Here is a 43,980-nt window from a genome sequence, read left to right on the forward strand (position 1 = left end):
AGGCTGGGTAAGGCGAAGCCGCCACCCGGCTAAAAAAACTTACGCCTGCGTCTCTATCCAGTCAGCCAGCGTATACAGCGTTGCGCCTTCTGCGGCCATATCCATAAACGCCTGGGCGCTGTCCTGCGGCTGAATATTCACCCCGCGACAGCCGTCGGTGATGACATTCACGGTATAGCCCAACTGGAGCGCATCCAGCACGGTGAACTTCACGCAGTAATCCGTCGCCAGGCCCAGCACAATCAGCTCGGTGATCTCATGGTGGCGCAACCACGCGTCCAGCGCCGTCTTCTGACGATGACCGTTATCAAAGAACGCGCTGTAGCTGTCGATGGTTGGGTTTTCACCTTTGTGGAACACCGCGTCGATGGCCTTCTGGTTCAGCAGCGGATGCAGCTCAGCGCCCTCCGTCTGCTGCACGCAGTGATCGGGCCAGAAGGTTTGCGCCAGCCCGTCCAGTTCGCCCTGGCTGTAAGGCTCAACGTTGTGCTGGCTGGCAAAGCTGCCGTGGTTTGCCGGATGCCAGTCCTGACTCGCCACCACCGCTTCACCACGAGCTTTACACCACTCAATCAGCGAATTCGCGACGTCTACGGTGCTGTCGCCTTCCGCGACGGCCAGTGCACCGCCCGCACAGAAATCATTTTGCAAATCGACCAGTAACAGGGCGCGTTGCTTCATGGGACCTCCTTATTCGTCCGGCGTCAGTTCACCGCGCAGGTTTTGCATCATGGCGCGGCGAATGGAATCAATATCCAGATCCTGACTCAGTAAATAGTGAAGTTTAGTCAGCGTTGCCTCAACGGTCATATCGAAACCACTGATCACCCCAGCGTGCGCCAGGGCATTACCGGTGGCGTAGCCGCCCATATTGACTTTGCCGGACATACACTGGGTGAGGTTGACCACCACAATCCCGCGATCGCTCGCCTCCTGGAGCTCTTTCAGGAATTCACCGTTCTGCGGGGCGTTACCCACACCATAGGAGCGCAGGATCAGCGCCTTCACCGGCTGGCGCAGGAAGTTGCGCACCACGTCAGCGGAAATACCCGGATAAATCGTCACCACGCCGATCGGCTGCGGGGTGATGGGGTGAACGATCAGTTCGCCTGCGGTATTTGGCGCGGGCGGCGTGCCCAGACGACGGATATGGATCCCCGCTTCCAGCAGCGGTTGCAGGTTAGGTGAGGCAAAAGCGTCAAAGCCATCGGCGTGCGCTTTAGTGGTACGGTTCCCGCGGTACAGCCGGTTGTTGAAGAACAGCGTTACCTCGTTGATCGGGTAATTAGCGGCCACGTACAGGGAGTTAAGCAGGTTGATCTGCCCGTCTGAACGCAGTTCCGCCAGCGGGATCTGCGAGCCGGTCACGATGACGGGCTTGCTCAGGTTCTCCAGCATGAAGGAGAGCGCCGAGGCGGTGAACGCCATGGTGTCGGTGCCGTGCAGGATCACGAAGCCGTCGTACTGGTCGTAATGGGCTTTAATATCGTCCGCAATATGCTGCCAGTCTTCCGGCGTCATGTCGGAGGAGTCCATCAGCGGCTCATATTCGTGGATGGTAAAGTCCGGCATTTCCGGACGGTGGAATTCAGGCATCAGCGCCAGCTGGCGCTGCAAGTGGCCGGAAACCGGGATATAGCCATTTTCTGAGCGCTGCATACCGATGGTACCGCCGGTATAGGCGACATAAATTGATTTCTTCTGCATGGTAATGAGTTCTTGTTCTTCAAAAGAAAAAATCCCCTCTTCACGGGAAGAGGGGACGGTTTTTAACGCACGTTCGCACAGGTCAGGCAAAACGCGTAGCGGCTTTGTGGATCATTAAAGGCTGCGAGCTTGTCGCTCTCCGCTTTCATGGCTTTCGCCGCGGTCGCCACCGGCGCCGGCAGATAAGCCTGAAGCGCGTCCGGCAGCATGGCACGAACGGAGCCGGACATGCTGTCCATGACCATATCGAAGAACGTTGGTTCGTCCTGATAATAGTCCACGTGCCACTGCTTGAGCTTCGCCAGCTCCGCCGCTTTCTTCACGGCGTCGTCGAAGTCACCCAGGCTGTCTACCAGGCCGTTGCTCTTCGCGTCCTGGCCGGTCCAGACGTGGCCCTGAGCGATCTGGTCAATCTGATCGGGCGTCTTTTTACGGGAGTCCGCAACCAGCGTGATGAAACGTTTATAGCCACTCTCAATGCTGAGCTGCATCATCTCAGACACCTCAGGCGGCAGGGATTTGGTAACGGACACGTCCGCCAGCGGCGAGGTGGAGACGCCGTCGGTGTGGACGCCGAGATAATCCAGGCTGTTCTCTACGGTGTTGATCACGCCGAAGATGCCAATCGAGCCGGTCAGCGTGCTTGGGTTAGCCACAATGTAGTTGGCTGGCGTCGAGATCCAGTACCCCCCGGAAGCCGCCATGCCGCCCATCGAGACCACTACCGGCTTGCCCGCGGCGCGCGCGGCGGCCAGTTCAGCACGGATCACTTCAGAGGCGCTGACGCTGCCGCCAGGGCTGTTCACCCGCAGGACAATCGCCTTCACTTTCGGATCCAGGCGCGCATCGCGGATCTGCGACGCGGTGGTGTCCCCGCCGACGTTCCCCGGCGTTTCTTCGCCGTCCATAATGGCCCCGTTAGCAAACACCACGGCGATGCTGTCACCGCTGTCGTCCGGCTTTTTCGCGGCGTAGTCATACATGCTGATGGCGCTGTAGTTTTTATCCTCTTTACTCCAGCCGAACTGTTTGGTCAGCGCTTTTTCAATTTCAGCGCTGGAACCCAGCTGATCGACCAGTTTGTTATCAAGCGCGTATTTCGCTGTATCGCCGTCCACCTTGCGCAGGCCGTCCAGCACGCCGCGCGCGCCCGGGAAGACCTGCTCAGCGGTAATCTGACGGTTAGCGGCAATGGTGCCGAGGTAGTTCTGCCACAGCTCGCCAATCCAGCGGCTGTCCGCTTCACGGGCGGCAGGGGACATATCATCGCGGATAAACGGCTCCACGGCGGATTTATAGGTCCCGACGCGGAAGACGTGGGTGGTGACCTTCAGCTTGTCGAGCAGCGATTTGTAGTACAGACCGTTAGTGGCGAAGCCATGCAGATCGACCGTGCCCTGTGGCGACAGCCAGATCTTATTGGCAAAGCTCGCCAGATAATATTGTCCCTGGGTGTAGCTGTCGCCAATGGCAATAACCGGTTTACCGCTGTCGCGGAATTCGCGCAGCGCCTTACCGATGTACTGCATTGACGGCTGATCGGCGCCGGCAAAATCTTTCAGGTCCAGCACGATACCGGTAATGTTACGATCGTCTTTAGCCTGACGGATGGTGTCGACGATATCAAACAGGGAGTTTTCCTGAAGACGGTCTGACGTTGCGCCGAACAGCTGGCGACCAATCACGCCCAGACGGTTGCTGGTCGATGGCTTATCAACAATCACCCCGGTGATATCGAGTAACAGCGCGCCGCGCGTCGAATGCTGCGACTGGTTTGCGTTGCTGATATGCATCCAGATACCTGCGCATACCAGGACCAGGAAGATGAAGAAGATGTTCATCACCAGGTTGCGGACGAAGTTGAGCAGTCGCCACGTCCATTTAAAGAAACCGGCAAAGATTCGCCAAAGGGTTCGCATGTATTCTCCCTAACCAGAAAAGGACTGTTTCCGTCGCCACGGGACGGTAATGTGCGGTTATCGTAATGACCCAACCGCCACTTGTCAGCAGGAATCGCCTGCCACGCTGTAACAAATTCTGCTGTCGTGTTAATTTTGTGAGTAAATTTCATGAAAGGAGTTAACCAATGGACGCACTTGAACTGCTTGTTAACCGTCGTAGCGCTTCCCGCCTGGCCGAACCGGCACCCGTCGGCGAGCAGCTGGAAAACATTCTGCGTGCCGGAATGCGTGCGCCGGACCATGGCACATTGCAGCCGTGGCACTTCTTTATCATTGAAGGCGAAGGGCGCGACCGCTTCAGCCAGCTGCTGGAGCAGGGGGCTGTTGCCGCAGGCCAGGATGAGAAGGGGATTGATAAAGCCCGCAACGCGCCGTTCCGTGCGCCGATGATCATCGCGGTAGTCGCAAAATGTCAGGCCGATCATAAAGTGCCGGTCTGGGAGCAGGAGATGTCTGCCGGTTGCGCGGTAATGGCAATGCAGATGGCCGCCGTCGCGCAGGGCTTTAACGGCATCTGGCGTACCGGGCCGCTGACCGGGAGCACCGCCGTGCGGGAAGGTTTCTCCTGCGGCGAACAGGATAAAATTGTCGGCTTCCTCTATCTCGGCACCCCGCAGCTTAAAGCTTCCAGCACCATTAGCGTGCCGGACACCACGCCTTTCGTCAGCCGTTTTTAATCACCCGCGCTAAACTGTCTGGATTCTGAGCATCCGCCGCAGAATTCAGACAGTCATACTTACCTCTTTATGGAATGAGCGCTACCATAGCGCGATTGAGATGACAGGAGACGTCCATGAGCGAGCAAACCATTCGTTTAACGCAATACAGCCACGGAGCCGGTTGCGGTTGTAAAATTTCCCCGAAAGTGCTGGAGACCATCCTGCACAGTGAGCAGGCGAAGTTTGTCGACCCGAACCTGCTTGTCGGTAACGAAACGCGTGACGATGCAGCGGTTTATGACCTGGGTAACGGCACCAGCATTATCAGCACCACTGACTTCTTTATGCCGATTGTCGACAACCCGTTCGACTTCGGACGCATTGCGGCCACCAACGCCATCAGCGATATCTTTGCGATGGGCGGTAAACCGATTATGGCGATCGCCATTCTGGGCTGGCCGATTAACACCCTCCCGCCGGAGATTGCCCGCGACGTGATCGAAGGCGGACGCTTTGCCTGCCAGCAGGCGGGTATTGCCCTGGCCGGTGGTCACTCTATCGATGCGCCGGAGCCGATCTTCGGCCTGGCCGTCACCGGCGTGGTGCCGACCGAGCGCGTGAAGCGCAACAGCACCGCGCAGGCGGGCTGCAAGCTGTTCCTCACTAAGCCGCTGGGCATTGGCGTACTGACCACTGCCGAGAAGAAATCCCTGCTGAAGCCCGAGCATATCGGTCTGGCAACGGAAGTGATGTGCCAGATGAACCTCGCCGGTGCGGCATTCGCCAATATCGACGGCGTGAAGGCCATGACCGACGTGACCGGTTTTGGTCTGCTGGGGCACCTCTCTGAAGTCTGTCAGGGCGCGGGCGTGCAGGCGCAGGTCTGGTATCAGGATGTGCCGAAGCTGCCGGGCGTGGAAGAGTACATTGCTCAGGGCGCAGTGCCGGGCGGGACGCAGCGCAACTTCGCCAGCTACGGCCATTTAATGGGCGAAATGCCGGAAGCGTGGCGTAACCTGCTGTGCGATCCGCAAACCTCCGGCGGCCTGCTGCTGGCGGTGACGCCGGAAGCTGAAGCTGACGTTCAGGCGAAGGCTGCCGAGTTTGGCATCACCCTGACGGCCATTGGTGAGCTGGTGACCGCCCGCGGTGGTCGCCCGATGATTGAGATCCATTAATTCGATGCGGTTGTTTATTGCCGAAAAGCCGAGTCTGGCGCGTGCCATCGCCGATGTGCTGCCCAGGCCGCATCGCAAAGGCGACGGCTTTATCGAATGCGGTAACGGGCAGGTGGTCACCTGGTGTATCGGTCACCTGCTTGAACAGGCGCAGCCGGATGTCTACGACAGCCGCTACGCCCGCTGGAATCTCAACGATCTACCGATTGTGCCGGAAAAGTGGCGTCTCCAACCGCGTCCTTCCGTCACCAAACAGCTCAACGTCATTAAGCGCTTCCTGCATGAGGCGACGGAAGTGGTCCACGCGGGTGACCCGGACAGGGAAGGGCAACTGCTGGTCGATGAAGTGCTGGACTACCTGGAGCTGGCGCCGGAAAAGCGCCAGCAGGTGCAGCGCTGCCTGATCAACGACCTCAACCCTCAGGCGGTAGAGCGGGCCATTTCACGCCTGCGCGCCAACAGCGAATTTATTCCCCTGTGTGTCTCCGCGCTGGCGCGTGCCCGTGCGGACTGGCTATACGGGATCAACATGACCCGCGCCTACACCATTCTCGGGCGCAACGCGGGTTATCAGGGCGTACTCTCCGTCGGTCGTGTCCAGACACCGGTGCTGGGGCTGGTGGTGCGTCGCGACGAAGAGATCGAAAATTTCGTCGCCAAAGACTTCTTCGAAGTCAAAGCGCATATCGTCACGCCGAAAGACGAACGCTTTACCGCCGTCTGGCAGCCAAGTGATGCCTGTGAGTCATATCAGGACGAAGAGGGACGGCTGCTGCATCGCCCGCTGGCGGAGCACGTGGTCAACCGCATTACCGGCCAGCCCGCAATCGTCACCAGCTATAACGACAAACGGGAAACGGAGCCCGCACCGCTGCCGTTCTCCCTTTCGGCGTTGCAGATTGAGGCGGCTAAGCGCTTTGGTCTTAGCGCGCAGAACGTGCTCGATATCTGCCAGAAGCTCTACGAAACCCACAAGCTGATCACCTATCCGCGTTCGGACAGCCGCTATCTGCCGGAAGAACACTTCGCCGGACGCCACTCGGTGATGAATGCCATTGGCGTCCATGCGCCGGATCTGTTGCCGCAACCGGCGGTAAACCCGGATACCCATAACCGCTGCTGGGACGATAAAAAAGTCGATGCTCACCACGCGATAATCCCGACGGCGCGCACCAGCAACGTCAACCTGACCGACAACGAAGCAAAGGTCTATAACCTGATCGCGCGTCAGTATCTGATGCAGTTCTGCCCGGACGCGGTGTTCCGCAAGTGCGTTATTGAACTGGAGATTGCCAAAGGCAAATTTATCGCCAAAGCGCGTTTCCTTGCAGAAGCGGGCTGGCGCACGCTGCTCGGCAACAAAGAGCGTGACGAAGAGAACGACGGCACGCCGCTGCCGGTCGTGGCCAAAGGCGACGAACTGCTGTGCGAGAAGGGCGAAGTGGTTGAACGACAAACCCAGCCGCCGCGCCATTTCACCGACGCGACGCTGCTGTCGGCCATGACCGGCATCGCCCGCTTTGTGCAGGATAAAGATCTGAAGAAGATCCTGCGCGCCACCGACGGTCTGGGCACGGAAGCGACCCGCGCGGGGATCATCGAACTGCTCTTTAAGCGCGGCTTCCTGGAGAAAAAGGGACGTTACATCCATTCAACAGAACCGGGCCGGGCGCTAATTCATTCGCTGCCGGAGCTGGCCGCCAGGCCGGACATGACCGCGCACTGGGAGTCGGTGCTGACGCAGATCAGCGAAAAGCAGTGCCGTTATCAGGACTTTATGCAGCCGCTGGTAGGGACGCTTTATCAGCTGATTGACCAGGCGCGCAGTACGCCAGTGAAGCGATTCCGGGGAATGGTCGCCCCGGGCGGCGGGGCGAAGAAACCGTTCAAAAAGAAGAAAAGCGCAGCCAAAAATACAACCGCTTAAACCGTAGGCCGGGTAAGGCGAAGCCGCCACCCGGCGAAAGCCCCTCTGCGGCCTGAAAAAAGCCCGGTGGCGCTAACGCTTACCGGGCCTACAAGGGCGAGAATGCAGCGAAACTAAATCACACCCTGTCCGATCATCGCATCGGCCACCTTCACGAACCCGGCGATATTCGCCCCGCGCACGTAGTTAGTTTGCGAGGCCTCGCCGCCGTACTCCACGCAGGCGTGATGAATATCGAGCATGATGTGGTGCAGACGGACATCCACTTTCTCTGCCTTCCAGCCCATTCTCGCGGCGTTTTGCGCCATTTCCAGACCGGATGTTGCCACGCCGCCAGCGTTCGCCGCCTTGCCTGGCGCAAACAGCACGCCCGCGTCCAGGAACAGGTCGGTCGCTTCAATAGTGGTGGGCATATTTGCCCCTTCCGCTACCGCTTTCACGCCATTGCTAATCAGCGTCCGGGCGGCATCCACGTCCAGTTCGTTTTGCGTCGCGCACGGCAGGGCGATATCCACCGGCACGCCCCACGGCTGTTTACCTTCCAGATAGGTCAGGCCAAACTCACGGGCATAATCCGCTACCCGACCGTCACGGCTGGCTTTGATTTCGCACAGACGCGCCAGTTTTTCTGCCGTAAAGCCAGCTTCATCCACCACGGTACCGCTGGAGTCGGAGGCGGTCACCACGCGCGCGCCAAACGCCATCGCTTTCTCGATAGCGTACTGCGCCACGTTGCCGGAGCCGGAGACCGCCACGCGCATCCCCTCGAAGCTCAGCCAGTGACGCTTAAGCATCGCTTCAGTGAAATAGACCAGACCATAACCCGTCGCTTCCGGGCGAATCAGGCTGCCGCCAAACGACAGACCTTTGCCGGTAAAGACGCAGGCGCTGTTGTTGGAGAGCTTTTTCATCATCCCGGCCATAAAGCCCACTTCACGCCCCCCCACGCCGATATCCCCGGCAGGAACGTCGGTGTCCGGCCCAAGGTGGCGATAGAGCTCAGTGACCAGCGCCTGGCAGAAGCGCATCACTTCGCCTTCGCTCTTGCCTTTCGGATCGAAATCACTCCCGCCTTTACCGCCGCCCATCGGTAGGGTAGTGAGCGCATTTTTAAAGGTCTGCTCGAAGCCGAGGAATTTCAGAATCGACAGGTTCACCGAGGGGTGGAAGCGCATCCCGCCCTTAAACGGCCCAATGGCGGAGTTAAACTGCACGCGCCACGCGCGGTTGACCTGCACCTGATTGCGGTCGTCCACCCACGCCACGCGGAACTGGATGACGCGCTCCGGCTCTACCAGACGTTCAAGCAGCGCCATCTGACGGTAACGCGGGTTTTCCTCAAGGAAGGGCCACAGGGTGGTCATGACTTCACGAACGGCCTGGGCAAACTCGCTTTGGTGCGGGTCGCGCTGCTGAACATGGGCAAGAAAGCTTTCCAGAGAGCGTGTCTGATCCATAGATATAAGAACCTCTTATAATAATTTATGCGTGTGGCGTAGATGTTTTGTGTCGTTTTTTTGACTATACCACCCGCACCGCTTTGAGAGGCAAGCAGAAATTTATGCCGCAAGGGAAATTAATGACAGGGCGCGAGTCATAACCAAAAGCGATGACGAGATAAATTAAAGATCCCGTCCGGATCGACCGTTATAGATATAAACGATGCAAAGGAAATAAAGTCTATGAACCGTTACGCAATGGCCGCGTTATGTTTGATGGTGTCCACCGGGGCACAGGCTGACCGCATTCGCCCGGATGTCGAGGTCAACGTGCCGCCAGAGGTCTTTAGCGCTGGCGGCCAGCGTGCGCAGCCGTGTAATCAGTGCTGTATCTATCAGGATCAAAACTATTCCGAAGGCGCAGTGGTCAGGGCAGATGGCGTGCTGTTGCAGTGCCAGCGTGATGAACGCACCCTCAGTACAAACCCGCTGGTCTGGCGTCGCGTAAAAGAATAAACGCCTCCAGCAGCGGTATATCCGCCGGGGCTAAAGCATACGTGAACGCGTCTTCTGGCGTGCACCATACCAGCGCCGAGTGATAATGCGCCTTCAGCTGACCGCTAAATTCAGGCACATGCCAGGCGTGGAGGTGAATCAGCCGCTGCGACACCTCCCGCTGGTGGCTTGCCACATACCGCGCGGGCACGGCCTCAATGCCGAGCTCTTCGCGCAGTTCGCGGATCAGCGCTTCCGGCTGGGTCTCACCGGCTTCAACCTTCCCGCCTGCAAATTCCCACATTCCTGGCTGATCGGCATGTTCGGGACGCTGCGCCAGCAAAATCTTGCCCTCTTTTTCGAGGATGGCCGCAACCACATCGAGTGTTTTCAGCATGTTCGTCAATAATTAATAGCGAAAAACGACATATTATCGTGCCCTTCCAAAGAGTCCAGTCATCAGGAGAATCAGGTGAAAGAGACATCCGCCTGGGTTGCGCCCATGGAAACCCTTCCCGTCAGCCTCAGCCCCATCGCCGCCATGCAGAAAAAACACTTCGGCGCGGTGCTGAACCCCACGCGCTGGTGGGGGCGTATGCCGCGTCTTTTCTGGCTGGTGGCGCTATTTGTCGGCTATCTGGAGCGGCGCAAGGCGCGTTTGACGCCGGTTCTGCGATCGCTACTAATGACGCGGATCTCGCAGATCTGCCACTGCGCATTTTGTATTGATGCCAACAGCCTGCGTCTGGCCGAGCGGAGCGGGGCGCTGGATAAAGTGCAGGCCGTCAGCGACTGGCAAAATTCCACCCTGTTCAGCGAAGAGGAGCGCGCGGCGCTGGCCTATGCGGAAGCGGTCACCGCCACGCCACCTCAGGTGGATGAAAATATCAAAAGTCTGCTGAAGCGCCACTTTACGGAAGAGACCATCACCGAAATGACGGCTCTGATTGCCTTTCAGAATCTTTCCGCCCGCTTTAACGCCGCGCTGGATATCCCGGCTCAGGGGCTGTGCGCCACGTTTAAAGGTAAACCGCATGCTGGATAAACATCTGCACCCCCGACTGAAACCCGGGTTAAATCAGCTGGCCGCCGCGCTGGATAGACCGTTTATCACGCCTGATGGCTTAACGCTCGCCGGGTTTGCGATTGGCGTGCTGGCGTTACCGTTTCTGGCGCTGGGCTGGTATCCGGCGGCGCTGATCGCCATTGTGCTGAACCGGCTGCTGGATGGTCTGGACGGCGCGCTGGCGCGTCGCCGTGGCCTGACGGACGCGGGAGGATTTCTTGATATCGCCCTCGACTTCCTGTTCTACGCCCTGGTGCCGTTTGGCTTTGCGCTGGCCGCTCCGGCTGATAACGCGATCGCCGCCGCCTGGCTGCTGTTCGCTTTTATGGGGACGGGCAGCAGTTTTCTGGCCTTTGCCGCGCTGGCGGGGAAGCATGATATCGACAACCCCGGCTATGCGCACAAGTCGCTTTATTACATTGGGGGATTAACGGAAGGAACGGAGACCATCGCGCTGTTTGCGCTGTGCTGCCTGCTTCCGGCGCATTTCGCGCTGTTTGCCTGGACGTTTGGCGCATTGTGCTGGCTGACCACCACAACGCGCATCTGGAGCGGTTATATCACGCTGAAATCACTTCCCCGCTAGCGTGCGCTCTCCGGTCCGCGCTCGCCGGTGGAGACCGGGTTCTGCGGATGGCTGCTCCATTCGTACCAGCCGCCGTCGTAGACGGCAACGTTCTGCCAGCCCATGGCGCGGGCGTACATAAAGGCTTCAGACGCGCGCCAGCCGGTACCACAGTAAAACGCAACGTGCTGCTCCGGCAGGATATTCCATGTTTTCCACATGGCGGCAATATCATCGGCGCTGCGCATGGTGCCATCCGGATTGTGGAAATCTTCCATGTGGGTCGCGTCGCTGCCTGCATGGCCCCAGCGCGCACCGGCAATTTCACCTTTTGGCTTGATATAGCTGTAGCCGCTGGTTTCACCGATAAACTCTGGCCAGGAACGAATGCTCACCAGCGAGGCGTCCTGACGGTGCAGCATTCCCCGGGCCTGCTCCATATCCACCATCAGCCGGGGCTGGCCCGGGATCGGCGCGCCAAAATCAGGGGCTGGCTTCACCTTTGCAGGCGTTCCGCGCTCAACGGGCAGGCTGGCGTCGGACCACGCCTTCCAGCCGCCATCCAGAATTCGCACATCCTTCACGCCCGCGTAGAGCATGATCTGCGCCACGCGCGCGGCGGCATACACGTCACGACCGTACAAAATGACGGTGGTATCGTGACGGATCCCGTGCTTCGCCAGCATCGCTTTCAGCTTTTCGTCAGAGACCTTATTCCACAGCGGTTCGCTTTCCACCTCATTAGTGTCGATATAGCCCGCACCGGGAATGTGGCTCAGGAGATAAAGCTTCGGCGCACCCCAGCCAGCCTCGATCACCTTCCACTCTCCGGCTGGTGCGGCGGTAACGGGTTTGCCCTGCTGCAACTGGCGGATCCACTGCGGATAAACCAGCTGTTCGAAATGCGCCAGACGTTGCAGACGGTCGGATTGTTGCAGGGCATCGCTCAGGGTGGAGACGTGGGTAAAGCCCGCTTTCTCCAGCCGCGCTTTGACGGTCTGGTTGTCATCATCGTTGCCATAGAGCGCAACCGGCATGTCTGGCGTAAGCCGATGTTGTTTTGCCCAGCCGCTGAGCTGTTCATCGCTCATTGCCCCAAGCCAGCTGGCAGAGAGATTAAGCGCGGCGGGTTCATGCCCGGACGTTCCGCTCAGGGTCTGCGGCCAGCCGTTAAAGAACGCACTGACGCGCGTATCAATTACCGCGCCGTTTTGCGCCTGGAGCTGGTCCAGCGTGAGGGAGTGGGGCATATCAGCCGCCGTGGAGGAGAGTGAGGCGAGGCCGCAGAGCAGGGCCAGCGCGGTCAGTTGAGAAACACGTTTCATCGAAAAACCTGACGTCATTAAAAGAGGGGGGCATTGTCGTCTCTCCTGAAGCCAAAAACATTGCGTTAGCACATTATTGCCAGCGAGAAATCTCAATCACCTCGCCGCCGGGCGGAATATCGTCCTCATCATGCGTGACCAGCACCACCGGGATCCTGCGCTGGCGAGTAACCTCGAATACCCACGCCCGGAATGAGGCGCGCAGCGTTTTATCCAGTCGACTGAACGGCTCGTCGAGCAGCAATGCCTGCGGCTGGGCGAGAAGAGCGCGCAACAGGCTGACCCGGGCGCGCTCGCCGCCGGACAGGGTCGCCGGATCGCTGGCGTAGTGGTTTGCCAGCCCGGCAGTGTCCAGGGCCTGTTCTACCGCGTTGCGGCGGGCGCGCCCGACGATGTGCGCCGGCAGCGCCAGCATCAGGTTTTGCCCCACGCTGAAGGCGTCAAACAGCAGGGCATCCTGAAACAGAATGCCGATCCCGCGCGTTTCCACGGGAAGCATATCGCAGCGGCGATCGTTCAGCCACAGCTCGCCGTGCGCCTTAAAATCAGCGGATAACGCCCCCACCATCCAGGCGAAAAGGGTCGATTTCCCGCTCCCGGAGGGCCCCATCAGCGTGACAATCTCCCCCGCCGGGACGCGGAAGTTGACCTCACGGAAGAGTGGCGCAATGGTGAGATTTTTCACGTTCAGCATTAACGTAATCCTTGTCTGTGACGGCCCACGAGCCGGGAGAGCAGCGCGGCAAGGGCAAATACGCTGCTGGTCAACAGCAACAGACCCAGCGCCCGGCTGGCGAGGATCGGAATGCCGCCGCCGCTGCTGAGGGCGACCGCCTCCGTCGTCAGGGTGGTGAAACGTCCCGCTCCCAGCCAGAGGGTGGGCATGTACTGGGCCATGCTCACGGAAAAGCCGGTGGCAAAGGCCAGCAGGGCCGGACGAACCATCAGGGGGCATTTCACCAACCAGAAAATTTTCGCCTGTCGCCAGCCCAGCGTTCTGGCGGTGAGGATAAGCCGGGGATCGAGCCTGCGCCAGGCCGGTTGCAGCACCAGGAGCATCCACGGGAGAACCCAGAGCATATGGCTCCAGAGCACCGCAGCGTACTGGCCGTCGATGCCCAGCCACAGCGCCACGGCATACTGCCCGGACACGAGGGGCAGCGCCGGGAGGGCGAGCGGCAGCCAGACCCACACCGCGCCGCGCTGGGGTCCCCACTCAAGCCAGAGCATGAGGATGGCCAGCGCTGTCAGGCTGGACAGCAGTCCCAGTGAAAGGCTGTCGCTGACGGGGCCGATGTCGTCCCGGCGTGCCAGCATCAGCAGAACCAGCGCACAGAGCACGCCGCACAGCGGCAGTAACCCGCCCAGCGTCCGTGCGGGCAGCGCAGTATGCGAAGCGCGACGAACTCCGGAGGGGTCACGCTGGGCGCGCCGCCATGCCGTCCAGAAGCCGTATCCCACCGCGGCAAGCGCGGCCAGCAGCAGGAGCAACACCAGACACAGCAGCGTTCCCTTTGTTTGCTGTTGTGCATCGCCCTGGGCGAGCCACTGCCAGGCCAGTACCGCCAGCGTAGGCGGGTTGCCTGGCCCGAGCACGATCGCCACATCCACCACGGAAAGCGACCAGGCCAGCACCGCCAGCATCACGGCGCCCAGCGCGGGGGCGATTGCCGGGAGGACGAGCCAGTTGAGCGCCTGCATTCGTCCGTAGCCGAAGGTATGCAGGACAATTTTCTGCTGTGCGAGACGCTTTTCAGGCAGCGCGGCGTAGATTGCCCACAGAACGAACGCGCTCTCTTTGACCGCAAGCGTCAGGCCAAGCCCGATACCGTAGCGGTCAAGCTGCGGCGAACAGACCGTACAGATCCGGTAAAACTGCCCCCCTTCCGCAAACAGCAGCAGCGCGCTGGTGGCGAAGGCGACGTGCGGCACGGCTAACAGCCACGGCAGACGGGGGCTCAGGCGCTGCCAGCCTTCACCCGGCCAGAGAAGCGCAAGCAGGGTCAGGGCGATAAACAGTGAGCCCAGCGTCGCGATAAGCGTGGAAACCAGCGTGGCGGCCAGCGCCTGCGGCAGCTGCGGGTCGGCAAACAGCGTCGCCCAGTTGCCGGGAGAAAACGCCGGGGCCAGCAGCATGCCGCTGGCGGGAAGCAGTGGCAGATAGATGACCGCCATTGCCGCCCAGACCAGCCCGCTTAGCGGGTTCCGTAGCGGCGAAGCCATTCCTGCTCCAGGGCGTTAACCCAGGCGGCGTGAGGTTCGGGAAGTACATCAGGCGTGCCTGAGGGGGTAAAGGCGCGAAGCTGTTTTGCCGCTTTCGCAGGCAGTTTTTCGCCATCCAGCACGCTCGGGTCACCCCAGATGGCAGGATTAGCTTTGCGGATCTGCGCCTGTGGTGACAGCAGGAAATTGGCCACCACTTTCGCACCTGCGCTCGCGCTGGCGTTTGCCGGGATGGCGACAAAATGGACGTTGCCGATCATGCCTTTGAGAAAGCCGAAACTGTAGCTGTCGGCAGGCAGTTCACCGCTCGCCACCTTTTGCATCGCATGGGCGGGGTTAAAGGTGAGCGACAGGTTCAGACTGCCGCTGGCCAGCAGCGTATCCATGCGCGCAGGCGACGGAGGAAAATCGTTCCCTTCGCGCCACAGCAGGGGGTGCAGCGTATCAAGGTAATCCCACAGCGGCGCGGTGACCTGCGCAAAGGTTCTGTCTGGCGCGTTTTTTAACGCCTCCGGATGGGCGGTCAGCGCCAGCAGTAGCTGCTCAAGAAACGCCGTGCCGGTAAAATCCGGCGGTCGCGGATAGCTCACCTTGCCAGGGTGCTGTCGGGCGTATACCAGCAGCGCGTGGGGATCTGCCGGTGGTGTCGGCGTACTCGCTTTACGGGCGATAAAGGTTAATTGCGCGCCGCCCCACGGGGATTCTGCCCCATCGGTCGGGATGGCAAAATCTTCCGTTACCGGTTTACGGGTATCGACGTAGCGCCAGTTGGGCAGGGTTTGCGCCCAGCCGGTGAGCAGCAGGTTTGCCGCTTTCAGGTTGCGGAAGTTTTCCCCGTTTACCCAGAGCAGATCCACCGACCCGTTACTGCTACGTCCTGCGGCATGTTCCGTCTGGATCCGCTTCACCGCGTCGGCGGCATCGGCCAGATGAACGATCTTCAGGTTGACGGCGTAGTGCGTTTTCATCTCGCCGCTTACCCAGTCGAGGTAGCGGTTAACGGCCTCGTCACCGCCCCAGGCGTTAAACCAGACGGTCTGCCCGGTGGCCTGTTGCTGAATGGATTGCCAGCTCTCTGCGGCGAAGGCAGAGGTTGCCAGCAGCAGACTCGTCAGAAACGCGCAAAAACGCACCCGGCGCATAATGCCTCACTTTTTAATCGAAGGGATGTAACGGGAAAACAGCCAGCGAGTGACCAGCGGTAATAACCCTAATAGTGTAAAGGCGAACAGCAGTCCCGGCGACAGAATATCGCGCAGCGCGGTGAGTTTCCCCAGCTCGCGTCCGGCGTTCAGATAAATGACGGTGGCAGGTAGCATTGCAAGCTGGCTGACCCACCAGTAGTGACGCACCCTGAGACGGGTTAGCCCCATCAGCAAATTGACCAGAAAGAACGGGAACAACGGCATCAGGCGCAGGGCAAAAAGGTAGCGTGCGCCGTCGCGATCCATCCCCGCATCTATCGTGCTCATCTGTGCGGCAAAGCGCCGTTGCACCCAGTCGCGCAGCAGATAACGGCTGACGAGCATGGCAAGCGTGGCGCCGAGCGTCGAGGCAAATGACACCAACAGCGTCGCCTCCCACAGGCTGAAAAGCGCCCCGCCGAGCAGCGTCAGAAGCGCGGCTCCGGGGATCGACAGCGCGGAGAGCAGAACGTAAACCGCAAAATAGATCAGCGCGCTCTGAAGAGGCGCCTGCTCCACACGATCGAGCAACGTTTGCTGGTGCATTTTTAGCGTGTCGAGGGAGAGCATGCCTGGAGGAAGCAAAACAACGGTCAAAACAAATGCGCCCAAAAGGGCGCACAGGAGACTGATTTTTTTAATATTCACTGAAGTTTACAGCTTGAACGTTGCCCATACCGGCGCATGGTCGGACGGCTTTTCCATACTACGGATGTCATAGTCGATACCGGTTTCGATGCAGCGTTCGGCCAGGGGGGCGCTCGCCAGCAGCAGATCAATACGCAGGCCCCGGTTGTCATCGAAGCCTTTAGAGCGATAGTCAAACCACGAGAAGCGATCCTGCGTCGCCGGGTTAGCCGTGCGGAAAGTATCCACCAGCCCCCAACCCAGCAGGCGCTCCATCCACTCGCGCTCCTCCGGCAGGAAAGAGCATTTGCCGGTGCGCAGCCAGCGCTTACGGTTCTCTTCGCCAATACCGATATCCAGATCCGTCGGGCTGATATTCATGTCGCCCATGATCAGCACCGGGTTTTCTTTTTTGAGTTCGGTTGTCAGGTAGTTTTGCAGATCCTGATAAAACTTCGCTTTGGCCGGGAATTTGGTTTCATGATCGCGGCTTTCACCCTGCGGAAAATAGCCGTTGATGACGGTCACATTGCCGAGCGCGGAAGGAATTTCCGCCATGATGATGCGGCGTTGCGCCTCTTCATCGTCACCCGGGAAGCCACGACGCACCGACACCGGCGTATCTTTGGTCAGCAGCGCAACGCCGTAGTGGCCTTTCTGACCGTGGTAAAAAACGTTATAGCCCAGCTTCGCTACCTCTTCGAGCGGGAACATATCGTCGTGAACTTTTGTCTCCTGCAAGCCGATCACATCTGGCTGATGTTGCTCAACAATCGCTTCAAGCTGGTGAGGGCGGGCACGCAGGCCGTTGATATTAAAAGAGACAAATTTCATAGTCGCTGCCAATGCAAGGTGAATAGTGCAAGGATGGTAGCAGAATTTACGTCGTCTGTTATCCGCTTCGCCCAATTACTGCGACAGATAATGCCGACGGTGCAATATTTGCACCATTTCGGCGCGTTTTGCCCTCGAACAGGGCATAAAGGACCGATAAATTTCGCGAGCGATCACAATTCCAGAATTATATTTGGCCTCTGCATACTCTTTCTTGTTTTCATGCGGCAAAGCGCCGCTTGTCGTAAAAATATTCACTATTTATGCATTAACAGTGAATAGCTCCATATTGTAACTCATTGATATTCTGTTACCCCAACCCGTTTATGCATTTTTATCGCTGGCTGGCACGAACGCTGCAATCTACATTCACAGTGCAAACACTCAATCATTTAACATTTAAACAACCTTTTATTTACCGGATGAGGTCGCTATGTCTCTGTCAGTTACGCGTGAAAATTTCGATGAATGGATGATGCCGGTATACGCTCCGGCGGCTTTTATTCCGGTACGTGGGGAAGGCTCTCGCCTGTGGGATCAGCAGGGCAAAGAGTATATCGACTTTGCGGGTGGGATTGCGGTGAATGCGCTGGGGCATGCAAACCCGGCGCTGCGGCAGGCGCTGAATGACCAGGCGGCGAAATTCTGGCATACCGGCAACGGTTATACCAACGAACCGGCATTGCGTCTGGCGAAGAAGCTGATCGACGCCACTTTCGCAGAAAAAGTCTTTTTCTGTAACTCCGGCGCGGAAGCGAACGAAGCGGCGCTGAAGCTGGCGCGAAAATATGCGCACGATAAATTCGGCGCGCACAAAAGCGGCATCGTAGCCTTTAAAAATGCCTTCCATGGCCGAACGCTGTTTACCGTCAGCGCGGGTGGTCAGCCCTCATATTCTCAGGATTTTGCGCCGCTGCCGCCGGATATCCGTCATGCGGCGTATAACGATTTACACTCTGCCAGCGAGCTGATTGACGACACCACCTGTGCGGTGATTGTCGAGCCCATGCAGGGGGAAGGCGGCGTCATGCCCGCCCAGAAAGCGTTCCTGCAAGGGCTGCGCGAGCTGTGCGATCGGCATAACGCGGTCCTGATTTTTGACGAAGTCCAGACCGGCGTGGGCCGCACGGGTGAGCTGTACGCCTACATGCACTATGGCGTGACCCCGGATGTGCTCTCAACAGCCAAAGCGCTCGGCGGCGGTTTCCCGGTGGGGGCGATGCTGACCACCGATAAATTCGCCAGCGTGATGACCGTGGGCACCCATGGCACCACATACGGCGGCAACCCGCTGGCAACCGCTGTCGCCGGACAGGTGCTGGATATCATCAACACCCCTGAGGTGCTTAACGGCGTGAAGCAGCGTCACCAGTGGTTTGTTGAGCGCCTTACTGCCATCAATAACCAGACCGGCTTGTTCAAAGAGATCCGCGGTCTGGGGCTGTTAATAGGCTGTGAGCTTGCCCCTGAGTTTGCCGGCAAAGCGAAGCTGATTTCACAGGAAGCGGCAAAGCAGGGCGTAATGGTGCTGATTGCCGGTGCTAACGTGGTGCGGTTTGCCCCTGCGCTGATCGTCAGCGAGGAAGAGGTCAGAACCGGGTTAGATCGTTTTGCGCTGGCCTGCGAACAGGTGAAGTCCGGGGTGTCATCATGATGGTCATCCGTCCCGTTGCGCACGGCGATCTCGCCGGGCTTATGCAGCTTGCCGGTAAGACAGGGGGCGGGCTAACCTCGCTGCCTGCCGATGAAAAAACGCTGTCGGCGCGCATTGAGCGCGCCCTGCAAACCTGGCAGGGGACGTTGCCAAAAAGCGAACAGGGCTATGTGTTCGTGCTGGAAGATACCGACACGGGAACCGTGGCGGGGATTTGCGCCATTGAGGTGGCCGTCGGGCTTAACGATCCGTGGTACAACTACCGCGTCGGCACGATGGTCCACGCCTCGAAAGAGCTGAACGTTTACAACGCGCTGCCGACGCTCTTCCTCTGTAATGACCATACCGGCGCCAGCGAACTCTGCACCCTGTTTCTCGATCCGGACTGGCGCAAAGAGGGCAACGGTTATCTGCTCTCCAAATCGCGCTTTATGTTTATGGCCGCCTTTCGCGACCGCTTCAACGAAAAAGTGGTCGCGGAGATGCGCGGCGTGATTGATGAGACGGGCTACTCGCCGTTCTGGGAGAGTCTGGGCGAACGCTTCTTCTCCATGGAATTTAGCCGGGCGGATTACCTGTGCGGTACCGGTCAGAAGGCGTTTATCGCCGAGCTGATGCCGAAGCATCCTATTTATACCCATTTCTTAACCCCGGAAGCGCAGGCGGTGATCGGCGAAGTTCACCCGCAAACCGCCCCGGCTCGCGCAGTGCTGGAGAAAGAGGGATTTCGCTACCGTAACTACGTCGACATTTTCGACGGCGGCCCGACGCTGGAATGCGACATTGACCGCGTTCGCGCCATCCGTAAAAGCCGCCTGGTTGAGGTCTCGGAGGGCCAGCCCGCGCCGGGCGAGTGGCCAGCCTGCCTGGTCTCTAACGAGAATTACACCAACTTCCGCGCCATGCTGGTGCGAACCAACCCATCATGCGAGCGTCTGGTACTGACGGCTGCGCAACTGGATGCCCTGAAATGTAACGCTGGCGACACGGTTCGCCTGGTACGACTCTGCCCTGAGGAGAAAACAGCATGACTCTATGGATTAACGGTGACTGGGTAACGGGCGAAGGTGACGCGCGGACAAAAACTAACCCGGTCGGCCAGGAGGTGCTCTGGTCGGGGAACGACGCCAGCGCCGGGCAGGTTGAGCAGGCCTGCCAGGCTGCACGGCGCGCGTTTCCGGCATGGGCGAAACGGCCATTCTTCGAGCGCCAGGCGCTGGTTGAGAAATTTGCTGCGCTGCTGGAGGCCAATAAAGCCGAGCTGACCCGCATCATTGCCTGCGAAACCAGCAAGCCGCGCTGGGAGGCAACAACCGAAGTCACGGCGATGATCAACAAAATTGCGATATCGGTGAAGGCGTACCATACCCGCACCGGCGAGCAGCATACCGAGATGCCAGACGGCGCCGCCACGCTGCGCCACCGTCCGCACGGGGTGCTGGCGGTGTTTGGCCCGTATAACTTCCCCGGACATCTGCCGAACGGGCACATTGTGCCTGCGCTGCTGGCGGGGAATACCGTCATCTTCAAGCCGAGTGAGTTAACCCCCTTAACCGGAGAAGCAGTCATAAAACTCTGGGAGCAGGCGGGGCTGCCGCCGGGGGTGGTGAATCTGGTGCAGGGCGGGCGTGAAACAGGTCAGGCGCTGAGTGCGCTGAGCGACATTGACGGTCTGCTGTTCACCGGCAGTGCCGGAACGGGCTATCAGCTGCATCGTCAGCTGGCGGGGCAGCCGGAAAAAATTCTGGCGCTGGAGATGGGCGGCAACAACCCGCTGATTGTGGAAGATCCGGATGATATCGATGCCGCGGTCCATCTGACCATTCAGTCGGCGTTCATTACCGCCGGACAGCGCTGTACCTGTGCCCGCCGCCTGCTGGTTAAACGCGGCGCGCAGGGGGATGCGTTCCTGAAGCGTCTGGTGGAGGTGAGCGCGCGTCTGGTTCCCGCGAAATGGGATGCCGAGCCGCAGCCGTTTATCGGCGGGCTGATCTCCGCGCAGGCGGCGCTGAACGTGCTGAAAGCGTGGCAGGAGCACGTGGCGCGCGGGGCGAAAACCCTGCTGGAGCCGAAGCTGGTTCAGCCGGGCACGTCGCTGCTGACGCCGGGGATTATTGAGATGAGTGCGACGAGTAACGTGCCGGATGAAGAGGTCTTTGGCCCGCTGCTGTGCGTCTGGCGCTATGACGATTTTGAGTCGGCGATCGAGATGGCCAACAACACCCGCTACGGCCTGTCGAGCGGCCTGATATCGCCGCATCGCGAGAAATTCGAACAGCTGCTGCTGGAAGCGCGCGCCGGGATCGTGAACTGGAACAAACCGCTGACCGGTGCGGCGAGCACCGCGCCGTTTGGTGGCGTAGGGGCGTCGGGCAACCATCGCGCCAGCGCCTGGTATGCCGCCGATTACTGCGCGTGGCCGATGGCAAGCCTGGAAACCCCGGCGCTGACGCTGCCGGAGACGCTGAATCCGGGGCTGGATTTTACAGAGGGTGACGCCCATGAAAGCGCGTGAGGTTAACTTTGACGGCCTCGTGGGGCTGACGCACCACTATGCCGGGCTGTCGTTCGGTAATGAAGCCTCGACGAAGCACCGTTTCCAGGTCTCGAACCCGAAGCTGGCGGCGAAGCAGGGTCTGTTGAAAATGAAGGCGCTGTCCGATGCCGGTTTCCCGCAGGCGGTGATCCCGCCTCAGGAGCGACCAAACGTGGCCGTGCTGCGCCAGCTGGGGTTCAGCGGTACGGATGAACAGGTGGTGGAAAAAGCAGGCACGCAGACGCCACACCTGCTTTCGGCGGCCAGTTCAGCCTCCTCGATGTGGGTGGCGAATGCCGCCACCGTTGCGCCGTCGGCGGATACGCTGGACGGCAAAGTGCATCTGACCGTTGCTAACCTGAACAACAAATTCCACCGCGCCAGCGAAGCGGAGACCACCGGGCGCGTGCTGCGCGCCATTTTTAATCATGAAGCGCATTTCGAGGTACATTCGGCGCTGCCGCAGGTCGCGATGTTTGGCGATGAAGGGGCGGCAAACCACAACCGTCTGGGCGGCGACTATGGCGAGCCGGGTTTGCAGCTGTTTATCTATGGACGGGAAGAGGGCGGCCACGCCGCGCCGGTTCGTTATCCGGCGAGACAAACTTTAGCCGCAAGCCAGGCGGTTGCGCGGCTGAACCAGGTTAATCCTTCTCAGGTGATTTTTGCCCAGCAAAATCCGCAGGTGATCGACCAGGGCGTGTTTCATAACGACGTCATTGCCGTTTCCAACCGTCAGGTGCTGTTCTGCCACGAGCAGGCGTTTGCCCATCAGGAAAAGTTGCTGGCCACGCTGCGCGAACGCGTGCCGGGATTTATGCCGATTCAGGTGCCCACGCAGGCGGTAAGCGTGCAGGATGCGGTCGAAACGTATCTGTTCAACAGCCAGCTGCTGAGCCGGGATGATGGCAGCATGATGCTGGTGCTGCCGCAGGAGTCCCGCAACCATCAGGGCGTCTGGCGCTATCTGAGCGAACTGGTGCAGGCGGATATCCCGATTGATGAACTGCGCGTGTTTGATCTGCGGGAAAGTATGGCCAACGGCGGGGGACCGGCGTGCCTGCGACTGCGCGTGGTGTTAACGCCGGAGGAGATGCAGGCCGTGAATCCGGCGGTGATGATGAACGACACGCTGTTCAATACCCTCAATGACTGGGTGGACCGCTATTATCGCGACCGTCTGGTTCAGGCCGATCTGGTTGATCCGCAGCTGCTGCGCGAAGGCCGCGAGGCGCTGGATGCATTATCGACCATCCTGCAACTGGGATCGGTTTATCCGTTCCAGCGCTAAGGAGATGATATGGAAAACTTACTGGCGCTGACGCTGGCCGAAGAGACACCGGAGCGGCAAGAGGGGGAAGGCCCCTCGTTCCACTGGCGATGGCTGGGGCCTGGCGTGCTTGAACTGACGCCGACGGGGGAATATGACCTGTCGCTGCTGCTTTCGACCGGCATTCACGGAAACGAAACCGCGCCCGTGGAGATTGTCGATCTTTTGCTGCGCGCGCTGTTTCGCGCAGAGATCACGCTGCACTGCCGTCTGCTGGTGGTGCTGGGAAATCCGCCTGCGCTGGCGCAAAATAAACGGTATCTCGTGAGCGACATCAACCGCATGTTTGGTGGTCGCTGGGCGCAGTTTCCACAGAGTGATGAGACGAAACGCGCGCAATGGCTGGAGAAGGTGGTCACGGCGTTTTTTGCCGGGGCGGGGGAAACGCGCTGGCACCTCGATCTGCATACGGCCATTCGCGCCTCGTACCACGTGCGTTTTGGCGTGTTACCGCAGCGTCATCAGCCGTGGGATGAGGCGTTTCTGACCTGGCTTGGCGACGCGGGGCTGGAGGCGCTGGTTTTCCACCAGACGCCAGGCGGCACGTTTACCCACTTCACCTGCGAGAATGTTGGCGCGTTATCCTGCACCCTGGAGCTAGGAAAAGCGCTGCCGTTCGGGCAAAACGACCTGACGCGTTTTGCCCCTACGCATCAGGCGCTTCGGGCGTTGCTCGCCGGGGTTGCGCCGGAACCCTCCCGGGAACCCGTTGTGCGCTATCGGGTCGTGCAGCAGATCACGCGTCAAAGCGAGGCTTTCCAGCTACATATGGCGCCCCATACGCTGAACTTTACGCCGTTTCGCCAGGGCGTCCTGCTGGCGGAAGATGGTGAGACGCGCTATGAGGTACAGAAATCCACGGAATATGTTTTATTTCCTAATCCGTCGGTCGCGTTTGGTTTGCGAGCTGGCCTGATGCTGGAAAAAATGCCCTGATCGTCTCCCCTCGCGCAGACCGGAGGGGAAATGAAGAATAAATTTCTTAGCGTTAAAAGCGCTCTGGTATTGTTTGCGGAATATTCCTGGAGAATTGCTTTATTATTAAACGGCACTTCGCTATACTTCTCCATAATCTCTTTAAAATCATCCTGTTGAATATTTTTGTTTCATCTCTCCACGCTTTTTCCTTAATTTCTCCACAATTGGCGAAAAGTTGTTTTTTACACTTTCATTGTTTTACCGTTGCTCTGACTAATTGACGATAAACCCCGTAAAGTTAATCTCGTCAACACGGCATAGCGCCGAAGAATAACTGAAAGTAAGGAAAGACATTATGCGTAAATTAACTGCACTGTTTGTTGCCTCTACCCTGGCTCTGGGCGCTACCAGCATGGCGTTCGCCGCCGATACCGCGACCACTACCGCCGCGCCGACGGAAGGCAAAATGATGATGCATCATAAAGGCAAGCCGGGTATGCACCATGAAATGATGATGTTTAAAGATCTGAACCTCACCGATGCGCAGAAGCAGCAGATCCGCGACATCATGAAAAGCCAGCGTGACCAGATGAAACGTCCTCCGCTGGAAGAGCGCCGCGCAATGCATGACATCATTGCCAGCGACAGCTTCGATAAAGCAAAAGCGGAAGCGCAGATCGACAAAATGGCCGAGCAGCATAAAGCGCGCATGCTGGCCCACATGGAAACTCAGAACAAGATTTACAACATTCTGACGCCGGAACAGAAAAAGGAATTTAATGCCAATTTTGAGAAGCGTCTGACAGAACGTGCAGCGCCGGAAGGTAAAATGCCTGCACCAACCGAATAATCGGTTCACTCTCTTAAGACCGCCGGGCTCCTGTCTACAAAAGCGAAAACGCTGTGGACAGGACCGGCGGTTTTTCTTTTATCCCATGCCTAAGGTCTGGCCTGACTGCTGCCGATAATACGTCTGTGAAAATGCCCTGGCGCACGGTGCGTCCTTCAGGAGTGGTCATGGAATTCTTTGATATCCGTAAAATGCCGGTCAGTCTCTGGCGTAATGGTGCGGGTGAGACGCGTGAGATTTGCTGTTTTCCTCCCGCGACGCGGGATTTTTTCTGGCGGGCCAGTATTGCCTCCATCGCCAGTAACGGCGAATTTTCCGCGTTCCCGGGCGTCGACCGGGTGATTACGCTGCTGGAGGGCGGCGAGGTGACCCTGGATGCAGGCAGGGCGTTTTGTCATACCCTGAAGCATCATCAGCCTTACCGATTTGCGGGCGATCTGGCGGTGAAAGCCGTGCTCACAGAGGGGCAGATGTCGATGGACTTCAACATCATGACCCGACGGGATTGCTGCCAGGCAAAGGTGCGCGTTGCTACCCGGACGTTCACTACCTTCGCATCACGCGGTGGGGTGGCATTCGTATTAAGCGGCGCCTGGCAACTGGGCGACAAATTACTGACAGCCGATCAGGGCGCCAGCTGGGAAGCGGGCAGTCATACCCTCCGTTTACTGGAAACGAAGGGGTCGCTGCTGTTCAGTGAAATTACCTGGCTGCCGGGTCATTGAGGACGATGATCTCATATTTTCCGGTTAACAGTGGCTTGCAGAGAATTTTGTAACCATCCTGATCGAAACCGGCAGGGGTGCGCAGCAGAGCGGTAGCGTCATCCAGATTTTCAACGGCGCCAAGCCAGAGCCAGTTGCGGATGATGTGATAGTGCGTCATCCCATCGCGGGTTTCTTTCAGCGCCACCGCGCCTTCCCACGGCCAGCAGTTAACGCTGATAGAGGCTAGGCCAGCCATAAACCGGGCATGATGTTCTTCAACGCTCTCTTTTCCACAGCACGCCCCGGCGCAGCGTTTCAGCGCTGAGCGGAAACAGGCGCGACCGCGGGTGGTGGCTTCCAGTCCTAACAGGCCGTAACAAAGCTGTAATTCATCAGCCAGGGATTGCAGGGTTTGCAGTGCGGCACGTTTGTTGGCAAACAGACCGTAAAGATTGGGTTCATGCGAAAAATCCACTTCCCGGGCATAAACAACCTGCGGTTTTCCTGCGTTAATCTGCAAGGAACAGAGCTGGCGGTTGCGGCGCAGGCGTTTGTTAAACAGCGGCTGCTGTTCCTTGATGAGCCGGGCTTCGAGCAGAAGCGCGCCCAGTTCGCCTGCCGTCTCGATCCAGGTGATCCGCCGGGACTGCCTGAGCATCGATGCTTCATCCGGCGTACGCAGGTGCGACATCACCCGGCTGCGGATATTCACGCTTTTGCCGATATAGAGCGGCATGGTGTCGCTGTCGCCGTGGAAGAAATAGACGCCAGGCTGTTTAGGCAGTGCCTCAAGCCAGGGGCGAAGATGCTCGGGATATTCGTAGATAGCCGCCGCTTCGAACTCAAGACGCGGGGCGGATTGACGCCTGCTCACATACTGCTCCATATACTGTTCAGGCATACAGTGTAGCAGGTGTTTGGTGGTTAAAAAAGAGCCGGGTGGCGGCTACGCCTTACCCGGCCTGCAAAGCGGAGTTACCGTTTTGCTTTTACTTTTTCCAGAAATCATCAAACACCGTAATGGGCGGACGGCGCTTATGCTCGGTTTTCAGATACCAGCCTTCGATAATTTTAGCGGTACCTTCGTCGAGCGTTTTGCCTTCCAGATAATCATCGATGTTGTCATACGTAACGCCCAGCGCCGCTTCATCCGGCAGGGAAGGGCGATCGTCCTCCAGGTCCGCCGTTGGCGCCTTCTTATACAGGTGCTCCGGGCAGCCCAACGCCGCCAGCAGTTGCTTACCCTGACGCTTGTTCAGGCGGAAGAGGGGGTTGATATCCGTGCCGCCATCGCCGTATTTGGTGAAGAAGCCGGTGATAGCTTCCGCGGCGTGGTCGGTGCCGACCACGACCCCTTTAGTCATCCCTGCGATACTGTACTGCGCTTTCATGCGCTCACGGGCTTTCTCGTTGCCGCGGACAAAATCGCTCAGTTCAATGCCGGCTTCACGCAGGGCCTGCTCGCTTGCCAGTACCGAACCTTTAATATTTACGGTAAGAACACGGTCCGGCTGAATAAACGCGATTGCATCCTGACAGTCCTGCTCGTCAGCCTGCACGCCATACGGCAGACGTACGGCAATAAATTGCAGCGCGGTGTCACCGGTCTCGTCACGCAGCTCGGAGATGGCCATCTGGCTCAGCTTACCGGCCAGAGTGGAATCCTGACCGCCGCTGATACCCAGCACCAGCGTCTTCAGGAAAGGGTGTGCAGACAGGTAAGCTTTCAAAAAATCAACGCTACGACGGATCTCTTCATTGGCATCAATCGCAGGTTTCGCGCCCAGCGCCTGAATAATTTCTTGTTGCAGAGCCATTACGCCCTCCCTATGCAGAACCAAACAGAAAGTGTGATCTGTTAAAACTAACCCTTTGTCGGGGAAACGACAAGGATCACAGTTTTGAGTGTACTGTTTTACAGCGATTTAGTAGCTTACCGTTGTTTTATTAGAATTTTCCGAAATTCGTCTGGCGTAACTCGCAAAGTTGAACAATAGTAATTTTTATCCCATGCTTAGTTAACACGCTGATAAACAAGAGGACGGAATATGAACAAGAACGTAGCAGGAATTTTAAGCGCAGCGGCGGTACTGACTATGCTGGCAGGGTGTACAGCTTACGATCGCACTAAAGATCAGTTCACACAGCCAGTGGTAAAAGACGTAAAAAAAGGCATGACGCGTTCCCAGGTTGCAGCCATTGCCGGTAAACCTTCTTCAGAAGTCACTATGATCCACGCGCGCGGTACCTGCCAGACCTATATTCTGGGTCAACGTGATGGTAAGGCAGAGACCTACTTTGTCGCCCTGGATGATACGGGTCACGTAATCAATTCTGGTTACCAGACCTGTGCTGAATACGACACCGACCCACAGGCACCTAAGGCACAGTAAGCCTGCTTGCCTGAGAGCGTTAACAAACCGGCCGGAAGGCCGGTTTTTTTATGCATACGTGAATCTTATTTCTTGGCGCGAATTATTTGCCTGAAATGTGAAGGTAGTCAACAAGCCAGGTCAATGAGAGACAATTTCAGTCTATCCAGAATTATCCCCTCCCTGTACCATTGCGTATACTCACTTCAACGACAAACAATGTTCAGCACACTGCCCGTCAGCCAGGATAGCGACTCGAGTGATAGCGAGACGGCGGGTAGCCAAACAAGAGGGAAGTTATCATGGAAAAGAAACATATCTATCTGTTTTGCTCTGCGGGCATGTCCACTTCGCTGCTGGTTTCCAAAATGCGCGCGCAGGCCGAAAAATATGAAGTCCCTGTGGTGATTGAGGCGTTTCCGGAAACGCTGGCGGGCGAGAAGGGCCAGACAGCAGACGTTATTTTACTCGGGCCGCAAATCGCTTATATGCTGCCAGAAATTCAGCGTCTGCTACCCAATAAGCCGGTCGAAGTGATCGATTCCGTTTTATACGGCAAGATTGATGGTTTAGGTGTATTAAAAGCTGCCGTTGCGGCGATTAAAAAAGCTGCTAATTAATTTTTTATTTTTCCCGTCAAAGAGTTATTTCACACACAATACGCCGTAACGGTCGTTGCGGCATTTAAGGGTATTTTCCTATGAGTAAAGTCATCGCTTCACTTGAAAAGGTACTCCTTCCTTTTGCTGTTAAAATAGGAAAGCAGCCTCACGTTAATGCCATTAAGAACGGCTTTATTAAATTAATGCCGTTGACATTAGCCGGGGCAATGTTCGTTTTAATTAACAACGTTTTTCTGAGCTTTGGAGAAGGTTCCTTTTTTTATTCATTAGGAATTAGGTTAGATGCTTCAACTATTGAAACCCTTAATGGTTTAAAAGCCATTGGCGGCAACGTATACAACGGTACGTTGGGTATTATGTCGCTAATGGCGCCTTTCTTTATCGGAATGGCGCTGGCGGAAGAGCGTAAAGTGGATCCGCTGGCGGCAGGCTTACTGTCCATTGCCGCGTTCATGACCGTCACACCGTACAGCGTGGGTGACGCTTACGCCGTTGGCGCCAACTGGCTGGGTGGGGCAAACATCATTTCCGGTATTATTATCGGGCTGGTGGTGGCCGAAATGTTCACCTTCATTATTCGCCGTAACTGGGTTATCCGCTTGCCGGATAGCGTTCCGGCCTCCGTTTCTCGTTCATTTTCCGCGTTGATTCCGGGCTTCATTATTCTCTCCATCATGGGGATTATTGCCTGGGCGCTCTCTCACTGGGGCACAAACTTCCACCAGATCATTATGGACTCTATCTCAACGCCGCTGGCGTCGATGGGTAGCGTGGTCGGTTGGGCGTATGTCATCTTTACCTCCCTGCTGTGGTTCTTCGGCGTGCATGGTTCACTGGCACTGGCGGCGCTGGACAGCGGTATTATGACCCCATGGGCACTGGAAAACGTCGCGCTTTACCAGCAGTACGGCTCCGTCGATGCGGCGCTGGCGGCCGGTAAAACCTTCCATGTGTGGGCGAAGCCGATGCTTGACTCCTATATCTTCCTGGGCGGTACCGGGGCGACGTTGGGTCTGATCATCGCGGTCTTTATTGTCTCTCGCCGCGCTGACCATCGTCAGGTTGCGAAGCTGGCCCTGCCGTCAGGCATCTTCCAGATTAACGAGCCGATCCTGTTTGGTCTGCCAATTATCATGAACCCGGTGATGTTCATTCCCTTCATCCTGGTTCAGCCGCTGCTGGCCGCGATTACGCTGACGGCGTACTACCTGGGCATTATCCCGCCGGTGACCAACATTGCGCCGTGGACGATGCCGGCTGGTCTGGGCGCGTTCTTCAACACCAACGGTAGCGTGGCGGCCTTCCTGCTGGCGATATTCAACCTCGGGATTGCAACCCTGCTCTACATGCCGTTCGTGGCGATTGCGAACAAGGCCGCAACGGTTATCGATGAAGAAGAGAGCGAAGAGGATATCGCCCTCGCACTGAAATTCTAAAATTGCACGGCGCGGGGCAACTCGCGCCAGCGGAAAGGAGCTTAAAGATGTTAGATTTAGAGAGTATCGTTGCCGAAGAAACCGCAGAGAACGATCTGGAAGAGGTGGTGATGGGCCTCATCATCAACTCCGGGCAGGCACGCAGCCTGGCGTATGCGGCGCTTAAGCAGGCTAAGCAGGGCGATTTCGTTGCCGCGAAAACCATGATGGAGCAGTCCCGTACAGCGTTAAACGAAGCGCATCTGGTGCAGACGAAGCTCATCGAAAGCGACCAGGGCGAAGGGAAGATGAAAGTGAGTCTGGTGCTGGTACATGCTCAGGATCATCTGATGACCTCCATGCTGGCACGCGAGCTGGTAGCGGAGCTCATCGAGCTTCACGAGAAGATGCAATAAGTCAGTTGAAGTAGCAGGAGGTCAGCACGATGGAAATCAAAACCGCACATGAGCAACAGCTGTTTAATGGCAAAAATTTTCACGTGGTGATTTACAACAAAACGGAGAGCGCCAGCGGTCTGCACCAGCATGACTACTACGAGTTCACGATTGTTCTGACCGGCCGCTACTATCAGGAGATCAACGGTAAGCGCGTCCTGCTTGAGCGTGGCGATTTCGTCTTCCTGCCAATGGGATCTTATCACCAGAGCTTTTATGAGTTTGGTGCGACACGCATTCTGAACGTAGGGGTGAGCAGGCGTTTCTTCGAGAAGCACTATCTGCCGCTGGTGCCGTTCTGCTTTGTGGCGTCACAGGTGTATCGCGTTAAAAATGAGTTTATGACCTGGATTGAAACGGTTATCGCCTCGCTGAATTTCCGCGACAATGAATTTGATGAATTTATTGAAACCGTGACATTCTACGTCATGAATCGCCTCCGCCATCACCGTGAAGAACAGCAGGTGGTGGATGATATTCCTCAGTGGCTGCGCAGTACCGTGGAGCTGATGCACGATAAAGGACAGTTCAGCGATAACGCCCTGGAGAATATGGTGGCGCTGTCGGGTAAATCGCAGGAATATTTGACGCGCGCCACGCAGCGTTATTACCGTAAAACGCCTGTGCAAATCATTAATGAAATCCGCATTAACTTTGCCAAAAAACAGCTGGAAATTACTAACTACTCTGTCACCGATATCGCTTACGAATCGGGTTACAGCAGCCCCAGCCTGTTTATTAAAACCTTTAAAAAATTGACTTCATTCACACCGAACAGTTACCGCAAAAATTTAACGGTAATTAATTAACTTTCGGCGGTTTATCCGCCAGGAACCGTGACGTAATGGCTTGCCCAAATAGCGGGAAGAGTACGCTATACCTTGCAGGCGATTAACCTGATACGCTAAGGGAGATATTATGCAACAGAAATTAAAAGTCGTAACCATTGGTGGCGGCAGCAGCTATACCCCGGAATTACTTGAAGGTTTCCTGAAACGGTATCATGAATTACCGGTCAGCGAATTATGGCTGGTGGATGTTGAAGAAGGTCAGGAGAAGCTGAATATTATTTTTGAACTGTGCAAACGCATGGTTGAAAAAGCGGGCGTGCCCTTAACCGTGCATAAAACGCTGGATCGCCGCCTGGCACTGAAAGATGCTGACTTCGTGACCACGCAGCTGCGCGTCGGCCAGCTGAAGGCGCGTGAGCTGGACGAGCGCATTCCGCTGAGCCACGGTTATCTGGGCCAGGAAACCAACGGGGCAGGTGGCCTGTTTAAAGGCCTGCGTACTATTCCGGTCATTTTTGACATCATTAAAGACGTGGAGGAGATCTGCCCGAACGCCTGGGTGATCAACTTTACCAACCCGGCCGGGATGGTCACCGAGGCAGTCTATCGCCACACCGGTTTCAAACGCTTTATCGGCGTATGCAATATTCCGATTGGCATGAAGATGTTCATCCGCGATGTACTGGAACTGAGCGATAACGATGATCTCTCCATTGATCTGTTCGGCCTGAATCACATGGTCTTTATCAAAGATGTGATAGTGAACGGGCAATCGCGCTTTGCGGAACTGCTCGACGGCGTCGCCTCTGGTCGCCTGACCGCGGCCTCGGTGAAAAACATTTTCGATCTGCCGTTCAGCGAAGGGCTGATCCGCTCCCTGAATCTGCTGCCGTGCTCGTATCTGCTCTACTACTTCAAGCAGAAAGAGATGCTGGCCATTGAAATGGGCGAATACTACAAAGGTGGCGCACGCGCTCAGGTTGTACAGAAAGTAGAGAAGCAGCTTTTTGATTTGTATAAAGATCCGAACCTGAACGTCAAACCGAAAGAGCTGGAGCAGCGCGGCGGGGCATACTATTCGGATGCCGCGTGTGAAGTGATTAACGCCATTTACAATGACAAGCAGGCCGAGCACTATGTGAACGTTCCCCATCATGGGCACATCGACAATATCCCGGCAGACTGGGCCGTTGAGATGACCTGCATTCTTGGGCGCGAGGGTGCAAAACCACATCCCCGCATTACCCACTTCGACGATAAGGTGATGGGCCTGATTCACACCATCAAAGGCTTTGAAGTGGCGGCGAGCAATGCGGCCCTGAGCGGCGAACTGAATGACGTGCTGCTGGCGCTGAACCTCAGCCCGCTGGTGCATTCTGACCGTGACGCTGAAAAACTCGCGGGTGAGATGATCCTGGCGCATGAAAAATGGCTGCCAAACTTTGCTGCAACGGTTGAGAAACTGAAACTCACACACCGTTAAGAGGAGGCGCGATGGAAAACCTGCTGATCGTCAATGCCGATGATTTTGGCCTGTCAAAAGGGCAGAACTACGGCATTATTGAAGCCTGTCGCCGGGGCGTCGTGACCTCTACAACAGCGCTCATCAACGGTGAGGCGGTGGAACATGCGGCGCAGTTAAGCCGTGAGCTGCCCGAGCTGGGCGTGGGCATGCACTTTGTGCTGACGCTTGGGTTGCCCCTTTCGCCAATGCCGGGCCTGACGCGCGACGGCCAGCTGGGGAAATGGATTTGGGAAATGGCGGAGCAGGGCGCTCTGCCGCTCGATGTGATTGCCCGCGAGCTGGATTGCCAGTTTAACCGCTTTGTGGATGTGTTTGGCCGCGAGCCTACCCATATTGACAGCCATCATCATGTGCATATGATCCCGGCGATTTTCCCGCTTGTGGCAGAGTTTGCGCAACGTAAAGGCGTGGCTATGCGCGTGGATCGTGAGTTGCGCGGGCTGCCGGACGTCGCGGTGACGTCAACGGAGGGGTTCAGCAGCGCATTTTATGGCGACGAGATCGACGAAGCGCTGTTCCTGAAGGTGCTGGATGAGTCCGCCGCGAAAGGGGAGCGCTCGCTTGAGGTAATGGCGCACCCGGCGTTTGTCGATAACATCGTACGTAAGAGCGCCTACTGCTGGCCGCGTCTGGCGGAACTGGATGTGCTGACGTCGGCGTCGTTGAAGTACGCGATTGCCGAGCGTGGATATCGGTTGGGAACTTTCGCGGATCTTTAAGATAAAGCCCGGTGGCGGCTTCGCCTTACCGGGCCTACAACACCAGTCGAAATGTAGGCCGGGTAAGCGCAGCGCCACCCGGCATTTTTTACGCCGGTATCTGGTCAATCTTACTGCTGCGCGACCACACGCGGTGGGCGGCAAGCAGGTCAAACAACCGGGTCATAAACGCATCGTCAATGTTATCACCTTCGACAATGCCTTCTTCCCCTTGATCCGGTACCTTCAGCAGAGATTTAAACTTCCGCGCATCGCCTGCCAGGGCGATTGGCTTCAGGTGCTTATAGGCTTCCAGCAGATAATAGGCGGCATCACCGTTACCGAGCAGGCTCTCAACGTCGCCGCACGGCATAATCACCGCGTCAACCGTCAGCGACGGTGCCCCGGCGAAGGTCGCGGCAATTGGCAGGACAGAGCCATCGTCGGCTGTCACTTCACCCATGCGGGAGTAAAGCAGTTTGGCATGTACGCCCTGGGTTTTGAGCGCCTTCATGATCCCCAGCACGTCGCTGGCGCGCGGTTTATCATTCAGCAGGATAGCCACTACGCGGCCTTTAATTGACCCGCCAGGTACCGCGTACAAGCTCAGGGACGGATCCTTCTTCAGCCCGTTCACGTCTTTTGGCGGTGCGGCATGGCATTGCTCGTCAGTCAGCGTGATGCCGAGATTATTCGCCACGCCCTGAGCAAGCTGGATATCAATATGCGCCAGATGGTCGACCACGCGCTCGCGAATGTAGGTACGCACCACTTTGCTCAGCTCAAAGCTGAAACCGCCGATAATGTGCTGCTGTTCAATCGGGGTCTGGCTGTTCCAGAACAGGCGAGGCTGAGCGTAATATTCGCCGAATGACGGGCTGCGCTCGCGAATTTTTGTTCCGTCCACGCGCTCCTGATACGACTCAAATCCGCCACGTTTTGGCCCCGGCGGGGTTTCACGCGGCCAGTTATCGTTAATGGAGTTTGGCTCGTAGTTCGCCGGGTTGGTATCGATATCCTGGCGATGCATCCCGTCACGCTGGAAGTTATGGTACGGGCAGGTCGGACGGTTGATAGGAATTTCGTGGAAGTTCGGTCCACCGAGACGGCTGATCTGCGTATCGGTGTAAGAGAACAGACGGCCCTGTAGCAGCGGATCGTTGGTGAAATCCAGCCCCGGCACAATATGGCCCGGGTGGAACGCAGCCTGCTCATTCTCCGCGAAGAAGTTATCGGGGTTGCGGTTAAGCACCATTTTGCCCACCAGCTGAACCGGCACCAGCTCCTCAGGAATAAGCTTGGTCGGGTCGAGCAGGTCGAAGTCGAATTTGAACTCGTCCTCTTCCGGGATCAGCTGTAACCCCAGCTCGTATTCCGGGAAATCACCGGCTTCAATGGATTCCCACAGTTCGCGACGGTGGAAGTCCGGATCGCGCCCGGTCAGCTTCTGTGCTTCATCCCACACCAGGGATGCTTTCCCCGCGACCGGTTTCCAGTGGAAACGCACAAACGTCGCTTTACCTTCAGCGTTAATCAGACGGAAGGTATGAATACCAAACCCTTCCATGGTGCGATAGCTGCGTGGGATCCCCCGGTCAGACATCGCCCACATCACGTTGTGAAGGGTTTCCGGTTGCAGGGAGACGTAGTCCCAGAAGGTGTCATGCGCACTTTGTCCCTGCGGTATGGCCCAGTGTGGCTCTGGTTTTACCGCATGGACAAAGTCAGGGAACTTATGCGCATCCTGAATGAAGAAAACCGGGGTGTTATTCCCGACGAGGTCGAAAATGCCCTCTTCGGTATAGAATTTGGTGGCGAAGCCGCGGATATCACGCACCGTATCGGCCGAACCCGCGCCGCCCTGTACGGTAGAGAAGCGCACAAATACCGGTGTGATTTTGTTCGGATCGGAAAGGAAATCCGCCTTCGTGATCGCCTTCAGGCTCTTGTACGGCTGGAAATAGCCGTGCGCCGCGGAGCCGCGAGCGTGAACGATACGCTCAGGAATACGCTCATGGTCGAAATGGGTGATTTTTTCCCGCAGGATGAAATCTTCCAGCAGCGTCGGGCCGCGCGTTCCGGCGCGCAGGGAGTTCTGGTCATCGGCGATACGCACGCCCTGATTGGTGGTCAGCGCATAGCCTTCACCCCCTTTGCGGTGCGGGTCGAGAGATTTTAACTTCTCGTTATCCGCATCGGGCGACTTCACGCTTCCCGGTGCAGTAGGTTGCTCGCCCGGCGCGGACAGGCCCGGCGACGGTTTATGAGAGCCATCCGCAGGGGCGAGTGAGTCCATTCCCGGTTGAGATTCTTCGGTGCCATGAATAGGGGCTTGATGTGGTTTATCATTGTTCGACATTGCACGATTCTCCTTTGTTCGTTCCTGAAAACCCTATTAAGGATAGAACAATGTGATGAATTAGCAGGCGAACTAAGCGTTTTCAGATAAGTGATTAGCGAAAGGAGCCATCTGCCTCACGTCAGGCGCGACGGGTGGGGGGAGAATCGGCTATGATAGAAATTTCCTGCTTTAAGAATTTGCTTTAGTGAACCCGTCGCTTATGAAACCTCTTCGTCAACAAAACCGCCAGGTTATTAGCTATGTGCCCCGCGTTGAACCCGCGCCGCCTGACCATGCCCTGAAAGTGGATGGTTTTCGCGATGTCTGGATGTTACGGGGTAAATACGTTGCCTTCGTGCTGATTGGCGAGCACTTCCGTCGCTCCCCTGCGTTTACGGTGCCGGAATCGGCGCAGCGATGGGCTGTGCAGACCCGCCAGGATGAAGAGGTTGAAGAATAACAGCCATAAAAAAACCGCCCGCAGGCGGTTTTTTTATTTCAGCCGTGATTAACGATGGGCCAGTTCCGCATCTTCTTCGCTGTCGAGAATCGTTTTGTCGGTCTGCTTCAGCCACTGGCTGGTCAGGGTACCGGCGGTCATTGAGCCACTCACGTTCAGGGCGGTACGCCCCATATCGATCAGCGGTTCAACAGAGATCAGCAGGGCAACCAGCGTCACCGGCAGTCCCAGCGCAGGCAGAACGATCAGCGCAGCGAAGGTCGCGCCGCCGCCCACGCCCGCAACACCGGCGGAGCTAATGGTCACGATACCCACCAGCGTCGCAATCCAGACCGGATCCAGCGGGTTAATCCCCACGGTTGGGGCAACCATCACGGCCAGCATCGCCGGGTAGAGACCCGCACAGCCGTTCTGACCGATGGTGGCGCCAAAGGAGGCCGAGAAGCTGGCGATAGACTCCGGTACGCCCAGACGACGGGTCTGTGCTTCCACGTTCAGCGGGATAGATGCCGCGCTGGAACGGCTGGTGAAGGCGAAGGTCAGCACCGGCCAGACTTTGCGGAAATATTTCAGCGGGCTAACGCCGTTCACGCCCAGCAGGATACCGTGCACCACAAACATAATGCCCAGCCCCAGATAAGAGGCGATCACAAAGCTGCCAAGCTTGATGATGTCTTGCAGGTTAGAGCCTGCCACGACTTTGGTCATCAGCGCCAGGACACCGTACGGCGTCAGCTGCATGACCAGACGCACCAGCTTCATCACCCAGCTTTGCAGGGTATCGATGGCTGTCAGAACGCGCTCGCCTTTCGGCGCATCGTCCTTCAGCAGCTTGAGCGCAGCCACGCCCAGGAATGCCGCGAAGATCACCACGCTGATAATGGAGGTTGGGCTTGCACCGGTCAGGTCAGCGAACGGGTTCTTCGGAATGAAGGAGAGCACCATCTGCGGAACGGTCAGATCGGCCACTTTACCCACGTAGTTGGTCTCAATCGCCGTCAGACGCGCGGTTTCAGCGCTACCCTGCACCAGACCTTCAGCAGTCAGGCCAAACAGATTGGTTACCAGCACACCCACCAGCGCCGCAATCAGCGTGGTGAAGAGCAGGGTACCAATGGTCAGGAAACTGATTTTACCCAGTTGAGAGGCATTATGCAGGCGGGCTACGGCGCTCAGAATAGAGGCGAATACCAGCGGCATAACGATCATTTGCAGCAGCTGTACATAGCCGTTACCGACGATGTTGAACCACTGAATGGAATCTTTCAGTACCGGGCTATCGGAGCCGTAAATAGCGTGTAAGGCCAGGCCAAACACCACGCCCATGACCAGACCGACCAGTACCTTTTTCGCCAGGCTCCACTGTTTGTGGCGAGCCTGGGCGAGAAGCAATAGCAATACGACGAACACAACAATGTTCGCGATGAGTGGAAAATTCATCCCCGTTCTCCTGATTTATTATACGGTCGGTTTTTACCGAACCTGTTGGCGCAAGGTTATCAGAAGTGTGATGTCGCGCTTATATCCATATGGAATGGTTTATGACAAAAGTGATTATATTGTCGTTTTAATGTTCAATCTGGTGATTAATAAAACGATTGAACTGAAGTTGCAGCGAGTTGATCATCTGCGATGACCAGCGCACTGCACCATTTTCGGGCAATGTCTGCGGCATCCACACGGCATACGCAAACAGCGCCATACACAGAACGCGCTCCAGCTGGTTGCCTTTTTGCGGCACGAGGATTGGCAGACGGAAACGCCAGCGGCAGGGCCAGAGCAGCGGTACGCCCGCTGGCGTCAGCATATCGGCGAGGATATGGCTTAAGTAGCCGAGCACCATGCCCTGAATGGCATCCGCCGGGACGATCCAGCTCTCCGGAACCTTCAAATAGAAGAGTGTAAGCAGGCCGAATACGGCCAGCAGGCTGTGGGTAAACCCGCGATGACCAAAGGCTCTGGCGATGGGTTTTGAAATCCACTTCAGCCGCTGGCCAAGGAATGACTTTGGATGATCTATGTCCGGCAGGAGGCAGGTCAGCACGGCGGAAGGGACAATATGCCACCAGTCCCCCTGTGCCAGCACAGGGGTCAGTTCAGCGTTTTTGGCAAACACTGCACAGGCAAGTGAAAAAAGCAGGTGGCCTTCCGCCGTCATGATAAAACCCGGTAAACTGTCGATTCATACAGTATAGGGTTTTTATACAGTGTGTGAAAGAGGTGACGGTGTAACTCTTTGTCACAAACGCACGGTTAGCGCGCCAGCCAGCCACCGTCTACGGCGAGGGTATGACCGTTAACGTAATCAGAGGCCGACGAGGCCAGGAACACCACCGGACCCTGTAAATCCTTCGGCAGACCCCAGCGACCCGCCGGAATACGGTCGAGGATCGCCTGGCTGCGCTGCTCATCATCGCGAAGCTGCCGGGTGTTATTGGTCGCCATATAACCCGGCGCAATAGCATTCACATTAATGCCCAGCGTTGCCCATTCGTTCGCCAGCAGGCGGGTGAGGCCCAGCACGCCGCTTTTGGACGCCGTATAGGAGGGCACCCGGATGCCGCCCTGGAAGGAGAGCATGGAGGCAATGTTAATGATCTTGCCGCCCTGACCCTGCGCGATAAACTGTTTCGCCACTGCCTGAGAGAGGAAGAAGACCGATTTCAGATTGAGATCGATGACCTCGTCCCAGTCCTTCTCGCTAAATTCCAGCGCATCGGCACGGCGGATGGTGCCGGCATTGTTAACCAGAATATCGATGCGGCCCATCTCAGCGACTGCGGTATCCACCACGCTCTGAATACTCTCCTGCTTGCCAAGATCGGCGCGAATCGCGATAAAGCGTCGTCCCAGCGCCGTAACGCGCGCTGCCGTTTCGTCAGGAACCTTGCGGTTAACCCCCACGATATCGCATCCTGCCTGGGCGAGGGCAATGGCCATACCTTGCCCCAGACCGGTATCGCACCCGGTCACCATCGCCACTTTTCCTGCCAGAGTAAAAGCATCCAGTATCATACGCGCCTCAGAAGTCAGGTTATTGTCATTCTGCACGTAAGAATAGGAGTCTGGAATGAGAAAAGCAAATAAAGTAAAACGTTGTTTTGATTTGGCGATGCAGGCAGCCGAAGCTGCCTGAAAGAGCGTTACTCCCCGCGCAGATGGCGGGCAGTCAATTCTTCAAGAGACGTCAGCCTGACGTCCGCGAGGGCAAAACGGGGATCGTGTCGGCCTTCTTCAGCCGGCACAACGATGGAGCGCATACGTGCGGCTTTGGACGCCACCATGCCGTTAACCGAATCTTCCAGCGCCACACAGGTAAGTGGATCCAGCCCCAGTTTCGCGGCGCAGTCCATATATACCTGCGGATGTGGCTTGCTGTAAGGAAGCTTTTCGGCCGAGGCCAGCGCGTCGAAGCTGTCGCGCAGCCCGAACATCGTCAGCACTTTTTCCAGCATATGCAGCGGTGAGGCGGAGGCCAGCCCCACTTTCAGCCCTTGCGCCTTACACAGGGCGATAGCGTCGCGTACGCCCGGCAACAGCGGCTTATACTCTTCTACGAGGGAGATAGCGCGGTTGATAATGCGCGCCGTAACTTCGTCGCGATCCGGGCCAACCCATGGCTGGTGGGCATACCAGAGGTCAACCACCATATCGATGCGCAGCCCCAGGGTATCGGGAAGCTCGTTACGACGACTGATATCGACGCCGAGGCTGGCCATCACGTCCAGTTCAGCCCGATCCCACAGGGGTTCGGAATCAATCAGCAATCCATCCATGTCAAAAATAGCGGCAAGTATCTGGCGCGGGGTCGACATTACAACATCTCCTTATCTTGGGGGTAAGACAAACGGTGCTAAGCACAAGCAATTTAGCATATTGCATTCAAAGAGCGGGCGAAAATGACCGACAGCAGGTAGACTTAGGCACAAATAACGCGTCTTTATGAAGAGGAACTAATGACGTATCAACAAGCTGGACGCATCGCGGTCTTAAAACGTATTGCTGGTTGGGTTATTTTCATTCCCGCCCTGATTTCAACGCTGATCTCCGTACTCAAATTTATGTACGATCACAGCGAAAAACAGCCGGGCATCAATGCCGTCATGCTTGATTTTGCGCACGTCATGATTGAGATGATGCGGTTTAACACCCCGTTCCTGAACGTCTTCTGGTTCAACTCGCCCACGCCGGATTTTCACCACCAGCTGAATGTCGGTTTCTGGATAATCTATGCGTTGATATTTATCGCGATGGCGTTGCAGGCCTCCGGCGCGCGCATGAGTCGCCAGACCCGCTTTTTGCGCGAAGGGGTGGAAGACCAGCTGATCCTTGAGAAGGCGAAAGGCCCTGACGGGATGAGCCGCGAGCAGATCGAATCGCGCATTGTCGTTCCGCGGCATACCATTTTTGTGCAGTTTTTCCCGCTCTACATCCTGCCGGTCATTATCATTGTGGCCGGGTATTTCTTCTTTACGCTGCTTGGCTTCCTGTAAATCCTAAGGGAAGGGGCGTGAAGCCGCCCCCTCTCGCTATGCCGCCAGAATGCGGTCCAGCGCCCGCTGGGCATTCACCAGATGACTCCCGCCAAACAAAATAGCCCGGTTTATCAAGGTGTACAGCTGATAAACCGGCTGACGGTCAAGGAAACCCGCAGGTAACGGCGAGACAGACTGATAGCCATCATAAATTTGCGGCGGCTGTTCAGGGTGCAACGGCAGCATTGCGAGGTCACATTCTCTGTCGCCCCAGTAGCAGGCCGGGTCAAATATATAGGGACCATCAGGCCCAAGTGCACAGTTGTTTGACCATAAATCTCCGTGCAGAAGGGAAGCCTGAGGCTGATGCGAAGCCAGACGCTGCTGAATGTGTTCAACAATCGCGTCGATGTTGCCGAACGCTAATCCCTTTTCAGCGGCCAGCTCCAGCTGCCAGCCGATGCGCTGCTCGGCGAAAAAGGTCGACCAGCGGCGCTGCCATGCGTTTGGCTGTGGGGTAGTGGAGAGGTCGTTATCAAAATCGAGCCCGAACTGAGGTTGATCGCTCCACTGGTGCAAACGGGCGATCTGTTGCCCGAGAATAAAGGCGTTGTGCGCATCCAGAGGGCGCGCGGGAAGATAGTTCATCACCAGAAAGCTATAGTCACGATCGCTACCGACGGCTAAAACCTGCGGAACGGTGACTGTTTTACTGCGCGATAACAGCTCAAGCTGATCGGCTTCGGCAGTAAAAATGGGGAGCAACTCGCGCTCATCACATTTAACGAAAAGATCGCGCCCGGCGTAACGTAAATGCCATGCGGCATGGATCTCTCCGCCTGGCAGTTCGTTACGCAGTTCAATTTCACCTTCACCCAGTTGCTCACTTAAAAGATGACTGATAGCCTGCCACATGATGTCTCTCCCATGTTGTCTGCCAGATCATAAAGTTAGCGCAAAACGGCTATAAAAAAACAGGAACTAACGCACAACTGAGCGGTTTAATTTTGTACAGGGCACTTATTGTTCTTTTTTATGCCAGTTTTCCCAGCTATCCACATCAATTTCCGTGGCTTTGTCAGTCACGCTTTCCACCAGGCTACTGGCCAGCGCCTTCACCTCTTCCTGACTCAGCGGGCTTATCAGGCCAAATGCCAGCGAGCCGAGATCGTGAATATTGCCCTCATCGTCCGTCAGCGTGAGCAGAAAATTGGCGCGCGTGAACGCGTTGTTGAGTTCATTCAGTTCGGTCAGCGACGCCTCATGAATATTTACGGTTACGACGTAGCGGGTGATATCACCACTGCTCATAATTCACCTCGTTGTTATCCTGAAAGTTTTCTTAGCATAGTCGATATGCCCTGTTTAGCGACTTCCCCCTCCATGGGAAGGGGAAGCAGGTTCAGCTTCTCGCCAGGTAATCGACAATTTTCTGGGTATCCGCAAGCGAACACAGACGCGTTCCCTGGTTTATGGTGGCTGCACTCCCTGCCGCGACGCCATAGCGTGCCATCTCCAGAAGCGAAGCGCCCTGCGCCAGCTTCAGCACCATCGCGCCAACCATACTGTCACCGGCGCCCACGGTGCTCTGGCTTTTCATCGGCGGTGGCACAACCTGTACAAAGCCCGTCTTGTCGACGGCCAGCGCACCCTGAGGACCGAGAGAGACCACAACGCGATGCGCTTTGCCCGTACGTACCAGCTCTTCTGCGGCAGTACGAACGTCATCAGGCTGGCTGAGTTCTCGATTAACCAGGGCACTGAGCTCTTTCTGGTTAGGTTTAACGAGTTCAAGTTGTCCGGGTTCTAACGCCGCCTTCAGGGCTTCGCCCGAGCTATCGACAATGCAGCGGATGCCGCGCTGGAGCGCCGCCTGAACCAGCGCCGTCAGTTTTTCTGTTTTGACGCCCGGCGGCAGGCTACCGCTGATCACCAGTAATGAGCCGCTTTCAATGGTCAGCACTTTCTCTTCCAGTTGACGAAACTCATCATCGCTCAATTTCGCCCCCGGCATCACAAAACGATATTGCTCGCCGCTGGATTCAACATGGACATGCAGGTTCTGCCGGGTCCAGTCTTTAGCATCGACGGTGTCTACGGCCACCTGTTCATCTGCCAGCAACGCAACCAGATGTTCTCCCGTGGCGCCGCCAGCGGGGAAGATGGCGGTGGCTTTTCCGCCGAGATGGGTAATAGCGCGCGCCACGTTGATGCCGCCGCCGCCCGGCTCAAACACCGGCGCGCTACAGCGCAGCTTACCTTCCGGGTAGATTTGCGGCGTCATGGTCGCGGAGTCGAGGGAAGGGGAGAGTGTCAGCGTATAAATCGAAGCCATCATGACCTCCTTTTATCATGGGTTCTTTTAAGCCTGGCACCGTTTGGCAGGAAGGCAACGTAAATAACAGTATGATTTTAAATATGAATGCTGACAAATAACCTGCGCCGGGCATATAAAATAAAACACGTTTTGGGATCGTTCTTATTCAAAAAATGAAAGAAGAAAATATTGCTATGTTATTTGCGGCTTTTTATAATTTGTTACCTTTCTATGGTCGCCTTGTCATTGATCCGCAAGAAAGTTTCCGAGACCGTGACGGTCTCTTTTTATGTTGTACGGACTCCTTAAATAAAATGAAGCTTTTGAAGACAGTACCCGCAGCACTGATGCTGGCGGGTGGCGTATTTGCGTCACTGAATGCAATCGCCGATGATACCGTTTTTACTGTCATGGACGATCCCTCCACTGCCAAAAAACCCTTTGAAGGTAACGTGAATGCCGGGTATCTGGCGCAATCCGGTAATACGAAAAGCTCCTCCCTGACCGCAGACAGCACCCTGACCTGGTACGGCAACACCACGGCCTGGTCGCTGTGGGGAAATGCCAGCAACACCTCTGCTAACGATCAACGCTCATCAGAGAAATACGCGGTAGGCGGACGTAGCCGATACAACATGACCGATTATGACTACCTGTTCGGGCAGGCGAGTTGGCTGACTGACCGCTACAACGGCTATCGCCAGCGTGATGTCGTGACTGCGGGTTATGGTCGTCAGTTCCTCAATGGGCCGGTGCACAGCCTGCGTTTCGAATTCGGTCCGGGTGTCCGTTACGACGAGTACACCAACGGCGAAGATGAAACCCAGCCGCTGGGTTATGCATCGGGCACCTATGCATGGCAGATGACGGACAACGCAAAATTCACCCAGGGTGTGTCGGTGTTTGGTGCTGAAGATACAACGCTGAACTCAGAAAGTGCGTTGAATGTGGCCATCAACGAACACTTTGGACTCAAGGTGGCGTACAACGTAACCTGGAACTCATCCCCACCTGATTCTGCGCCGGAACATACCGATCGCCGAACCACGATTTCTTTAGGTTATAAAATGTAATATCGTCGGGCCGGGATTATTCTCGGCCCGTTTTTTATTTTCTGAAACTGTGCTTATTTATATTAAACGGCGTTTTAAAATAATGGGTCTGGTTTCATCTTCATAATTTCTCCATAATTAGCCGACCAGGGCTTATTCAGTTTATTTGACACGAATTGATAAATAATTTGACTAGGCAATAATGTGATCCAGATCTACACTTACGGCACAGGCGAAAAACTCGCCTCAGGCATATCGCATTAAATAAGTA

General features: G+C 56.8%; 44 protein-coding genes. 23 read left to right on the forward strand and 21 right to left on the reverse strand.

Annotated features, from left to right (window positions below):
• Nucleotides 1-39: 39 nt before the first annotated feature.
• The 3 genes from pncA to sppA all read right to left on the reverse strand — a co-directional run bounded on the left by pncA (nucleotide 40) and on the right by sppA (nucleotide 3,626).
• Nucleotides 40-681: a bifunctional nicotinamidase/pyrazinamidase gene (gene pncA / locus IM290_RS09900; protein WP_193041551.1), complete on the reverse strand. Its 642-nt coding sequence runs from the start codon at nucleotides 679-681 to the stop codon at nucleotides 40-42.
• 9 nt (nucleotides 682-690) lie between these two features.
• Nucleotides 691-1,707, reverse strand: coding sequence for an asparaginase (gene ansA, locus IM290_RS09905; protein ID WP_023303507.1), 1,017 nt, complete (start codon nucleotides 1,705-1,707; stop codon nucleotides 691-693).
• 62 nt (nucleotides 1,708-1,769) lie between these two features.
• Nucleotides 1,770-3,626, reverse strand: a complete 1,857-nt coding sequence (gene sppA / locus IM290_RS09910) for a signal peptide peptidase SppA (RefSeq protein WP_032653247.1) — start codon at nucleotides 3,624-3,626, stop codon at nucleotides 1,770-1,772.
• A gap of 167 nt (nucleotides 3,627-3,793) precedes the next feature.
• On the opposite strand from sppA, the gene IM290_RS09915 reads away from it, so the two are divergent.
• The 3 genes from IM290_RS09915 to IM290_RS09925 all read left to right on the forward strand — a co-directional run bounded on the left by IM290_RS09915 (nucleotide 3,794) and on the right by IM290_RS09925 (nucleotide 7,432).
• Nucleotides 3,794-4,345 carry an NAD(P)H nitroreductase gene (locus IM290_RS09915; RefSeq protein ID WP_039271074.1) on the forward strand — a complete coding sequence of 184 codons (552 nt, stop codon included), beginning with the start codon at nucleotides 3,794-3,796 and terminating at the stop codon, nucleotides 4,343-4,345.
• A 116-nt stretch (nucleotides 4,346-4,461) separates the two neighbouring features.
• Nucleotides 4,462-5,505 carry a selenide, water dikinase SelD gene (gene selD / locus IM290_RS09920; RefSeq protein WP_193041552.1) on the forward strand — a complete coding sequence of 348 codons (1,044 nt, stop codon included), beginning with the start codon at nucleotides 4,462-4,464 and terminating at the stop codon, nucleotides 5,503-5,505.
• A gap of 4 nt (nucleotides 5,506-5,509) precedes the next feature.
• The gene (locus IM290_RS09925) at nucleotides 5,510-7,432 is read left to right on the forward strand and encodes a DNA topoisomerase III (protein ID WP_017384681.1); all 1,923 of its coding nucleotides are present in this window, start codon (nucleotides 5,510-5,512) and stop codon (nucleotides 7,430-7,432) included.
• Nucleotides 7,433-7,545: 113 nt separating this feature from the next.
• Here IM290_RS09925 and gdhA read toward each other — a convergent pair whose 3' ends face one another.
• Nucleotides 7,546-8,889, reverse strand: coding sequence for an NADP-specific glutamate dehydrogenase (gdhA, locus tag IM290_RS09930; RefSeq protein WP_193041553.1), 1,344 nt, complete (start codon nucleotides 8,887-8,889; stop codon nucleotides 7,546-7,548).
• 225 nt (nucleotides 8,890-9,114) lie between these two features.
• Here gdhA and IM290_RS09935 point away from each other — a divergent pair, with 225 nt between their 5' ends.
• Nucleotides 9,115-9,387, forward strand: a complete 273-nt coding sequence (locus IM290_RS09935; RefSeq protein ID WP_047729123.1) for a YnjH family protein — start codon at nucleotides 9,115-9,117, stop codon at nucleotides 9,385-9,387.
• Here IM290_RS09935 and IM290_RS09940 read toward each other — a convergent pair.
• A complete protein-coding gene (locus IM290_RS09940; protein WP_017693607.1) occupies nucleotides 9,347-9,763 on the reverse strand; it encodes a pyrimidine (deoxy)nucleoside triphosphate diphosphatase in 417 nt (138 codons plus the stop codon). The two genes, IM290_RS09935 and IM290_RS09940, sit on opposite strands and share 41 nt — an antisense overlap.
• Nucleotides 9,764-9,838: 75 nt before the next feature.
• Here IM290_RS09940 and IM290_RS09945 point away from each other — a divergent pair, with 75 nt between their 5' ends.
• Complete coding sequence (locus tag IM290_RS09945) at nucleotides 9,839-10,411, forward strand: carboxymuconolactone decarboxylase family protein (protein WP_032670967.1); 573 nt, start codon at nucleotides 9,839-9,841, stop codon at nucleotides 10,409-10,411.
• Nucleotides 10,401-11,018: a CDP-alcohol phosphatidyltransferase family protein gene (locus tag IM290_RS09950; RefSeq protein ID WP_096205801.1), complete on the forward strand. Its 618-nt coding sequence runs from the start codon at nucleotides 10,401-10,403 to the stop codon at nucleotides 11,016-11,018. The genes IM290_RS09945 and IM290_RS09950 overlap by 11 nt, the downstream gene beginning before the upstream one ends.
• Here IM290_RS09950 and IM290_RS09955 read toward each other — a convergent pair.
• From IM290_RS09955 to xthA, 6 genes are all read right to left on the reverse strand, one after another.
• Nucleotides 11,015-12,322 carry a sulfurtransferase gene (locus IM290_RS09955; protein WP_045334130.1) on the reverse strand — a complete coding sequence of 436 codons (1,308 nt, stop codon included), beginning with the start codon at nucleotides 12,320-12,322 and terminating at the stop codon, nucleotides 11,015-11,017. The genes IM290_RS09950 and IM290_RS09955 overlap by 4 nt on opposite strands.
• 73 nt (nucleotides 12,323-12,395) lie before the next feature.
• Nucleotides 12,396-13,016 carry an ATP-binding cassette domain-containing protein gene (locus IM290_RS09960; RefSeq protein ID WP_015570760.1) on the reverse strand — a complete coding sequence of 207 codons (621 nt, stop codon included), beginning with the start codon at nucleotides 13,014-13,016 and terminating at the stop codon, nucleotides 12,396-12,398.
• Nucleotides 13,016-14,545 carry a thiamine ABC transporter permease gene (locus IM290_RS09965; RefSeq protein ID WP_193041554.1) on the reverse strand — a complete coding sequence of 510 codons (1,530 nt, stop codon included), beginning with the start codon at nucleotides 14,543-14,545 and terminating at the stop codon, nucleotides 13,016-13,018. The genes IM290_RS09960 and IM290_RS09965 overlap by 1 nt, the downstream gene beginning before the upstream one ends.
• Nucleotides 14,518-15,687, reverse strand: a complete 1,170-nt coding sequence (locus IM290_RS09970) for an ABC transporter substrate-binding protein (RefSeq protein ID WP_074174254.1) — start codon at nucleotides 15,685-15,687, stop codon at nucleotides 14,518-14,520. The genes IM290_RS09965 and IM290_RS09970 overlap by 28 nt, the downstream gene beginning before the upstream one ends.
• A gap of 6 nt (nucleotides 15,688-15,693) precedes the next feature.
• Nucleotides 15,694-16,377, reverse strand: a complete 684-nt coding sequence (locus IM290_RS09975) for a TVP38/TMEM64 family protein (RefSeq protein WP_045344210.1) — start codon at nucleotides 16,375-16,377, stop codon at nucleotides 15,694-15,696.
• A gap of 6 nt (nucleotides 16,378-16,383) precedes the next feature.
• The gene (gene xthA, locus IM290_RS09980) at nucleotides 16,384-17,190 is read right to left on the reverse strand and encodes an exodeoxyribonuclease III (RefSeq protein ID WP_015570756.1); all 807 of its coding nucleotides are present in this window, start codon (nucleotides 17,188-17,190) and stop codon (nucleotides 16,384-16,386) included.
• 433 nt (nucleotides 17,191-17,623) lie between these two features.
• Between xthA and IM290_RS09985 the strand changes: the two genes are divergently transcribed.
• From IM290_RS09985 to ves, 7 genes are all read left to right on the forward strand, one after another.
• Nucleotides 17,624-18,844, forward strand: coding sequence for an aspartate aminotransferase family protein (locus tag IM290_RS09985; RefSeq protein WP_032104258.1), 1,221 nt, complete (start codon nucleotides 17,624-17,626; stop codon nucleotides 18,842-18,844).
• The gene (astA, locus tag IM290_RS09990) at nucleotides 18,841-19,875 is read left to right on the forward strand and encodes an arginine N-succinyltransferase (RefSeq protein WP_022650887.1); all 1,035 of its coding nucleotides are present in this window, start codon (nucleotides 18,841-18,843) and stop codon (nucleotides 19,873-19,875) included. Before IM290_RS09985 ends, astA begins: the two co-directional genes overlap by 4 nt.
• A complete protein-coding gene (gene astD / locus IM290_RS09995; protein WP_193041555.1) occupies nucleotides 19,872-21,359 on the forward strand; it encodes a succinylglutamate-semialdehyde dehydrogenase in 1,488 nt (495 codons plus the stop codon). The genes astA and astD overlap by 4 nt, the downstream gene beginning before the upstream one ends.
• Nucleotides 21,346-22,671, forward strand: a complete 1,326-nt coding sequence (astB, locus tag IM290_RS10000; RefSeq protein WP_193041556.1) for an N-succinylarginine dihydrolase — start codon at nucleotides 21,346-21,348, stop codon at nucleotides 22,669-22,671. The genes astD and astB overlap by 14 nt, the downstream gene beginning before the upstream one ends.
• 9 nt (nucleotides 22,672-22,680) lie before the next feature.
• Entirely contained in the window at nucleotides 22,681-23,646 is a 966-nt protein-coding gene (gene astE / locus IM290_RS10005; RefSeq protein WP_193041557.1) for a succinylglutamate desuccinylase, read from the forward strand.
• Between the two features lie 337 nt (nucleotides 23,647-23,983).
• A complete protein-coding gene (gene spy / locus IM290_RS10010; RefSeq protein WP_193041558.1) occupies nucleotides 23,984-24,478 on the forward strand; it encodes an ATP-independent periplasmic protein-refolding chaperone Spy in 495 nt (164 codons plus the stop codon).
• Nucleotides 24,479-24,645: 167 nt separating this feature from the next.
• A complete protein-coding gene (ves, locus tag IM290_RS10015; protein WP_017384666.1) occupies nucleotides 24,646-25,203 on the forward strand; it encodes an environmental stress-induced protein Ves in 558 nt (185 codons plus the stop codon).
• Here ves and cho read toward each other — a convergent pair.
• Together cho and nadE are read right to left on the reverse strand one after the other, a co-directional pair.
• Entirely contained in the window at nucleotides 25,181-26,059 is an 879-nt protein-coding gene (cho, locus tag IM290_RS10020) for an excinuclease Cho (RefSeq protein WP_063136382.1), read from the reverse strand. The genes ves and cho overlap by 23 nt on opposite strands.
• 115 nt (nucleotides 26,060-26,174) lie before the next feature.
• Nucleotides 26,175-27,002, reverse strand: a complete 828-nt coding sequence (gene nadE / locus IM290_RS10025; protein WP_003857837.1) for an ammonia-dependent NAD(+) synthetase — start codon at nucleotides 27,000-27,002, stop codon at nucleotides 26,175-26,177.
• 231 nt (nucleotides 27,003-27,233) lie between these two features.
• On the opposite strand from nadE, the gene osmE reads away from it, so the two are divergent.
• The 7 genes from osmE (at nucleotide 27,234) to chbG (ending at nucleotide 33,085) form a co-directional block, all read left to right on the forward strand.
• Nucleotides 27,234-27,578: an osmotically-inducible lipoprotein OsmE gene (gene osmE / locus IM290_RS10030; RefSeq protein WP_003857836.1), complete on the forward strand. Its 345-nt coding sequence runs from the start codon at nucleotides 27,234-27,236 to the stop codon at nucleotides 27,576-27,578.
• Between the two features lie 281 nt (nucleotides 27,579-27,859).
• Nucleotides 27,860-28,177 carry a PTS N,N'-diacetylchitobiose transporter subunit IIB gene (chbB, locus tag IM290_RS10035; protein ID WP_015570750.1) on the forward strand — a complete coding sequence of 106 codons (318 nt, stop codon included), beginning with the start codon at nucleotides 27,860-27,862 and terminating at the stop codon, nucleotides 28,175-28,177.
• Between the two features lie 80 nt (nucleotides 28,178-28,257).
• On the forward strand, nucleotides 28,258-29,616 hold the full coding sequence (gene chbC / locus IM290_RS10040; protein WP_017384664.1) for a PTS N,N'-diacetylchitobiose transporter subunit IIC: 1,359 nt from the start codon (nucleotides 28,258-28,260) through the stop codon (nucleotides 29,614-29,616).
• A gap of 47 nt (nucleotides 29,617-29,663) precedes the next feature.
• A complete protein-coding gene (gene chbA / locus IM290_RS10045; protein WP_003857835.1) occupies nucleotides 29,664-30,011 on the forward strand; it encodes a PTS N,N'-diacetylchitobiose transporter subunit IIA in 348 nt (115 codons plus the stop codon).
• Between the two features lie 29 nt (nucleotides 30,012-30,040).
• Entirely contained in the window at nucleotides 30,041-30,859 is an 819-nt protein-coding gene (gene chbR / locus IM290_RS10050; protein ID WP_017384663.1) for a transcriptional regulator ChbR, read from the forward strand.
• Between the two features lie 109 nt (nucleotides 30,860-30,968).
• The gene (locus IM290_RS10055) at nucleotides 30,969-32,324 is read left to right on the forward strand and encodes a 6-phospho-beta-glucosidase (RefSeq protein ID WP_045334054.1); all 1,356 of its coding nucleotides are present in this window, start codon (nucleotides 30,969-30,971) and stop codon (nucleotides 32,322-32,324) included.
• Nucleotides 32,325-32,335: 11 nt separating this feature from the next.
• Nucleotides 32,336-33,085, forward strand: coding sequence for a chitin disaccharide deacetylase (gene chbG / locus IM290_RS10060; protein ID WP_193041559.1), 750 nt, complete (start codon nucleotides 32,336-32,338; stop codon nucleotides 33,083-33,085).
• An 88-nt stretch (nucleotides 33,086-33,173) separates the two neighbouring features.
• Here chbG and katE read toward each other — a convergent pair whose 3' ends face one another.
• Nucleotides 33,174-35,423: a catalase HPII gene (gene katE / locus IM290_RS10065; RefSeq protein WP_017384660.1), complete on the reverse strand. Its 2,250-nt coding sequence runs from the start codon at nucleotides 35,421-35,423 to the stop codon at nucleotides 33,174-33,176.
• A gap of 187 nt (nucleotides 35,424-35,610) precedes the next feature.
• Between katE and cedA the strand changes: the two genes are divergently transcribed.
• Nucleotides 35,611-35,865, forward strand: a complete 255-nt coding sequence (gene cedA, locus IM290_RS10070) for a cell division activator CedA (RefSeq protein ID WP_071524159.1) — start codon at nucleotides 35,611-35,613, stop codon at nucleotides 35,863-35,865.
• A gap of 48 nt (nucleotides 35,866-35,913) precedes the next feature.
• On the opposite strand, the gene tcyP is transcribed toward cedA, so the two are convergent.
• The 4 genes from tcyP to hxpB all read right to left on the reverse strand — a co-directional run bounded on the left by tcyP (nucleotide 35,914) and on the right by hxpB (nucleotide 39,680).
• Nucleotides 35,914-37,305, reverse strand: coding sequence for a cystine/sulfocysteine:cation symporter (gene tcyP / locus IM290_RS10075; RefSeq protein WP_015570743.1), 1,392 nt, complete (start codon nucleotides 37,303-37,305; stop codon nucleotides 35,914-35,916).
• Between the two features lie 127 nt (nucleotides 37,306-37,432).
• Nucleotides 37,433-38,023: a metal-dependent hydrolase gene (locus IM290_RS10080; protein WP_193041560.1), complete on the reverse strand. Its 591-nt coding sequence runs from the start codon at nucleotides 38,021-38,023 to the stop codon at nucleotides 37,433-37,435.
• A gap of 95 nt (nucleotides 38,024-38,118) precedes the next feature.
• Nucleotides 38,119-38,880: a 2-dehydro-3-deoxy-D-gluconate 5-dehydrogenase KduD gene (gene kduD / locus IM290_RS10085; protein ID WP_193041561.1), complete on the reverse strand. Its 762-nt coding sequence runs from the start codon at nucleotides 38,878-38,880 to the stop codon at nucleotides 38,119-38,121.
• A 128-nt stretch (nucleotides 38,881-39,008) separates the two neighbouring features.
• Nucleotides 39,009-39,680 (reverse strand): hexitol phosphatase HxpB, encoded by a 672-nt coding sequence (gene hxpB, locus IM290_RS10090; protein ID WP_003857825.1) that lies wholly within the window; start codon nucleotides 39,678-39,680, stop codon nucleotides 39,009-39,011.
• A 141-nt stretch (nucleotides 39,681-39,821) separates the two neighbouring features.
• Between hxpB and IM290_RS10095 the strand changes: the two genes are divergently transcribed.
• A complete protein-coding gene (locus IM290_RS10095; protein ID WP_015570741.1) occupies nucleotides 39,822-40,358 on the forward strand; it encodes a YniB family protein in 537 nt (178 codons plus the stop codon).
• A 36-nt stretch (nucleotides 40,359-40,394) separates the two neighbouring features.
• On the opposite strand, the gene IM290_RS10100 is transcribed toward IM290_RS10095, so the two are convergent.
• From IM290_RS10100 to pfkB, 3 genes are all read right to left on the reverse strand, one after another.
• A complete protein-coding gene (locus tag IM290_RS10100) occupies nucleotides 40,395-41,255 on the reverse strand; it encodes a fructosamine kinase family protein (RefSeq protein WP_015570740.1) in 861 nt (286 codons plus the stop codon).
• 105 nt (nucleotides 41,256-41,360) lie between these two features.
• Entirely contained in the window at nucleotides 41,361-41,651 is a 291-nt protein-coding gene (ghoS, locus tag IM290_RS10105) for a type V toxin-antitoxin system endoribonuclease antitoxin GhoS (protein WP_003857822.1), read from the reverse strand.
• Between the two features lie 91 nt (nucleotides 41,652-41,742).
• Nucleotides 41,743-42,675: a 6-phosphofructokinase II gene (gene pfkB / locus IM290_RS10110; RefSeq protein ID WP_017693589.1), complete on the reverse strand. Its 933-nt coding sequence runs from the start codon at nucleotides 42,673-42,675 to the stop codon at nucleotides 41,743-41,745.
• 296 nt (nucleotides 42,676-42,971) lie between these two features.
• On the opposite strand from pfkB, the gene IM290_RS10115 reads away from it, so the two are divergent.
• Entirely contained in the window at nucleotides 42,972-43,730 is a 759-nt protein-coding gene (locus tag IM290_RS10115) for a YdiY family protein (protein ID WP_039272138.1), read from the forward strand.
• Nucleotides 43,731-43,980 lie beyond the last annotated feature (250 nt).

Source organism: Enterobacter cloacae complex sp. S1 (assembly GCF_014930525.1).
Taxonomy (GTDB): domain Bacteria; phylum Pseudomonadota; class Gammaproteobacteria; order Enterobacterales; family Enterobacteriaceae; genus Enterobacter; species Enterobacter hormaechei_C.

Coding starts and splice junctions, on each gene's coding strand:
- pncA (WP_193041551.1), bottom strand. CDS start 681: ATGAAGCAACGCGCCCTGTTACTGGTCGATTTGCAAAATGATTTCTGT.
- ansA (WP_023303507.1), bottom strand. CDS start 1,707: ATGCAGAAGAAATCAATTTATGTCGCCTATACCGGCGGTACCATCGGT.
- sppA (WP_032653247.1), bottom strand. CDS start 3,626: ATGCGAACCCTTTGGCGAATCTTTGCCGGTTTCTTTAAATGGACGTGG.
- IM290_RS09915 (WP_039271074.1), top strand. CDS start 3,794: ATGGACGCACTTGAACTGCTTGTTAACCGTCGTAGCGCTTCCCGCCTG.
- selD (WP_193041552.1), top strand. CDS start 4,462: ATGAGCGAGCAAACCATTCGTTTAACGCAATACAGCCACGGAGCCGGT.
- IM290_RS09925 (WP_017384681.1), top strand. CDS start 5,510: ATGCGGTTGTTTATTGCCGAAAAGCCGAGTCTGGCGCGTGCCATCGCC.
- gdhA (WP_193041553.1), bottom strand. CDS start 8,889: ATGGATCAGACACGCTCTCTGGAAAGCTTTCTTGCCCATGTTCAGCAG.
- IM290_RS09935 (WP_047729123.1), top strand. CDS start 9,115: ATGAACCGTTACGCAATGGCCGCGTTATGTTTGATGGTGTCCACCGGG.
- IM290_RS09940 (WP_017693607.1), bottom strand. CDS start 9,763: ATGCTGAAAACACTCGATGTGGTTGCGGCCATCCTCGAAAAAGAGGGC.
- IM290_RS09950 (WP_096205801.1), top strand. CDS start 10,401: ATGCTGGATAAACATCTGCACCCCCGACTGAAACCCGGGTTAAATCAG.
- IM290_RS09955 (WP_045334130.1), bottom strand. CDS start 12,322: ATGAAACGTGTTTCTCAACTGACCGCGCTGGCCCTGCTCTGCGGCCTC.
- IM290_RS09960 (WP_015570760.1), bottom strand. CDS start 13,016: ATGCTGAACGTGAAAAATCTCACCATTGCGCCACTCTTCCGTGAGGTC.
- IM290_RS09965 (WP_193041554.1), bottom strand. CDS start 14,545: ATGGCTTCGCCGCTACGGAACCCGCTAAGCGGGCTGGTCTGGGCGGCA.
- IM290_RS09970 (WP_074174254.1), bottom strand. CDS start 15,687: ATGCGCCGGGTGCGTTTTTGCGCGTTTCTGACGAGTCTGCTGCTGGCA.
- xthA (WP_015570756.1), bottom strand. CDS start 17,190: ATGAAATTTGTCTCTTTTAATATCAACGGCCTGCGTGCCCGCCCTCAC.
- IM290_RS09985 (WP_032104258.1), top strand. CDS start 17,624: ATGTCTCTGTCAGTTACGCGTGAAAATTTCGATGAATGGATGATGCCG.
- astA (WP_022650887.1), top strand. CDS start 18,841: ATGATGGTCATCCGTCCCGTTGCGCACGGCGATCTCGCCGGGCTTATG.
- astD (WP_193041555.1), top strand. CDS start 19,872: ATGACTCTATGGATTAACGGTGACTGGGTAACGGGCGAAGGTGACGCG.
- astB (WP_193041556.1), top strand. CDS start 21,346: ATGAAAGCGCGTGAGGTTAACTTTGACGGCCTCGTGGGGCTGACGCAC.
- astE (WP_193041557.1), top strand. CDS start 22,681: ATGGAAAACTTACTGGCGCTGACGCTGGCCGAAGAGACACCGGAGCGG.
- spy (WP_193041558.1), top strand. CDS start 23,984: ATGCGTAAATTAACTGCACTGTTTGTTGCCTCTACCCTGGCTCTGGGC.
- ves (WP_017384666.1), top strand. CDS start 24,646: ATGGAATTCTTTGATATCCGTAAAATGCCGGTCAGTCTCTGGCGTAAT.
- nadE (WP_003857837.1), bottom strand. CDS start 27,002: ATGGCTCTGCAACAAGAAATTATTCAGGCGCTGGGCGCGAAACCTGCG.
- osmE (WP_003857836.1), top strand. CDS start 27,234: ATGAACAAGAACGTAGCAGGAATTTTAAGCGCAGCGGCGGTACTGACT.
- chbB (WP_015570750.1), top strand. CDS start 27,860: ATGGAAAAGAAACATATCTATCTGTTTTGCTCTGCGGGCATGTCCACT.
- chbC (WP_017384664.1), top strand. CDS start 28,258: ATGAGTAAAGTCATCGCTTCACTTGAAAAGGTACTCCTTCCTTTTGCT.
- chbA (WP_003857835.1), top strand. CDS start 29,664: ATGTTAGATTTAGAGAGTATCGTTGCCGAAGAAACCGCAGAGAACGAT.
- chbR (WP_017384663.1), top strand. CDS start 30,041: ATGGAAATCAAAACCGCACATGAGCAACAGCTGTTTAATGGCAAAAAT.
- IM290_RS10055 (WP_045334054.1), top strand. CDS start 30,969: ATGCAACAGAAATTAAAAGTCGTAACCATTGGTGGCGGCAGCAGCTAT.
- chbG (WP_193041559.1), top strand. CDS start 32,336: ATGGAAAACCTGCTGATCGTCAATGCCGATGATTTTGGCCTGTCAAAA.
- katE (WP_017384660.1), bottom strand. CDS start 35,423: ATGTCGAACAATGATAAACCACATCAAGCCCCTATTCATGGCACCGAA.
- tcyP (WP_015570743.1), bottom strand. CDS start 37,305: ATGAATTTTCCACTCATCGCGAACATTGTTGTGTTCGTCGTATTGCTA.
- IM290_RS10080 (WP_193041560.1), bottom strand. CDS start 38,023: ATGACGGCGGAAGGCCACCTGCTTTTTTCACTTGCCTGTGCAGTGTTT.
- kduD (WP_193041561.1), bottom strand. CDS start 38,880: ATGATACTGGATGCTTTTACTCTGGCAGGAAAAGTGGCGATGGTGACC.
- hxpB (WP_003857825.1), bottom strand. CDS start 39,680: ATGTCGACCCCGCGCCAGATACTTGCCGCTATTTTTGACATGGATGGA.
- IM290_RS10095 (WP_015570741.1), top strand. CDS start 39,822: ATGACGTATCAACAAGCTGGACGCATCGCGGTCTTAAAACGTATTGCT.
- IM290_RS10100 (WP_015570740.1), bottom strand. CDS start 41,255: ATGTGGCAGGCTATCAGTCATCTTTTAAGTGAGCAACTGGGTGAAGGT.
- ghoS (WP_003857822.1), bottom strand. CDS start 41,651: ATGAGCAGTGGTGATATCACCCGCTACGTCGTAACCGTAAATATTCAT.
- pfkB (WP_017693589.1), bottom strand. CDS start 42,675: ATGGCTTCGATTTATACGCTGACACTCTCCCCTTCCCTCGACTCCGCG.
- IM290_RS10115 (WP_039272138.1), top strand. CDS start 42,972: ATGAAGCTTTTGAAGACAGTACCCGCAGCACTGATGCTGGCGGGTGGC.